The sequence below is a fragment of the Ruegeria sp. YTSA064 genome (genome assembly GCF_059610325.1).
The window spans coordinates 113487-165820 of record NZ_JBXWNK010000010.1 but is presented as its reverse complement, the minus strand read 5'-3'; the positions used below and the strand labels follow the sequence as shown (position 1 = coordinate 165820).

Sequence of the window (52334 nt, the reverse complement as noted above, 5' to 3'; positions counted from 1 at the left end):
AAGACAAGAAGACCTTTAATCAATCAAGGGTCTAATTGTGACGTAGCGTCGTGACCGTATAGCGATAGGTCCGCAAGTTGACGTAAGCGTAAGTAATACAGCTATTTTTTTACCACTCGATCAAAAATGATGCGAAACGCGGAATCCTTCCCCCTTTCTCAAAGTCAAATTTTTAATACATGCGCCGTGTCGCTGCGGGTTACCACTCACGGCATATGATCTTTGAGCTTCTCCCTCGAGGTTCAGATCTGACCCGCAGCGACAAGCATCTGGGCGAATTAAGTTGTTGGGAGGTGAACGATGCCATTGAAATCTGTTCTGGACAGAGTGTTTTCGACTAAAACAATTCGAACGGCTGATGTTGTTAAATCATCGGTGGTGCCTTCCAGCCCAGATGGAACGCGAAAACCAATATCGAGGGTCGAAACTGCCGCTGTTCTCCGAGGAATTCTCACAGAGGAACAGCAAAATCCGGCGAAACCGCGCGCGCACGAAGACCCAATACAATAGCGCGCCAATGTCGTCACATCCGGCCTCTGTCATCGGGTTTCCAGTGCCAAATATCGAAGCAATGCGCACTATTGAAAACGCCCGCAACTCGGCGGGCGTTTAATGGGGGGCAGGTGAACTCGGGCTGCTATTGCGACATGCCACCTTCGCTGCTGACCTGTTCCTGAACGTGTGTCTCATTGCCCACGGTCGCACCACGTGGAGGGAAATCCGCAAAGGTCGCCAGATGTGCCTGAACCAGCCGGGCTGCCGGACCAAAGGCCCACATCTTGTTGCCCATCCAGCGGGTATACATCCCGGATTCCTCGGCCGCTTTCTCATAAGGATCGCGGCGTAGGTTGAACAGCAATGGCGCGTTCAGTTCCTCTTTAGGACCGGCCCAGCCCTTTTCCTGAATGGTGAAATGCGCCTTCCAGTCGTTATAGCGGATCGCCTGCAGATCGGTGCCTTCGTAATAGACAATCTCTTTGCGGTTACTGGGTGTTTCGCCAGTCAGATATGAAAGCTGATTATACCCGTCCAGATGCACCTGATAGCCTTCGAACCCTTCAAGCAGATCGGCAGGAAGGTTCTGCGATCCGCCTGCTGCCGCGACAAGAGTGGGCATCCAATCCATGCCGTCGAAGATACCGTTCAGCACCTGACCTTCGGCAACTTTGCCGGGCCAACGGATGATCGCGGGAACGCGGAATCCTCCCTCCCAGGTGGTGCCTTTTTCGCCGTGGAATGGCGTGGTGCCACCATCGGGCCATGTCATCGTTTCCGGGCCATTGTCCGAGGTGAAGATAACGATGGTGTTGTCGGCGATACCAAGCTCTTCCAGATGCGCGGTCACCTTGCCGACATTATCGTCAAGCTCTTTCATGACCACATCCTGCAGGCCGCGCCCGTCGCCCAGCATCGCCTCGTATTCCGGGCTGAGATGGGTCCAGACATGCGCCCGCGCAGGCGCCATCCAGACAAAGAACGGGGTTTCGCTGTCAACTGCGCGGTTGATGAAATCGATGGTGTGGGCCGTGACCTCATCATCCAGGGTTTTCTGACGTTCAGGCGGGGCTGGACCGTCATCAATGATGCGCTGTTTGCCCACCGGCCCCCAGCGGGGGTCGACGGTCTCGTCAACGGTATCCGTGGCAAACGAGTGGATAATGTTGCGCGGACCGAACTGAGCGGCAAATTCCGGATCATCCGGCCAGTCGGGGTCGGTCGTGTATTCCATAGCGTTGAGGTGGTAGAGCCAGCCCCAATATTCATCAAAACCCTTGGCCGTTGGCAGGAACTTGTTCAGATCGCCCAGATGGTTCTTACCGAACTGCCCCGTAGTATAGCCCATGGATTTGAGGATATTTGCCAACGTCGGGTCTTCGTCGCTAAGACCGACCGGATCGCCCGGAAGGCCCACCGTGTGCATGCCGGTACGTACCGGGAACTGACCGGTGATAAAGGCGGAACGCCCTGCGGTGCAGCTGGGTTGCGCATAATAGTCGGTCAACCGGGCGCCCTCGGCGGCAAGCTGATCCAGATTCGGAGTCTGGATGCTTTTGACACCTTGATGATAGCTGCCAAGGCTGGCCCATCCGACATCGTCAGCCATGATCACCAGAATATTGGGCTTGTCGGACTGTGCAACGGCCGTCGTGGCAACCGCCCACAAAGCCGCAGCGAGGCTGGTAGTTACTGATTTTATTCGAAACATTCGGTTCGACTCCTGCGTTCAATCGGATTGGCCGAGTGGGCCGATATGCGGTATGTCCTAGCGGGTGGACCATTCGCTCCGCAAACGCGGCTTTACTTTTTTGCAGGATCTGAAACTTAATGTTCAGTAACTGAAACTTGAGGACCATCGTGTTAACTGAAAAGACTCTTTCCGCCTTTCTGCACCTTGCCGAGACGGGCAACTTTCAGGAAGCGGCCAAACGTCTGGGCGTCTCGAACGCGTCGCTGTCGCGCTATGTTTCGATGGCCGAGGAACAAGTCGGCTTTCCGCTGTTTCACCGCAAACGCGGCAACAGCGGACTGACGCGTGAGGGGCAAACGTTCCTGCCGGTGGCAAAAACTCTGCAGGCGGATTTGAATCGCTGCGCTGATCAAGTGGAGCGTATCCGTCTGGATACCGGTCAAACCGTGCGGATCGGCTGTGGCCCTTTGACGCCGCGTACGCTGGTGCGGCCCGCGATTCAGGCCGCCTTGCAGCAATCCCCCGCATTCCGTTTCAGGGTGGATGTCAGCGCGCGGCAGGCACCGATCGAGATGCTCGAGAATGGTGAAATCGACATCTATCTGGGCGATCTGACCCATACGTCAGAGACCGAGAATATCGAGTTGATGATGTTCGAAAAGCGTGCGGTGGTGTTTGCTGCCCATGTTTCACATCCATTGCATGACACCGCCCCTGCAACCTTGAATGCGCTATTCTCGTATCCTTTAGCCTCGCCGCATCTGCATAAGCATTGGCGTGCGGCGATCACGCGGGCATTGGGCGGCACCGACGAAGCGGCCGAAAAAGTCAGAGCGTTGCCTCAGGTGGAAAGTGATGATTATGCCTTTCTAACGTCGCTGCTGACGGGCCCCGAGTTTGTTGTCGGCGGGATGCCTGAAACCTTCGCCGAACTTGTCGCGGACGGATCGGTCAAGCTGATCGAAACCACGCCGCCGATTACCTGGAACATATGCGCTGCACGAAAGGCAGGACCGGGTCAGCCTGCCACCGAAGCCCTGTGGAAACAGCTTGAGGAACTGGCTGGTCAAAACCCTGGGTGATGCATTATTCACCCAAATGGTTGACTGAAGCATGAAAGGGGTATAATTCATCCAAATGGTTGAACGAGAGAGTCGCTATGACCTGGGCGCAATATTGAAGGCCGCGTCCGACCCGACACGCCGAGCGATCCTGACAATGCTTGCGCAGCAGGGTCCCTTGCGGGTGACGGATATCGCGCGACGCTTCGAGATGAGCCTCAATTCGGTATCCAAGCACATCAAGGTGCTGGAAAATGCCGGGTTGGTGCAGCGTCGGACAGAATGGCGCGAACATCTGATCGAGGTTCAGATGGATCCCTTGTCAGCCGTGGATGAATGGTTTGCCGGGCTGCGTTCAATTTGGGCGCTTCGGCTGGACGCCTTGGAAACTGCTTTGGAGGACCCAGAAGATGACGGAACTGTCCCTTGAAATAACGCGCGCCATCCCGCACCCGCCTGAAAAGGTGTTTGACGCGTGGCTGAACCCGGAAATGCTGGCTAAATTCATGCTGCCCGGCCCCAACATGACCGTGCCCGAGGCACAATCCGACGCCCAGGTCGGTGGCCGGTTCAAGATCATCATGCGCGCACCCGAGGCCGGAGACCTCCCGCATGAGGGCGAATATAAGGTCATCGACCGGCCCAACCGGCTGCAATTCACTTGGAACTCTCCCTACAGCAAGGACGATTCCACCGTGACGCTGGATTTCACACCCACTGAAAAGGGCACCAAACTGCGCCTGCACCACATCCGCTTTCCGTCACAGGAAAGCCGCGACAATCATGAAGGCGGCTGGGCCCGAATCCTTGAATCGCTGGAGGGTGCGCTGTGATCAACTGGCTCGCCCTTGGCGCGGGAGTAATCGCCGCCTTTCTGTTGGGGTGGCTGGTCTACGGCCCCATCGGGTTTCAGAAACGCTGGGCTGAAGGCACGCGGATCGATCCCACCCCACCCGCTTCTCCACCTCTGCCGCAAATGGCAGCCCAGATCGTGTTTTTGATCCTGCTGGCCTCAGTGATTGCCGTAACTGAGACGACCAACAGCCTTGGGGTTGCGGTACTGGCCATCCTTGCAGTCGTAGCACAGACGGCCTCGGTCGGGGCATGGGCGCAGAAAAGCGGCTTCGCCATCGCGGTCGATGCGGGCTATGCGTTAGGATGCGGCGTGGTGATGATCCTGGCGCACGCGATCCTTTGAAATATCGACCCCTGCCTGGCTTGGGCGGGGGTTAGGCAAACCCCTGCCCCTCAAAAACTCCCGACTTTCCAAAGCTTGCAAACTGATGTATGGGCCAGTCATCTGAGACGTTGTGCCCTGACCCCGGCACTCGAACGGAAGATAAATGGGGTCGGCGGCAATGGGGCCGCCACGCAAACCGGAGACCCGCAGGGGCGGGAGTGCTCCGTTCTAGGATACGCATATGTTTGATGTAACGAAGAAATCTATGCAGTGGGGCGAAGAGACGCTCACACTGGAAACCGGCAAAGTTGCCCGTCAGGCGGACGGCAGCGTAATTGCCACGCTGGGCGAAACCAGCGTCATGGCGAACGTGACCTTTGCTCGGGCTCAAAAACCTGGTCAGGACTTTTTCCCGCTGACCGTACACTACCAAGAGAAATACTATGCCGCCGGTAAGGTTCCGGGTGGCTTCTTCAAGCGCGAGGCGCGCCCGACCGAGAAAGAGACGCTGACTGCGCGACTCATCGACCGTCCGATCCGCCCGCTGTTCGTCGACGGCTTCAAAAACGAAGTTCTGGTGATGTGCACCGTGCTGTCCCACGATCTGGTCAACGATCCCGACATCGTTGCGATGATCGCGGCATCCGCTGCCCTGACCATTTCCGGTGCGCCGTTCATGGGCCCGATCGCCGGTGCCCGCGTTGGCTTCGAGGATGGCGAATACGTTCTGAACCCGACCGTCGATGACATGCAGGACCTGCGCCTGAACCCCGAGCAGCGTCTGGATCTGGTTGTTGCCGGCACCAAAGACGCCGTGATGATGGTTGAATCGGAAGCGTACGAGCTGTCCGAGGCAGAAATGCTGGGCGCGGTGACCTTTGCGCATGAGCAGATTCAGCCCGTGATCGACCTGATCATCTCGCTGGCTGAAGAAGCCGCGAAAGAGCCGTTTGAATTCGAAGCGCCCGATTACTCGGAGCTGTCCGCCGCTGTTGCCGCAGCTGGTGAAGAGCAGATGCGCGCCGCTTTCGCGATCACCGACAAGCAAGAGCGCACCGCCGCTGTTGCCGCTGCCCGTGAAGCGATCAAAGAGGCGCTGACCGAGGAACAGCTGGAAGACGGCAACCTCGGTTCTGCAATGAAAAAGCTGGAAGCTGGCATTCTGCGCGGCGACGTCGTCAAAGGCGGCAAGCGGATCGACGGTCGTTCGACCACTGATATCCGTTCGATCGTTGCAGAAACCTCGATGCTGCCGCGGACCCACGGTTCCGCCCTGTTCACCCGTGGTGAAACACAGGCGCTGGCCGTGACCACGCTGGGCACCGGTGACGATGAGCAGTTCATCGACGCGCTGCACGGCAACTTCAAATCGAACTTCCTGCTGCACTATAACTTCCCTCCCTACTCGGTTGGTGAAGTTGGCCGCGTAGGTGGCCCGGGCCGTCGTGAGATTGGCCACGGCAAGCTAGCATGGCGCGCCCTTCAGGCGGTTCTGCCTGCGGCGACCGACTTCCCCTACACGATCCGCATTGTGTCGGAGATCACCGAATCCAACGGCTCCAGCTCGATGGCATCGGTCTGCGGCGGTTCGCTGTCGATGATGGATGCAGGCGTTCCGCTGAAAGCACCGGTTGCTGGTGTGGCCATGGGTCTGATCCTGGAAGATGACGGCGATTACGCCATCCTGTCGGACATTCTGGGTGACGAAGACCACCTGGGCGACATGGACTTCAAGGTGGCGGGTACCGAAAACGGCATCACCTCGCTGCAGATGGACATCAAGGTTGCAGGCATCACGCCCGAGATCATGGAGAAAGCCCTGGCGCAAGCCAAGGACGGCCGGATGCACATCCTTGGCGAGATGGGCAAAGCCCTGTCCGAGACCAACGAGTTCTCGGTCCACGCACCGCGCATCGAGACCATGAACATCCCGACCGACAAGATCCGCGAAGTGATCGGCTCGGGCGGTAAGGTCATCCGCGAAATCGTCGAGGTTTCGGGTGCCAAGGTCGACATCAACGACGACGGCGTCATCAAGATCGCCTCGCCTGACGGTGAATCGATCAAGAAGGCCTATGAAATGATCCACTCGATCGTTGCCGAGCCGGAAGAGGGACAAATCTACACCGGTAAAGTGGTCAAGATCGTCGATTTCGGTGCCTTCGTGAACTTCTTTGGCAAGCGCGACGGTCTGGTACACGTGTCCCAGATCGAAAACCGCCGCCTGAACCATCCTTCGGATGTTCTGAAGGAAGGTCAGGAAGTAAAGGTCAAGCTGCTGGGCTTTGACGATCGCGGCAAGGTCCGCCTGTCGATGAAAGTTGTCGATCAGGAAACCGGCGAAGAGATCGTGCCCGAGAAGAAAGAAAAGAAAGAGGAAAGCGCAGAGTAATCTGCCTTTACTGTTTGGATGCGAGAGACCCCGGTTCAGGCCGGGGTCTTTTTGTCTTTATGATCCCCGCATAAACCGAAGCAAGTGCCGCCCACTTCGGACCTATGTGTTGGAGCGGAGCTCTCATTCCAAATCCGCTCCGATTTGCAGAACAGTGTCGAGGAAAAGCTCCAGATCTTGCCGCTGCGTGCGGTGATTGTTGATCGCCACGCGCAAGCAATGCTTCCCGTCCAGGGTGGTATCAGAGGGAACCGCGATGCCGGATTCCTGAACCCGTAACATGATTTCTGTGTTGATTTCCCTTAGCCGATCTTCATCCACGATCCCATTGGTATAGCGAAAGCACACGATGTTCAGGTCCACGGGCGCGACGAGTTCAAGCCGCTGGTCGGCACTCACCAATTGCTGCAGATATCGCGCCTGTTCGATGTTCTGATCGATCAGACGGCCAAACTTTTCGACCCCGTTCTCTTTCAGTGACATCCAGATTTTGAGTGCTTTAAACCCCCGGCTAAGTTCAAAACTATAGTCGGCCAAAAACTTGCCAGCGATCAGCCCGCGTTCCTGAATTTGCAGATAGTCGCCGTGCATCTCAAACGTATCGAAATGGCGCTTTGCGTCCCGGACCAGAACGCAGCCAGCTTCGAAAGGGGTGTGCAGCCATTTATGCGGGTCCAAGGCGATGGAGTCGGCCAACTCTATTCCATCAACCAAATGTTTGTTGGCGGACGCCAGACGCAGGAAAGCACCAATACAGCCGTCAACATGGAACCACATCCCTTCGCGACGACAGATTTCCCCGACTGCAGTGAGATCATCCATTGCACCGGTATTCGTCGTCCCTGCCGTCGCGATCACGCAGGCCGGTTTGATGCCATTGGCCCGGTCTGCTGCGATGGCGTTTTCCAACGCAGGGATGCGCATTCGATTGTGGTCATCGCTTGCAACCGCTGTCAGCGACTTTGCGCCATGGCCCATCGTCTCGAGTGCTTTCTGATGGCAGCTATGTACTTGGTCTGAAGCGTAAAACCTGAGGGGTTGCGGCATGCCCAATATGCCTTCGGCGCGAACGTCAACGCCGGCAAGTGCGTTTCGCGCCACATTCAGAGCCACCATATTGGCCATCGAGCCACCGCTGGTCAGAGTTCCACTAGCGTCCTCGGGAAAGCCCATCAATTCCTTGAACCAGTCAACCACCTGATTGTCGATCATCGCCGCAGCCGTGTTGCCGCCACCAAGGTTCGAACCGTCAACCGCGGCAATAAAATCGCCCAGTGCACCGGTGAAATTGGACGAACCCATATACCATCCCCAGAACCGTGGATGGATGTTGCCCATGGAATACGGGAACAGGTTTTCGCGCAGGTCGGCATAGACGGCATCAAGCGGCTGCGACGTCATGGGTGCAGGGGATTTGAAGAAGTTTCGAACTGTATCCGGCATTTCCTGCCAGACATGCCGATCACGGACCTGGGACAAATGCCCGATCGCATCGTCAACCATCTGATGTGCAAGATTACGCGATAGAGTCCAGTCTTCCGGATCCAGAGATTCTTCAAAATTGCCCATGTCAAAACCCCCAAGTGTTCAAAAGCCTCAAGTGTGGGGTGCACATGATACTTAGTCAATCTGCCTTGGATTCTGATCCTGATTTGGCCGGTCAATAAAGCTGTCAGACCCTATGCGCGCTTCATTAGAAAGGAGACACCCACGGGGCCTCGGGTACCGCTCACACCGTCCTTAGCCGCACTCAGGTGCTGGTTCGGTAAACCAATTCTTAACACTTATAAGTTGAGTTAGCTCAAAGTTAAGGAATATAATGATATCTGGGAAATCGCTCCGCTTTGGCCTCGATCACCATCTATGAAATCAGCGGCGACCCGTTTGGCAATCCAAGCGTGACCATCACCGAAGGGTATCAGGTCGAAATCACCGATGATGACGGCCTTCTTGAGGATCCGGATGGAAACGGCGGCAAGCAGTTTAACACCAGTACGCTTCCTAACCTGGACAACTCGGGCAACCTCCAGATTTTCGAAGGTTACACGGCCACTGTAAGCGGGGTGCCAGTTACCTATACGCTGATTAATTTTTCAGGGACGCAATACATCGTCGTGACCTCTGGCGATGTTGAAGTCGGCGATGTTCTGACAGGCAACACGCTGGCGCAAAACCCAGCGCCGCTGGTGGCCTATGACAGCCTGCCTAGCTTTGTCTGCTTCACATCGGGGTCCTACATCCTAACCCCGTCCGGTCGCCGCTTGATTGAAGAGATCAAAGTCGGGGATCAGGTGATCGTCGCGGATGGCACCAGCCGGGCCGTGCGCTGGGTGGGTAGACGACTGCTGAGTGAGACGAATTTGAAGCAAACCCCAAAGCATTGCCCGATCCGAATCAATGCAGGCAGTCTTGGACCGCAAACGCCGTCGCGAGATCTGCTGCTGTCGCCGCAGCATCGGGTGGTCGTTTCGTCACCGGCAATGGAACTTCATCATAATCACTCGATGATGCTGGCGACTGCTAAATCTCTGGTCAACGGCAAGACCATCAACCAGCTGCCGCCGGGAGGAGGTGTCGAGTATATTCACATCCTGTTCGACCAGCATGAGTTGATGAATGTTGAAGGGTTGTGGTCGGAATCATTTTATCCCGGCGACCATACACTCGACGTGATGAGTGTGGCGGTGAAGGAAGAGCTGTTCGGTCTGTTTCCCGAACTGCAGTCGGGTGCACGCGGCTATGGTGATACCGTGTTGCCGGTGCTGAGATCATTCGAAGTGCAGATTTTGCGCTCGGGTTTGTGCGCCCCTTCCGGGACCACACCAGCTTTTGTGCATTGAAAAAAGCAGGGGGCTTTTGCCCCCTGCCCGTCTATCCGTTTAGGACGGCGCTTTGGTCTTGCGCAGATAAGGGAAGATCGTCTCGAACTCGCCGAACTTTTCTTTCGCCTCATCATTCGATACCGTAGGCGGGATGATCACATCCTCACCCGGCACCCAGTTGGCGGGAGTTGCCACGCCCTTGGCGCTCATTTGCAGCCCGTCCAGTGCGCGCAGGATCTCGGCAAAGTTCCGACCCACGGTCATTGGGTAGGTCATCGACAGTTTCAGTTGCTTGTCCGGGCCAATGATAAAGACCGAACGTACGGTGGCACTGTCGGCAGGCGTGCGGCCGTCGGGCAGATAAGCTTCGGCAGGCAACATGTCGAAGGCCTTAGACACCGCCAACCCATCATCAGCAATGATCGGGAAGCCGGGGTTGGCGTTGCCATATGCTTCGATGTCTTTCTTCCACTTCTTGTGGTCTTCGACACCATCGACCGACACACCCATCACCTTGGTGTTCCGCGCCGCCCATTCATCATTCAGCTGCGCAACGGCCGAGAACTCGGTCGTGCAGACAGGGGTGAAATCCTTGGGATGCGAGAACAGGATTGCCCAGCTGTCGCCGATCCAGTCATGGAATTGGACGGTGCCTTGATCGGTTTCTGCTGTAAAATTCGGGACGGTGTCATTGATACGCAAACCCATTGGAAAACTCCTCTACTGTGAAAATCGTGAGTCGGTTGCAGCCAATCTAATCACTTAGCGCAAAGGTTAAACCATTCATGTTGCCCTGTCAGGAAATTCGGTAGATACATAATTTGATCAAATTATGATTCTCACTTGCCTTGCATCAGGTCAGGTGACAGAGTGCACATGAAAACCGACCGGACGGTCGATTTATTTTTGCTCCGGAGGATGAGCCATGATCGAAAAGCGCGATTTCTATATCAACGGCAAATGGGTCGCCCCATCAGAACCGAATGATTTCAATGTCATCGACCCCTCGACCGAAGAGCCCTGCGCGGTGATCTCGCTGGGATCTGAGGCCGACACGAATGCGGCGGTCGCTGCGGCCAAAGCCGCCCTGCCCGGCTGGATGGCCACACCCGTCGAAGAGCGCATCGCTTTGGTGGAAAAGCTGGTCGACATCTATGCTACGCGTTCGGAGGATCTGGCGCAGGCGATGTCCATGGAAATGGGTGCGCCGATTGACATGGCGCGTACCCAGCAATCCGGTGCGGGCATCTATCACCTGAAAAACTTTATCCGCGCCGCCAAGGCGTTTCAGTTCGAACGTCCGCTGGGTGATCACGCGCCGAATGACCGGATCATCTATGAGGCGGTAGGTGTCGCCGCCCTGATCACGCCCTGGAATTGGCCGATGAATCAGGTCACGCTCAAGGTGGGCGCCGCTGCGATTGCGGGCTGCACGATGGTGATAAAACCCTCGGAACAGAGCCCGCTGAACGCGATGATTTTTGCCGAGATGATGGATGAGGCTGGTTTCCCAGCAGGCGTCTTCAATCTGGTGAACGGCGATGGTGTCGGCGTCGGCTCGCAGCTATCGGGGCATCCGGATGTGGATATGGTCAGCTTCACCGGCTCGACCCGCGCAGGTACTGCGATTTCCAAAAACGCTGCCGATACCTTGAAGAAGGTACATCTGGAACTGGGTGGCAAAGGCGCAAATGTGGTCTTTGCAGATGCGGATGAAAAGGCCGTCAAACGCGGCGTGCTGCACATGATGAACAACACCGGCCAAAGCTGCAACGCGCCCAGCCGGATGCTGGTGCAGCGTCCCATATATGACCAGGCGGTTGAGACCGCCGCCGAGGTCGCCAACAAGGTTACCGTGGGCAGCGCCGCTGAAGAAGGTCGCCATATCGGACCGGTGGTGAATGAGGTTCAGTGGACCAAGATTCAGGACCTGATCCAGCAGGGTATCGACGAAGGAGCGCGCCTGGTCGCTGGTGGCACCGGTCGGCCCGAGGGATTGAACAAGGGCTATTATGTACGCCCCACAGTATTTGCTGATGCAAACAATCAGATGACAATCGCCCGCGAAGAAATCTTTGGCCCCGTCCTGACCATGATCCCGTTTGATACCGAGGATGAGGCCATCGAGATCGCCAATGACACGCCTTATGGGCTAACCAACTATGTGCAGACCCAAGATGGCGACCGTGCCAATCGAATGGCCCGCGTGTTGCGATCCGGCATGGTTGAGATGAATGGCCAGTCTCGCAGTGCAGGGTCACCGTTTGGGGGTATGAAGCAATCCGGGAACGGTCGTGAAGGCGGCGTGTGGGGGTTGGAAGACTTTCTGGAAGTGAAGGCCGTAGGCGGCTGGGCTGCGGAGTAAGTATCCATAACATTTGACTTTGGTGGAGTGCGCTTCGCAGGCGCGCTCCGCTTTCATTTGGAAACGCTTCCCAGCGTCTCGGAACTGGCCAAACTTGAAAAAAGCCTTCTGGGTGACCATACCTGCCAGTTATGCAAATAGAAGAAATCTGGCCAAACTACCGCGCACGTATCAAGGCGTTCCTGCATTCCAAGGTGGCAAACCCGGCGGATGTAGACGATCTTTTGCAGGAAATATCGATCAAGGTTTTCACAGGGCTGCCGACACTCAGCGACCCTTCGAAATTGCAATCCTGGCTGTTCCAGACTGCTGACCGCACAATCATCGATTTCTACAGAAAAAACGCGCGGGCAAAGATCGTTGATCCTGAAGATCTTTGGTATTCTAGTGACGATCCGGGCATCCGTCAGGAACTGGAAAATTGCGTCGAGCCATTTATCCGCGGCTTGCCCGCCGAGACGGCAAAGCTACTTATGGACATCGACATCAATGGCATGTCCCAAAAAGAATATGCCAAGGCTCACGGACTATCTTATTCGACATTGAAATCCAGAGTTCAAAAGGGTCGCGACGACCTGCGTAAAGCATTTGACGATTGCTGTAACTGGACCATGGATACACGCGGAAATATTGCGGAATATCATTTGAAGCCAGATAACTGCAAAAAATGTTGAGCCAATCTTCGTCTTTTTGATGCGGGCGCCGTCTTACAGGTGAACGTATCAAAAGGATAAAACGATGATCAAAATTATCAGCTTCAAAATCTGCCCGTTCGTGCAGCGTGTCACCGCTATGCTGGAAGCAAAAAACGTAGCCTATGACGTTGAATACATCAGCCTAAGCGACAAACCGGACTGGTTTTTGGAAATTTCACCGACGGGCCAAGTGCCTGTCCTGGTAACCGAGAACGGTACCGTGCTGTTCGAATCCGACGCGATCGTAGAATATATCGACGATGTCACAGCGCCATTGCAGACAGACATTTCGCCCGAGCAACGCGCAGTTAATCGCGCTTGGAGCTATCAGGCGACGAAACACTATCTGGTCCAATGCAGTACGATGCAGAGCGCCGACAAGGCGACGCTGGATGATCGCATCCGCAAACTGGATGCGTCGTTTGCCAGGGTAGAGAAACAACTGGGCGAGGGCTCATTTTTTGCCGGCGAAGAACTCGGCAATGTTGATATCGCATGGCTGCCGCTGCTGCACCGCGCGGCTATTGTCGAAAAACAAAGCGGTTATGACATGCTTGCGGGTTATCCCAAAGTGAAGGCATGGCAGCAGGCTGTGCTGCAAACGGGAATTCCGGCGAAATCCGTACCCGCGGATTTCGATCAGAAGTTCTCGGATTTTTATTTGGCCGAACGCACATGGCTTGGGCGAGGTGCAAACCTGAATGAAGCACCCAGCGCGCCTGCAAAATCCACCGGGAGCGGGTGCTGCGGATAGAATAGGAATGCTCCTGCCCTGCAATCGCCGGGCAGGAGCTCGCTATCAAACCGGTCGAATGGTCAGTTGAGGCTCTCCATTCGACGTGTGCCGGGTGGATCGACCATCCCAGCCAATCTCGCCGGTGACACGCTGCCGATAAGCCGAAAAACTATCGAACTGTACCACATCTACAGGCGCGTCGAACTGCAGGGTCACCCGCCGATGTGATCCATCACCCAAGATTGTCAGGCCACGGATTTCCGCAGTAAAGGGCTGACCCAAATATCGGCCCTCAACCCGGTCACCAATGCGTAGTTGCATTCGGTTACCGGCCAAGGCGTGCAGGGTGTTCCAATCGCGCACACCATGCTGATGTGCCAGCAATTCCAACGCCTCGCTATGCAATAGCGTAACACCTGTATCTTGCAGGCGTTTGCGCAGGCGTTTTGCCTGCTCTTTCAGCTCCGCAACCGGAGCGATGTTTTGAGTTTGTGTCATGATGTGCCTCGTTTCCTTGAACGGGCGCGAAATCTGGACGGGGCTCGCATTGCCATCCGCGCGCCTGGAAAGGGCAACAGATGTGATTCAACCGGGTTTCACCAAAGCCAAAGGCTGCGAACGGCAGGGGACCCGAACCTGCCGCGCCTTTTGGCAGCCTCGGGTCGACCTGTCAATCAGGCGTCCGCCTGCGCAGCCTCAAAGGCCAGCATGGCGCGTTTGACCGGCAGCCCCCAGTGGTAACCACCCAAACCGCCCGATTTGCGTAAGGCACGGTGGCACGGGATCAGCCAGCTGACCGGGTTGCGCCCGACCGCGGTGCCCACGGCGCGTACCGCTTGTGGCGAACCAACCCGCTGCGCGATTTCTGAATAGGTAGTGACCTGTCCAGATGGGATGTGCATCAACGCCTCCCACACTTTGATCTGCAACGGAGAGCCAATCAGATAGAGCGGGGTCGGTTGCAAGCGGTCACTTTCGGCGCCAAAGGCACTAAGAACCCATGGGCGCAAACGCATCGGGTCTTCGACGAACTCGGCCTGAGGCCAGCGCGACAGCATGTCTTCCATCGCCTCTACTTCACCTGTTTCAGCGCCAAAGGCGATGCCGCAGATCCCCTTGTCGGTCCCCATGACCAGAGCTGGGCCAAACGGGCTTTCAAACCAACCCCAATAGATCGTCAGACCCGCGCCTTTACGCGCGTATTCGCCGGGGCTCATGGATTCCCATTTCAGGAACAGATCGTGTAACCGCCCGCTACCGGATAATCCGACGTTATGCGCGGTCTCCAGCGTGGTAAAACGTTCGCGTAGCAGTGCCTTGGCATGGCCCAAAGTCAGGTATTGCTGATATCGCTTAGGTGACACCCCAGTCCAGCGCGAGAACAGGCGCTGGAAATGGGCTGGGCTCATATCCATTTGGCGGGCCAGCTCATCAAGGCTGAGATTCTCTCCACCCTGATCGATCAATTCGATCGCGCGCCGCATGACGTTGTAATGATATCCGCTTTCTGCTGTCTGGATGTTCATCGGTCACCTCATCAGTTACAGGAACAGTAACTTGCCCCCGGCGATCTTGCGACCCGGAACCTGCGCTTTATCTTGTCAACTGAGTTGACGAATCAATCTGTGTGCCCCTACTATTCAGGTATGGAACACAGGTTGGATCAGCTTTATCAGGCAGTGCAGGCCGCCCGGCCATTGCTTCGGAACATCACGGCAGCCGTTGAGCAGGGCAGCCAGCGCAAAGGCGTGACCGTCGGACAACGTGCCCTACTGGAAGGTCTATCGCTATTTCCAGGCGCGACCGCCCCGGTGCTGTGCGCCAAGCTGCAGCTGAAACGGCAATATGTCTCGCGCATCTTAAAAGAGCTGATGAGCGAACAGCTGATCGAAAGCCAACCCAATTCCAGACGTGCAGGCACCCATTGCTACCGACTGAGCCCTTCGGGCGATGCGACGATCACGGCAATCAGAGCGGATGAGATGACAAAGCTGTCATGCTTTGCACAGGATTTTTCTGCGTCAGAGCTTGCCGCTTACCACAAGGTTCAACTTGCCCTGACCCGGTACTTTGCAGACCTCGCCAAGGATACCTGACATGTCCGTCCTTTGGATCATAGCGACCGGGATAGTAATCGCCGTTTTATATATACTCCTGGAAATCCGAAAGATTGGAACTCCGACCACCGGGCCCAAAATAAACCTTGCATCGCGGCCTGAAACGGCGCTGCTGGTGATCGATATGCAAACAGATTTTACCTCGATGTCCGCATGGGATGACGCGCAGATCGAGGGCGCCTTATCGGCGATCCGGTCGATGACGGATAGCGCCCATCAGTCTCGTAGGCCCGTGATCGTCATTCGGCATGAATTCGAAGGGAGGCTGGCGAACATGCTGAATGGTTGGTTCAATCAGGGGCGTGGCAATGCAGAATCAGACGGGATCGGATTGGATCCGCGTCTCGCGCTGAATCCGGATGCCGAGTTTGTAAAGTCTGTGGGTGACGCCTTTTCTTCGTCGGTTTTTGAGCAGTTCCTGGAAGAAAAACAGATCGGAACGCTGGTTCTGACAGGGTTGGACGGGTGTCATTGCGTGAACAAGACCGCGCAGGGCGCGCTCAATCGAGGATACCGGGTTCAGATCGATCCGGCAGCCGTTCTGGTGGCTGACCCGAGCCGATGGCACGGGATCAGGAATCAACTTGCAACGGCGGGCGTAGATTTCCGACCGCAGACGTAAGGCACAGGGACAAATCGACCAAGACCCGCACTTGAGCAAAACCAAAACGCACCTTTTCAATTGCGACCGCTTGTCTGGCAGGGCATTAAGGCTCGGATGGCCAAGCAACTTGGATACCACAAGATCCGCGAGATCTTTACGCGTTTTCACGACGCCGACCCTGAACCCAAGGGCGAGTTGGAGCATGTGAACGTCTATACGCTGGTCGTGGCCGTCGCGCTGTCGGCGCAGGCGACCGATGCGGGCGTCAACAAGGCCACCCGTGACTTGTTCAAGATCGCCGATACCCCGCAAAAGATGCTGGATCTGGGCGAGGAGGGTCTGATCGAACATATCAAGACCATCGGTCTGTTCCGTCAGAAAGCCAAGAATGTGATCAAGCTGAGCCGAATTCTGGTCGAGGACTATGGAGGCGAGGTGCCGAACTCCCGCGCCGCGCTGCAATCGCTGCCGGGTGTGGGGCGCAAGACCGCTAATGTCGTACTGAACATGTGGTGGCGGTATCCGGCGCAGGCAGTAGACACGCACATCTTCCGCGTTGGCAACCGCACCGGTATTTGCCCGGGCAAGAATGTGGACGCGGTTGAGCGCGCTATCGAAGATAACATCCCGACCGATTTCCAGTTGCATGCGCATCATTGGTTGATTCTGCATGGCCGCTATCACTGCAAGGCACGCAAACCGCAGTGCCCGACCTGTATCATCCGCGATCTTTGCGAATTTGAGGACAAGACTCTATGAAGACCTACCAACTGACCGGCATCGGAAACGCCGTTGTGGACGTCATTTCCCAGGCCGATGACAGTTTCCTTGAGCTGATGGGCATCGAAAAGGGCATCATGCAGCTGATCGAGCAGGAACGCGGCGAAGTGCTGTATGCCTCGATGGAAGGTCGGGTGCAGACACCGGGCGGTTCGGTTGCAAATACCATTGCGGGTGCGGGTGCACTGGGTCTGGATTCGGCGTTTATCGGGCGGGTGCATGATGATGCGCTGGGGCGGTTCTATGCGGATGCGATGAACGAGGATGGGGTGGATTTCGTGAACCCGCCGGTGCCGGGGGGCGAGCTGCCAACCTCGCGCTCGATGATCTTTGTCTCGCCGGATGGTGAGCGGTCGATGAATACTTATCTGGGTATCTCCTCTGAACTGTCTTCTGAGGATGTCTCGGAAGATGTCGCAGGCAACAGCCAAATCATGTTCCTCGAAGGTTATTTGTTCGACAAGGAAAAGGGCAAGGCGGCGTTTTTGGAAGCTGCGCGCAACTGCCACAAGGGCGGTGGTAAGGCAGGCATCGCCATTTCCGATCCGTTCTGTGTTGAACGGCACCGGGTCGACTTCCTGCTGCTGATCGAGAATGAGCTGGATTTCGTGATCGGCAATGAGGCCGAGATCAAATCGCTATTCGAAACCGACGATCTGGAAGAGGCGTTGGCCAAGACAGCCGAGATTTGCCCTCTGGTCGTCTGCACCCGGTCTGGCGACGGGGTGACCGTATTGAACGGCGACGCGCGAATCGACGTACCGGTCGAAAAGGTTATCCCGGTGGACGCGACCGGCGCAGGCGATCAGTTTGCTGCCGGGTTCCTGTACGGTATGGCCACAGGCCGCGATTACGAGACCTGCGCGCGGATCGGCAATGTCTGCGCCCGGGAGGTGATCAGCCATATCGGGCCAAGGCCGGAGGCAAACATGCTTGAGTTGTTGCGGGGGAAAGGGCTGCTTTGAGCCCAAAGTTACACTAGTCGGTGCGCAGTTTTGAGAGCATCGGGCAAGAGACATTCCCGCTGTCGCAGTTGGCTGTGAGTTCGTTCAGCGCCGCTTCCAATCGCTTCAGTTCGTTTATCTTTTCCCGCACATTGAAGATATGAAGCTCAGCCAGCTCTTTTACGGATCGGCAATCCTCTCCGTCGCCTTCGGACAGGCTGAGAAGCGTCTTTGTATCGGCTAGTGGAAAGCCCAAATCACGGCATTTCTTCAGGAAACGAAGCCTTCCAACATCGTGCGCGGAGTACATCCGCCGGTTATTAGGTGCCCGTTCTGGTTTGGGCACGATCCCTTCGCGTTCGTAGTAGCGGATCGTTTCAATGCCGACACCGCTTTGCCGGGATGCTTCCCCAATCGCAAACATGTGAGTTTTCCCGTCTTGATCCTGTAGCGACTACAGAAGTTATACAAGCGGCTGAAACTTCGACAACTCCAACTAGTCAAGGGAAAGAAATGCAGAAGTACCTTAGCGTTAGTTATCTGGGATCACTGTCAGCACTCGGCGTCGCGACTTGCTGTGTATTGCCCATGACAATGATGTTGATGGGACTAGGAGGCAGTTGGCTTGCCATTTTCGGAAAGATCGCGGCGGCAAGCAACTACGTATTGGCGATTTCGACGGTGCTTGTCGCTATATCGTGGCTTGTATCTTATCAGCGCGGTTCCCTAACAAAGTTGAAATGGTGGCTTTCGGGGACGACCGCAATCACCGCGTTAGCTTGGGTCGTCGTCTTTAACGAGGCCCGGATCAACGACTACCTGATAATGCAGATGTGAGACAATGACAGAGCAAACTGTAGTGCTTGAAAGCACCCTAACGTGCCCGAAATGCGGTCACAGCGAAACCGAAATAATGCCGACGGATGCTTGCCAGTGGTTCTATGAATGCAAGTCTTGCGCAGCGGTCTTGAAGCCGTTGGAAGGGGACTGTTGTGTCTACTGCTCCTATGCCACCGTGCCTTGCCCGCCGATCCAGAATGGCGATAGTTGTTGCGGATGACAAAGTCTGCTTTGTTCCGCATATCGGCCATTCTTCAGACCCTTCGGTACCGCTCCGCTTTGAGAGATTGACTGTCTGCAAACCGACACGCACTCAATGAAGTGAACTGTGGTCAAATCTCAGGCAAATGTCCTCGAAAGACCTCGACCACACGCGCATACACGCCGCGTTTGAAGGGTACGATTTCATCAACGAGCCGTGACGGTGTCTGCCATTTCCAATGAGTGAATTCGGGGTGTTCAGTTGCGATATTGATCTGATCATCCTGCCCCAGAAACCGCATCAGGTACCATTTCTGCTCCTGCCCGCGATACCGGCCCTTCCAGATTTTGGGCACAATGTCATGCGGCAAGTCATATGGAAGCCAGCCGTCGGTCTCGGCGATGATTTCGACCAGATCTGCGGTCACGCCGGTTTCTTCCCAAAGCTCGCGTAGGGCGGCATCGCGCGGGTCTTCGCCCTTGTCCACACCGCCCTGAGGCATCTGCCAGGCGTCTTTGTGACGGTCGTTACGCTGACCGACAAAAATCAATCCTTCGGCATTCATCAGCATCAGCCCGACACAGGGGCGATAGGGAAGTGTTGCTATCTGGTCCGGGGTCATATGCGGCCTCATGAACATGCTTTTAAGCGTCTGTAGCAAGCACTGCGCAAAACGCAAAGGGAATGACGTTAGGTTTCGCGTGACAACGGTGACGCGAAGGTCAATCTGACGGACAAAGTCGGGAGGGAGAGTTTGCCATGACTGCGTACCCAAACATGCTGGCCCCGCTGGATCTGGGCTTCACCACGCTGAAGAACCGCGTGCTGATGGGCTCGATGCATACCGGGCTGGAAGAGACTGGCGACTGGAACCGTGTCGCCGAGTTTTACGCGGATCGCGCGCGTGGCGGTGTGGCCTTGATGGTGACGGGTGGGATTGGCCCGAACCTAGAGGGCTCGGTCCTGCCCGGGGCCTCGATGATGACCAATGAAACAGAAGTGGCAAACCATTCCATCGTGGCCAAACGCGTGCATGAGGCGGGTGGCAAGATCGCAATGCAGATTCTGCATGCGGGGCGGTACGCCTATGGGCCGAAATGCGTGGCCCCCAGCCCGGTGAAATCTCCGATTTCTCCGTTTCCGCCGCATGAACTGGACGAAGAGGGCATCGAAAAGCAGATCAGCGATATCGTCAACGCCGCTGTTCTGGCCCAGAAGGCGGGCTATGACGGGGTCGAGATCATGGGGTCCGAGGGGTATTTCCTGAACCAGTTCCTCGTGACCCACACCAACAAGCGCACCGACCGCTGGGGTGGATCCTACGAAAATCGGATGCGCCTGCCCATCGAAGTGGTACGCCGCACGCGCGAAGCCGTGGGGACCGATTTCATCATCATCTATCGCCTGTCGATGATTGATCTGGTGCCCAATGGGTCGACCCATGACGAAGTCGTTGAACTTGCACAACGGATTGAGCAGGCCGGGGCCACAATCATCAACACAGGGATCGGCTGGCATGAGGCGCGGATTCCAACGATTGCCACGAGCGTACCCCGTGCGGCCTTCGCGTGGGTCACAAAGAAACTGATGGGCAAAGTTGGCATCCCGGTGATCACCTCGAACCGGATCAATTCGCCTGAAGTGGCCGAAGAGGTTTTAGCAACCGGCTGCGCTAACATGGTGTCTATGGCCCGTCCGATGTTGGCCGATGCGGATTTCGTTAACAAAGCAATTGCCGGTGAGGCAGCGAAAATCGCCCCGTGCATCGCCTGCAATCAAGCTTGCCTGGATCATACCTTCAGCGGCAAGCTGACCTCGTGTCTGGTCAACCCGCGTGCCTGTCATGAGACCGAATTGGTGATCGGCAAGTCCGCGGTACGCAAGACCGTGGCCATTGTCGGCGCGGGACCTGCCGGTTTGTCGACCGCGATGACTGCTGCCAAGCGCGGCCATGACGTAACCTTGTTTGATCGCGCCGCTGAGATCGGTGGGCAGTTGAACATGGCCAAACAGGTGCCGGGGAAGGAGGAGTTCTGGGGGCTGGTCGACTGGTACCGCACCATGATGGACGATCTGGGTGTGACGGTCGAACTGAACCGCGAAGTCAGCGCGGATGATCTCACCAGTTACGATGAAGTGGTCATCGCCACCGGTGTCACCCCGCGCGATCCGCAGATCCCCGGACAAGAGCAAGACAATGTGCTCAGCTACATCGACGTGCTGCGCGACAAGGCCGAGATCGGCAAATCGGTTGCTGTGATCGGGGCCGGAGGCATCGGGTTCGACGTCTCCGAATTCTTGCTGGAAGATGGCCACAGCCCGACCACGGACCTGCCTCTTTGGATGAAGGAATGGGGCGTCACTGACCCGGCCGAACATCGCTCGGGACTGGCACCCGAAGGTCCGCAGCCTGAGGCGCCCGCGCGGCAGGTCACGTTACTGCAACGCAAAGCACAGCGTCACGGCAAGGGGCTCGGCAAGACAACGGGTTGGATTCACCGTGCGACCCTAAAGATGAAAGACGTTAATTTCGTAGGCGGCGTGAATTACGAGCGCATCGATGATGACGGCCTGCATGTGAGCTTTGGCGAAGCCCACGAAGACCCGACTGTGATCCCGGCTGATACGATCGTACTGTGCGCGGGTCAGGTCTCGGACCGTTCACTGGCAGATGAGCTAATTGAACGCGGGATAACACCTCATGTGATCGGCGGCGCAGATGTGGCCGCCGAGTTGGACGCAAAGCGCGCGATCAATCAGGGGACGCGGCTGGCGGCAGAGCTCTGACCAGCGGTTGCGCGAGCATTTTCAACCTGCAGGGTTGTCAAATCAGACCCCAACAGGCCGCTTCGTTGGAGGTGGTCTTTTTCTTTGGCCATATTGACTCATATGGTACCTTGGTACATATGTACGCCATGATTGAAAAACCCGAACGCATCCAGACCGGAATACGAATCGAAAAACGCCTGCTGAAAGTCCTTAAAGGGTTGGCGGAATCTCTGGACATGTCCGTTGGTGACTTGATCGAGGGCATCGCCTTGCACAGTTTTGAGAACAAGCCGCCTTTCACGCCTCAGACACTGAAAAAGATCCGTCAGTTGAAAGAGGTCTACGATCTGGACTGGACCGCGGAGCACAGCCATAAATTCGCGGAGGCCAAGGAATGACCAAAACAATCCAAGTATCTGACATCACCGTGGCGTTCGAAGCTCATACGATCGACAATACGAAATTCGGGCATGCCCAGCATGTGCAAGTGGCCTTTGACCTGCTGAGGAAATACGATTTCATCGACGCGGCTGCGATCTATGCCAAAGGTATTCGCACGTTGGCGACAAATGCCGGTGCACCAGGGAAATTCAACCTGACAATCACGTACGCGTTCATGAGTCTGATTGCCGAACGTATGGCCCAAGGTCCGAACCATAGTTTTGAGGCTTTTATCGCTGACTATCCTGAGCTGATGTCAAAGAACGCTCTTGAGCGCTTGTATGCAGATGACAGGCTGAACTCTGATCTGGCGCGTGGTATTTTCCTTCTACCCACTGCCGCTTGAACGCGGTGCTTGTTCGCGATCATTCAAACTGTAATCTCGGATCACGGACGCCACACGCAGACGATAATCCTTGAACAACCCGGTGCGACCTTGACCTTGTGCAGCCCGGTGCCGGACAGTTTGGCGCCAGATGGCAACGGCCTGTTCATCCCGCCAGAACGACAGCGACAAGTATTTGCCCGGTGTTGACAGGCTTTCAAACCGCTCGACCGAGATAAAGCCTTCGATCTGGTCCAGCAGCGGGCGCAGGTCGGCAGCGATGTCCAGATAGGTCTGGGTTTCGGCATCGGCGGGTTCGACATCGAAAATTACGGCAATCATGCGCCATCCCCATGCGGGGTTGAGACGCATCTGAGCCAGGTCCGATCCTCGCGCGTGATGAAGCGTTCTTTTTGCGCAAAGGCATAATTCTCTTGCCCCAGTGGATCGGCTGACAAACGCGCGCGGTAGGCTTCGTATTCAGCAAGGTTAGGAATGTTGTAAATCCCATAAGCCAGTGTCGATGACCCCTCGTACGGTGCGAAATATCCGATCAGATCAGCCCCGCATCGCGGAATCGCCTGTCCCCAATTGCGCGCATAGGTCTGAAACTGCTCTTTTTTCGTCGGATCGATCTGGTATTGGATTATACAAGTGAGCATAGATGCCTCCAGTTGATAATTGGCAAAGAATAACCTCTTGGATGCGGCTTATGTTTCGACTATGGTCGAAGCATGCGAGACGGACCGGATATTGCACAGATCGCGGCGCTGATTGGCGATCCTGCGCGTGCCAATATGTTAACAGCACTGATGTCGGGCAAAGCGCTGACGGCTGGCGAACTGGCGCGTGAGGCCGGGATCAGCCCCCAAACCGCAAGCTCACACCTGAAAAAACTGCTTGCAGGCAGCCTGGTCCGGGTGCGTGGACAGGGACGGCACAAATATTATGGACTGTCCGGAGAAGATGTGGCGCATGTGCTGGAAAACCTTATGGGGCTGGCTGCAGGGCGTGGCCATCTGCGAACGCAGACCGGACCAAAAGATGCGGAATTGCGGTCAGCACGGGTTTGCTACAACCATCTTGCGGGCAGCCGTGGGGTGCAGATGTTCACCGCCATGCAGAAACAAGGATATCTTGAGACAACGGAAGACGCGGTTCACCTGACCGAAGAGGGCACTCAATTCTGCACCGGCTTTGGCATCGATCTGGAAGGACTCGGCCGCAGCCGCGCACCGCTTTGCCGCCCCTGTCTAGACTGGAGCGAACGGGAAACGCATTTGGCCGGCAAACTCGGCCGCGCCATGCTGACCCGCATGGAAGAGATCGGCTGGCTAGTGCGTATACCTGACAGCCGCATCATCCGCTTTACCCGAACAGGAGAAACTGAGTTCGACGCACAATTCAGCGCTTAACTATTACTCTACAGTGATTGTAATCACCTCTGAAACGATTGGCGTCGCGTGGGGTACATGACCCGCATCACCCAACACAAGCTGCAAAGTGTGTTCCCCCGGGCCCAATTCCAGCGTGACCTCGGTCTGGCCGCCGCCAAAGTGGATGTGGTTGTCATCTGCGGGCAGCCCATAGGCCAGTTCATCCGCGCCGTCTTCACCCTGCCCCAACGGAGGACGATCAACCAGAAGGTGATGGTGGCCCGTGTTCTCCTTTTCGGTTCCGGCAGGAGCAACACCCATCCCACTTAGGCCAAACACGATCGTGACGGGTGATTGTACGGTGTCTCCGTCAGTCAGATTTGCGAAATAAACCCTGGCATCAGGGTTTGACGGCGTTTCTCCCCCGGCCGACGCGAGAGTTGCGGACAGGCACAGGGCGGCAGCAGCAAATAGGGCTTTCATGATCTCCTCCATGGTCACAAAAATGCCATTCTCATCATAGCACGATAGAGAAAAAGTCCAGATATCGGTTATTTGTGTTGGGTGTTAGGAATTACAGCACGGCAACTTCGGCGTTTCCCAGTCGCAAACGATCCCTATCAAAACCCTGATATTATCTCATGTCTGCCCAGTTCTCGCCCAGATTGATCGCAATAAAGAGACAACGAACAGAAGACCTGGGGAACGAGAATGGATCGACTGACCGAAATGGAGGCCTTTTCCAACGTGGTGGACCAGGGTGGTTTCACCGACGCGGCCAAAAAAATGGGTATCTCCAAATCAGCCGTGTCCAAACACGTGTCGAGCCTTGAGGCGCGGCTGGGTGCGCGACTGCTAAACCGCACCACACGCCGGGTTTCACCGACCGAGATTGGACTGGCCTATTATGATCGCGCCCGGCGCGTGCTCAACGACGCGGGCGAGGCAGATGCGCTTGTAACCTCGATGCAATCCGACCCTTCTGGTCTGCTGCGGATCAGTGTGGCGACGGATTTCGGCGTCAATCACCTATCACCTGTGCTTTCGGAATTCCTGTCTGCCTATCCCGATATCACCGTGAACATGGTGCTGAACAACCGTTACGTCGAACTGATCTCGGAAGGCTTTGACGTGGCCGTGCGCATTGGGGAACTGGAAGACAGCACCTTGCGCGCCCGCAAACTGACCGAAACCGTAAAACGCATGGTCGTAGCGCCCAGCTATATCGAGCAGTTTGGGCGCCCGCAAAAGATCGACGACCTGAATGAACACAAGCTACTGCACTATTCGAGTCAGTCCTCGGGCAGCGTTTGGAAATTGACCGCGCCGTCGGGCGAGAAACGTCAGGTGCGCACCGCTGGTTGGTTAAGCGTAAATGACGGACAGTCGCTGTTAAACGCCGCAATCTCGGGCCTTGGGATCGCACATCTGCCCAGCTATCTCTATGCCGACGCGCTGAAATCGGGCGAGGTGGTGGATGCGATGCCTTCGCTTCCGGACGAGGTGCAAGGCGTTTACGCAGTTTATCCGCCGGGCCGGTTCACCCAGCCCAAGGTGCGTGCTTTCATCGATTTTCTGGTCGCATCCTTCGCTGAAAAAGGTCCGATGGATTGGTAGAATTCTCCCTGTGGAACCTAAATGACCCGCGCTGATCAGTGCGGGTCTTTTTTTGTCGCTCGTTCGATCTGAATCTGCCGGTCAAACCTCAGCAGGTGATACAGCCCGCTGATACAGGTGCCATGTGGTGTGACCCAGGATCGGCAGTGTAAAGACAAGTCCCAAAAACGCGGGTGCCAGTGATATCAGCATGGTGACCGAAATGATCGCAGCCCAGCCGAGCATCACCACCGGATTCTCGGAGACGGCGCGAACCGAGGTTAGCATGGCAGAGACGAAATTGGTTTCACGATCCAGCAGCATCGGCATGGCGATAACGGTTACCGAGAACAGCACAGCCGACAGAAACGCCCCGACGCAGGTGCCAATCGCAAGGAAGGTCCAGCCCTGCGGCGTGAAAAGCACGATGTTCAAGAACCCCTCAAAATCGGAAAATGACGCTTTTTGCAGAGTGATCGCCAGCCAAAGGCGGATTTGATAGGTCCAGACCCAGAATATGAACAGGGTGACGAAGGCCATCCAGCCCAGCTCGCGTTTGCGTTGATTGGCCATGACGGTGAGGATTTCGGACCACCCGAAGTTTTCCCCTTTTTGCAAGCGACGGGACATCTCATAGAGCCCCGCGGCTGCGAAGGGCGCGACCAGCGGAAAGCCTACCGCCGCAGGAATGATCATCCAGATCTTGCCAAGCCAAACCAGGCACCAGACGAACAGGATGCCGAAAACCGCATAGAACAGGCCGAAAAAACCGCTCATGACCGGGCGTGCGAGGAAGTCGGAAAACCCGGCCTTGAGCGATGCGGTGATATCTGCCGCTGTCAGCCTGTTGACCTCGGGCATGGCTGGTTGTGGGGCCATGTTGTCCGGCGGTGTGGAATCGTCGGTACTGGAAGCCATGACGCACTCCTCCCTAAGCTTGGTGGCGGGTGGGACTGCCTTCCAACAAGTCCGACAGCAAGGCAGATGCCCCGTTCATCTGCAAGTGTGCATCAGGGTGCGGCATCAGGGCAAGAGGGGCGCAGAGCGACTGCGATGCCTGCGCCCGTCAGTTGACCAGCAATACCGCCTCGACCCGGCGATTGATATCTCGACCCTCGGGTGTGGCGTTCGAGGTGATGGGCGCAAGATAGCCCACACCCTGCGCCTCGATCCGGTCGGCGGCAACGCCATGCGCTTCAATCAGGCGCGCGCGCACGGCTTCGGCCCGTTTGGTACTGACCGCAATATTGGCTGGCAATGCACCCGTATCATCCGTGTGTCCGACCAGCGCCAATCGGGTCGAAGGATTGTCGGCCAGATAACCCGCAAGCAGCGCCAGCGAGGCGAAAGGCCCCTCGCCCAGCGCGACTTCGCCGGTGCGAAAGTGCAGGTCATCAAGGATGACATGTCCGGTGCTGCTGAGATCGCTGAGCAACCCGGCAGGGCCTTCAACGGTTTCCTCGATCACCAATGTCGGCGCGGGCTGCGTGCCCAGTGGGGTCACCCGGATCATCTGCACATAGCCATCCGGCGGATTACGGCTGACCAGCAGGCTCAGCACCTCGTCGCCGCGGGTGGCGGACAGAAAGCGGTAATCGTGGATCGCCACATACATGTCGGGCGTCGGCACCACCTCGGTGCCAAAGCGGAAATCGAACCCGCCACAATTGCGCGCCTCGCATTCAAACGCGATCTCGAAACCCTGCGCCTGAAGCTGACCCCGCAGAGGCGCAAGGATTTGCAGCGTTGTGCTGGACCCCGCCTGAAGCCGCCATGTCAGCCGCTCAACACGCCCCTCGACATTGCGGGACGGAATTGCGCCGTCGGCAAACACGCCGGTTGGCAGGTCGTAACTGTCAAGCGCGCTGGTGCGGTCAGATATCTGCCGGGCGCCCGTAGGAAAGTTCAACTCCTGCGCCAAGGCAGGCGCGGCCAGCAAAGCAATACAGATGAACAGGGTTCGGATCATCGGAACTGGGCGTGATACTCGGGGTTCGGGACCATCGCAGTGGCACTGGCCACGCGGTTGGTCATATTGAAGAAACCGGTGACATTGGCAATGTCCCAGATATCGCGATCCGAAAACCCGACATCACGTAAAAGCTGGCGATCGGGCTCTTCGATTGTGGTGCTGGCGGTGGTCATCTTGGCTGCGAAATCCAGCATTGCACGTTGGCGCGCGTCCAATTTGGCGACGCGGTAGTTCATGACCAGCATCTCACCCAGCTGCGGATCGCCCGAAAGCTGCCGCACCGCTGCGCCATGAGCCACGAGGCAGTAGAAGCATTTGTTGATCGAGGACACCACGACCGCGATCATCTCGCGCTCCAGTTTGGACAGCCCGCTGTCGGCCAGCATCAGATCATTATACATCGAAGTGAAGGCGTTCAGCTTGTCGATATCGAAGGCATAGGCGCGCAGGACATTCGGCACCATTCCCAGTTTCTCAACACAGATATCAAAGTATTTCTGCGTCTCTGACGGTAGTGGGTCCACCATTGGCAGATCCAGGGCAGTGGGCATGTCCTGTTTGGTCAATTCGTCCTCCTCAGGCGCGCTGGCGATAGTGGTATTCTCCGACGATCTTCATCCCCAGCGAGTGGTAGAGGCCATTGGCCCCCTCATTCGCCTTGGTACAGATCACGCTAAGCGTCTGCGCGCCATTGTCCAGCGCCCAAAAGGCCGCGGCGCGCATGGCCCACTGGCCCAACCCCTTGCGGCGGTGATCCGGCAGGATTTCCAGCGCATGAACCATCGCGATACCTTCATGGATCGCCACGAAGCCGGTTCCTGCGGGCTGATCGCTGTGGCGCAACAAAAGGCCGGTCTTTGGGCCCGGTGCCCGGTACATGATGGCAATCCGTTCGGGGCCGATACCGCCCTGCGCCCAGATCTCACGCATGATGGCCAGCGGTTCCCAGATGTTGAAGACAGTCACGCGCGGGATCGGGATATCGGTCAACTGCTGCGCCAGGCAGGAATAAATATTGACCGGATCAAGGATGTCGTAGCCGCGTTGCGCAAGCATTGCATCTAGCGCCTCATCCCCCGGACGCAGGCAGAAGATGCGTTTTTGACCCATCGCCTGCATGGCGCTTTCGGCTGCATCGATATCGGCGCTGGTGACGTCCCCGGTGCGATTGGCGGCAGAGACGCGTGAACCTCCGCCCTGTCCTTGCCGCAGTCGAAATGGGCCTTGCGTTTGATAGCCGGCGGCAGGCCATGTGCCATCGACAACGGCGGCCCAATCGGGATTCAAAGCTCGATCTCTTTCGCAAGGCGGGTCATGGCGGCATCGATCCGTCCACCCTCGGTGCCGCGCACGACGACGTTGGCTCCGAAGACGCCATTCGTCTGAAACGGATAACATCCGATCGAGAGGTCGCCGAAATCTTTCGCGAGCGCGGCCAAGGTCGACGCTATATCGCCCTCACCTCTGTCCACACGCAGAGTCTGCGACAACAGCGGGTTGCCTCCGGTAAGCAAAGGTAAAACACTCGCCACCATCGCCTGAAAAACCAACGGTACTCCGGCCATGACATGGACGTTTGCAATCGTAAAGCCGGGCGCGGTCGAGACCGGGTTGTCGATCAATTCCGCCCCGTCCGGGATACGCGCCATACGCAGGCGAGCGTCGTTCAGCTCCAGCCCGGATTTCTCATAATGCGCTTCAAGCAGCGCCCGCGCGTCGTGGCGAACATCGATATGCGCGCCAAAAGCTCGAGCGATGCAATCGGCGGTGATATCGTCATGGGTCGGGCCGATGCCGCCACTAGTAAACACGTGGTCATGGGCCTGGGACAGCGCCCTGACTGCCGCCTCAATCGCGGGCGCATCATCACTGACAATGCGCACCTCTTTCAGATCGATGCCGTGTTTGGTCAGCTCTCCAGCCAGATAATGCATATTGGCATCGCGGGTGCGGCCCGAGAGGATCTCATCCCCGATCACCAACATTGCAGCGGTTGGATTGGCCATGGCGCGCCCTCCCTCTTGATCGACCGTTAGGGCAGGTATAGGCCCTAGGCCATGCGATTTGAAACCCCCCTTATCCCCGCCCGACTGATCCGCCGCTACAAACGCTTTTTAGCCGATTGCAGGCTGGAAGACAGGCGCGAGGTAACAGCCCATTGTGCCAATCCGGGTTCGATGATGGGGCTGGCGGAGCCGGGTGAGAAAATCTGGCTGGAGCCGAATGATGATCCGAAGAAAAAGCTGAAGTACGGCTGGCGGCTGGTTGATCATGAGAACGGGCATTTCACAGGAGTCGACACATCCGTCCCAAACAAGGCGCTTCGGGCGGCGCTTGAGGCACGCGAAATCCCGGAATTGGCGTCCTATGAAACCGTGCGCCCCGAGGTCAAATACAGTGAAAACAGCCGCATCGATTTCTTGCTGACCCAGCCGGGTTTGCCGGATGCCTATGTCGAGGTCAAAAGCGTCACCCTATCGCGCCAACCCGGTCTGGCCGAGTTTCCCGACAGCGTGACCGCACGCGGCACTAAACATCTGGGCGAACTGGCGGCTATGGCGGCACAAGGGCATCGGGCGGTGATGCTGTATCTGGTGCAGCGGACCGATTGCGACCGGTTTGCGCTGGCGGCGGATATTGATCCGACCTATGCGGCGGCGTTTGAAGTAGCGCGGGCACAGGGGGTGGAGAAGTTGGTTTACGGGACGCAGATTTCGCCAATGGGTATTTTGGTAACTCGTCAATCAATTGTTGAGAGAAAACTCAGATGAATCCGACTATTTCTATCGAATTTGCCTAGGTTTCTCAAAGGACAACTGAATGACTGCCCCATCGAAGACCGAGAACACCCGCTTAGAAAAGCGTATTCGAACAATCTCACTGACTCTAATGATTTTGGGTGGCATACCTGTATTGGCAAGATTTTTTGGTGTAGGGTTTATTCCCTCTCCAGTTTGGCTTTCCTTGGCATTTTGGCCTGCATGCATAGTGGGAGCAATTTCAGGAGCAACAGCACTTTGGGCGGTTCATCTTAGCTTATCGGAAGGCATCCTATTCTCAGAGCCAATAAAAACAACATTGTCTATATTGTTCATGCCTTTGGCAGGTGCGTTTGCGGGGTTTCTTGTAGTGGCGGCGACGATCCCTATGGTTATTTCTCTTCCCTCTTTTCGCACGGTAGAAATAACATTTGTTGTTAGTGATCCCAATATGGGAGATTATCGGAGGTGCCCTAGGCCAATCGCTCTGAAAGACACGGCGCGTGCCGTTAACGTCGTTTGTGATGTCCCGAACAGTATTCGCAGACGTTTGCGAACCGGAAGGAAGATTATTCTTGTTGGCCCCGGAAGCAGTGTCGGCGTATTTCCAACTCACTTTCGTCTACCTTGATCACTAAGAGCCCTTATCAGTCTCTGTATTAAATCAAATTAACTGAAAAACATCCACGACCGCACACCCTCTGGTACTTTCTGCGCAAGCAGCGTAAAAGAAGTGCTGCGTGAAATATTTGGAGTCTCGCACCGATGAAAGAACATCGTGGCCGTCTGACCAAGGATGGCATCCGTATCTACGAACAGAGTGACTTTGCCGGAATGCATGCGGCAGGGGCGCTGGCTGCGCGGATATTGGACGATATTGCTGATCATGTTTTTGTCGGTCAGACCACCGGTGCGATTGACGGTCTGATCACTCAAATGGTCGAGGACGCAGGCGCTGAATCGGCGACCATTGGCTATAAAGGTTATCAGCACGCAAGTTGTATCAGCGTGAACCATGTAGTCTGTCACGGCATCCCCGGCGAGAAGAAGCTGAAGGATGGCGATATCCTGAATATCGACGTCACTGTGATCGTCGATGGCTGGTTTGGTGACACCTCGCGTATGTACGTGGCTGGTAAGCTTCCGCGTAAAGCCGAGCGGCTGATTCAGGTGACCCATGATGCGCTGTTCAAGGGCATCGATATGGTCAAGCCGGGTAATACCTTCGGGGATATAGGCCATGCCATTCAGGCCTATGTCGAGGCGCACCGGATGAGCGTTGTCCGCGATTTCTGCGGCCATGGGCTGGGCCGTGTTTTCCACGCGCCGCCCAATGTCCTGCACTATGGCCGTCCGGGTACAGGCGCGGTTTTGGAAGAAGGCATGTTCTTCACCATCGAACCGATGGTCAATCTGGGCCGCCCCGAAACCAAAACACTTGCCGATGACTGGACTGCCGTGACTCGCGACAAATCTCTGTCGGCGCAGTTTGAGCATTCGGTGGGTGTGACGACCGATGGGGTTGAGATTTTCACCCTGTCACCGGGTGGCAAATATCACCCGACTTATTCGTCCTGATCAGTCGCCTGATCGCGTAAAAGTTTCAGCAACAACGTCTCATCGCGCCAGGGGATCACCGCGTCGTTGATAAACACCGGCGCGCGCATCGGTTTGGTCGGCGGCCCGGTGGTGGCGTCGCTGTCTGTCAAAAAGCCCCAAAACGGAGGTGTGATGGCGCGGTCCATGGGCCGACCTTAGCATATTTCTCGGTCAGAGTCCCAAAAGCCCCGGCACGTGTGACATATCCGTGAAGACCTCGGCCCCCAGCGTTGCCAGCCGCGCGCCGTCGTCGTGGGCTGCATAGGCGAGGCAGCGCATATTGGCACGGATGGCGGCGGTGACGCCGTTCTCACTGTCTTCGATCACGACCGGCGATTTGGCGCCAAATTGCTGCGCCGCTGTCAGGAACAGGGTGGGGTCAGGTTTACCTGAGCCCAGCACATGGGCCGAAAACATGACCGTGCTGAACCGCTCCCACAGACCGTTCTGACCCAGAGTAATCTGCATTTTCTCTGGCCTGCCATTTGAGGCGACACAATAAGGAATGCTGGCTGCATCCAATTGCGTCAGCAATTCTGGGATGCCTTCAACCAAAGGAGTGCCCGCTCGCAGCCTCTCATAGATTTCCGAGTAGATTTGATCGGTCCAGTCGTCAGGCAGATCCGCACCGAGATCGCGCGCCTTGTCTCGGACACCAGTCATCGTACCACCGACGAAAAGAGACATGCACTCTGCAAGGGTCAGGTGCAGACCATATTGGGCCAGATTGTCGATCATGACCTGATTGGACAGAACCTCGCTATCAACCAGAACCCCGTCGCAATCGAAAATGACCAGATCATGCATATCAGTCCTCAGTTCGCCACATCAGCGAAATGCACGTGTCGCGATATTTTCGCGCGTCATGCAGAGTGAACCCATTTGGAGCAATCATGGGGGCGTTTTCCTCCCACACGATCAGGGCGTCCTGGGCCAGCCAGCCACCTTTGGTGGCCGCCGCTAGCGCCTTTTGACCCAGGTCTTTGCCATAAGGCGGATCAAGAAAGACCAGATCGCATGCGTCGCCTGGGTTTTCCCCCAACCGCGTTGCGTCACGTCTGATCAGAGTGGTCTGGTCCCGACTTCCGGTCAGATCGATATTCTTGCGGATCAGACCCTGCGCAATTCGCCCATCATCGACAAACGTAACATGGGCCGCTCCGCGCGACAGCGCTTCAAGCCCCAACGCACCAGTACCTGCAAACAGGTCCAACACGTGCAGACCATCAATGTCGATCTGATGGTTCAGGACGTTGAAAAGGCTTTCCCGCACCCGATCGGTAGTGGGGCGCAGATGGGCGCCCGCATCGCCTTTACCGACCGAGGCCAATGCCCGGCCCCGGAAGTTACCGGCGATAATCCTCACGCTTTGAGCAGCGGTTTCAAGTCCGCTTCTGGGTCAGCCACCACCGTCGGATCAGCTGTTTTACCCGCATCGATCAGGCGTTTGCCGACCATATAAGCGCGTGGGTCGTTCATCGCGTCGACCGCAATCAGCTGATCGCCTTTATAGTACCAGAAGGACACCGTCGCGCCTTCACCCTTGCGGGTCACGACGCGATCATAGCCTGTATTTAGGCCCGCAATCTGCAGCTTGACGTCGTACTGATCCGACCAGAACCACGGCGTCGCGGTATAATTCTTGGCAGCACCCAGCATGTTCTGGGCCACGATCTCGGCCTGGTCGATGGCGTTGGGCACGCTCTCCAGACGAATGCGGCCCTCACCATGCGGAAAGGATGCACAATCACCCGCAGCCCAGATTGACGGGTCCGAGGTGCGGCCATGGGCATCGGTTTTGATACCATTGTCCAGCTCCAACCCCGCCATTTCAGCCAGTTGCGTTGAGGGCGCGATGCCGACCCCCACCACAACGAAATCTACCTTTAATTCGGTGCCATCGGACAGAATAGCACCCGTCACCTTGCCATCTTCACCAACCAAACGATCCAGCCCAACGCCTTCGCGAATGTCGGCTCCGTATTCTGTATGAAGCGTACGGAAATAGTCGCTGGTCTCTTTCGCCGCGACACGCTGCAGGATGCGGTCGGCCATCTCGACCAAGGTCACTTTGACCCCACGCTTGGCACAAACCGCGGCGGCCTCGAGCCCGATATAGCCGCCACCGACGATCAAAGCGCGCGCGCCGTCGGTTACCCGAGGCTCCATCTCGTCGATATGCGCAAGATCGCGCACCACATGGACGCCTTCAAGATCGCCACCTATGGCTGCAGGCAGTCGACGCGGATCAGAGCCTGTGGTCAGAGCCAACTCATCATAGGCGATCACGTCATCACCTATCGTTACCGTTTTGGCCTTGGGGTCAATTCCGGTCACACGCTGCCCCAGTCGCAGGGTGATGTTGTTCTCGGCATAGAAGCTCTCGGGTCGCAGGAACAGGCGTTCCAACTCCATCTCGCCCAACAGGTAGCCTTTGGATAATGGCGGGCGCTGGTAGGGCAGGTGCGGCTCGGCACCAATCAGGGTGATGTCGCCTTCAAAGCCGTCCTTGCGCAACCGCGCCACGAGTGAAGCACCAGCCTGCCCTGCCCCGATCACGACGATATGGCTCATGTTGTGCTCCCCTGCAGAATTCCGATGGTCTCTTTCTTTCGACAACCTATATTGCGACAAAGCCCGACTCTGCAAATCCAAATGACAGGAGCTTAATAAATGATTTCAACAGGTGACATGCTGCCCGACGCGACGCTGATTCAGATGGGAGCCGATGGCCCTGGAGAGGTGCGGATTTCAGAAAAAACCAAAGGGCGCAAGGTGGTGATTTTTGCTGTGCCGGGCGCATTTACCGGGACCTGCACGACCGCGCATGTCCCAAGCTTCATGCGGACAAAAGGCCAATTCGACGCAAAAGGAGTTGATGAGATCATCTGTATTTCGGTCAACGATCCCTTCGTGATGGGCGCCTGGGGTGAAAGCACCGGAGCAACTGCCGCAGGACTGACCATGCTGGCCGACGCCGCATCGGAATTCACCAAGGCGGTAGGCATGGATTTCGACGCGCCACCGGTTGGTCTGCTGGCACGGTCCAAGCGCTATGCCATGTTGGTCGATGACGGCAAGGTAATCGCCTTGAACATCGAAGAGAATCCGGGCGTTTGCGAGATTTCGGCTGGCGAAGGTCTGCTTGAAACCTTCTGATCCCGGTTGGCCCCGGCATCACCGGGGCCACATGAAACGCATTTAACTTGATGCAACGAACCGATGTGCCAATACTTGGACATACAACCCGGGAGTTCATTGATGCGACTGAAATTAATCACTTTGATTCTTGGTGGTGCCGGCGCCTTAGCCGCGTGCGGCCCTGCCCCTACACCCCAGCAACAAGCTGCTCGGCAACACGAGATCGCTTGTCTGAGCGGCACCATAGGCGGCGCATTGATCGGCGGAGTGATCGGCAATCAATTTGGCGGTGGATCGGGCAAAACCATTCTGACGGCGGCGGGCGCTGCTGCAGGTGGGTTGTCTGGCGAACGTTACGCATGCTGAGGAGATTGGATTTGAAACAAGCATTGATGATCATCGCTGTCATTCTGATGTCTGGCACCGCAAGCGCCGAAAGTGTCGCAGAACTGCACGAGGCCGAGCTGAACAATATCGACAAGAACAATGATGGGTTTCTGTCCCGGGACGAATTCAAAGCTTTCTCGGATTATGCGTTTCAAGCGATGGACGAAGACAAGAACGGCACACTTGGCCTGGATGAAGCTAAACCGTTCCTAGACATCAAGCAGTTTCAGAATGTTGACCGCGATGGAGATAACACTATCTCACGGCCAGAGTACGACGCCCAGATGGACAGCGATTTCACCTCGGCTGATCTGGATGGCAATGGGCAATTAAACTAGTGCTCAATCAATCAGGAGGCGTAAGATGACGAGATGGATCAGCCTCGGCGCGCTTCTGGCGCTCGCGGCTTGTGATGTACCGCAATCACCGGTTGTTACCGGCCCAGACGGACAGACCCGTATTCAGATCAATACCGCCGGATTGACCTGTTATGAGACGCGATGCCTCGACATCAACCCGTCGACCCGCAGCGTCCGCTCGGTCGGCAGCCGCACGATCAGAATTCCGGCCAATATCGATATCAGCGGAGGAACCATTTCTCCAGATGATTTCAAACAACTAGGAACCGCTGCGTTGCTGGCAGGTGGTGCAGGGTCAGCTGGCGACCGATAGAAGGCTATCCATCTTGCGCGCCAGCTTGGCGTCTTGTGCGGACAGGCCGCCAACATCATGGGTGGACAGCACCACCTCGACTGTGCGGTAGACATTCGACCATTCGGGGTGGTGGTTCCATTTCTCAGCCCAGATCGCCACCTGCGTCATCCAGCCGAAAGCGGCGACAAAACTATCGAAGATGAAGGTCTTTGTGATCGCATCGCGGTCCTCAACCATGGTCCAGCCATTTCTGAACAGCGGGTCCAGCAGCGGGCCGCGGGTCTCGGTTGACAGAAGTTCGGTCATTGCTGTTCCTCCGGGTTCGATTTCCTGAACGGGCCATAATCCGTCAGAATCTCGATCTCTTCTCCCACTGCGTGGGCTTCGGCGTCCAGATATTTCTGAACTGCATCAGCAAAACCCGGATCACCGACCCAGTGCAAGCTATGCGTGCGGGTCGGCATATAACCGCGCGCTAGCTTGTGCTCGCCCTGGGCACCTGCCTCAACCCGGGCCAGCCCTTCGGCAATGGCAAAGTCGATCGCCCTATAATAGCACAGTTCGAAATGCAGGCAGGGATGGTGTTCCACGCAGCCCCAATAGCGGCCATAGAGCGTTTCCCGGCCGATGAAATTCAAGGCCCCGGCTACCGGATATCCGTTGCGTTCGGCCAGCACCAGAGCGATGTCATCTGTCATGGTTTCCTGAGCGATATCAAAGAATTGCCGCGTCAGGTAGGGCGATCCCCATTTGCGCGCGCCGGTGTCCTGGTAGAACCGCCAGAACGCATCCCAGTGCTCGGGCCGCAGATCATCGCCTGTGATCGTACGAATCTGCCCGCCGAAGTCACAGGCCTGCTCGCGTTCTTTCCGGATATTTTTGCGTTTGCGCGAAGATAGCGCTGCCAGAAACCCATCGAAATCAGTGTATCCATCATTGAGCCAGTGAAACTGCTGCGAATGCCGGATCATCAGGCCCATCTGTTCACCAGCCAGCGCCTCGGCCTCGGTGCAAAAGGTGGCGTGCAGTGAGGAGATTCGATTTTCGGCGGCTAGCTGCACCGCGCCTTGCACCAGCGCTGACATGCCCACCGCATCATAGCCGGGCCGTACCAGAAAACGTCGGCCTGTTGCGGGTGTAAATGGCGCAGCGATCTGCAGTTTCGGATAGTATCGCCCGCCTGCACTTTCATAAGCATGGGCCCAGCTGTGATCGAAGATGTACTCACCCTGCGAATGCGATTTGGCATACATCGGCGCCGCACCGATCAGCATTCCATCAAGATAAGCCGCCAGATATTGCGGCTGCCAGCCTGTGCCGCGTCCGACTGAACCGCTTTCTTCCAAAGCCAGCAAAAATCGGTGTGTGGTGAACGGATCATGCGGTCGCCCGCCATCAGCAACCTCAGGACAGGCGCAACTGTCCCAATCGCCCGCTGTTATCTGCGAGAGCGATGTCAGAACCCGAACCTCAATCTGTGCCTGATCCATGTCCCCTCCGCGCTGCACCTTTATCTGTGATCGCGCGCGGCGGGATCAAGCGGGATGTTCGGCCAGATAGCCTTCGAAAGTCACATTATCGGCAACCCTGCGCGCCTCGGCCTCTTGTTCAGGCGAGCGCACCGTCCAGCACAGGATCGGCACACCTTGCGCCTTCAGCTCGGCGACCAGGGGTCGATCAAGATCAGAAGCTTCATGGCTGATGAAACTGGCACCAACACGGTCAAAATCCGGGATATTGCGCAGATGGTCGCAAATGGATTGCGGCAATAGCTCGACCTTTGGGTCGTAAGAGCCGGTAACGAGACCGCGCGGTAGATGTGGCGCAAGGCGCGCGAGTTCGGCAACCGCGTGTGGGTTGAATGACATTAGCGCGACCAGTCCGACATAGCCTTTCAGCGCACTTACTACATCAGCTTCCAACGCACCGACATCAGGTCCCATTGCCCCATCCTGATCCTTCAGCTCAATCAGAAGAGGCACCCGACCGGCGACCATGTTCAACACCTCTTCGAATGACGGGATATTCTCACCGTCGGAATGCAGCAGAGGCTGCGCCTGAGCCTGCGCCGCAGTGATTTGCTGAATAGGTCCCGCGCGTCCGGTCAGGCGAGTCATGTCATAGTCATGAAACACCATCGCACGGTTATCGCGCGTGCGCTGCAAATCAATTTCAATGCCATATCCCGCGTCTATCGCAGCACGAATAGCGGACCGGCTGTTCTCGGGCCGCTGGTCTGCAACGTCATGCAGCGCCCGATGTGCAATCGGGCGCTTCAGAAACTCAAGGGGCAGCGAAGGTGTCATTGAACCTCGAAGATGCCTTCGATTTCGACTGCAACGCCCAGCGGCAGCGACACTGCGCTGACGGCCGAACGCGAGTGACGACCAGCCTCACCCAGCGCCTCAACCAGAAAATCAGACGCGCCATTGATCACCTGGGGTTGTGCGGTGAAATCAGCGGTCGAGTTCACGAAACCAGTCAGTTTGATCACCCGCACCAGTTTGTCGATATCGCCGCCGCACGACGCTTTTACCTGAGCCAGCAGATTGATGGCGCAGACCTTGGCCGCAGCCGCACCTGCCTCAATATCCATGTCATCGCCCAGCTTGCCTGTGATCAGATCGTCCGCCTTGGAGATTTGGCCCGACACATAGACGATGTTGCCGATGCGCACGAACGGAACGTAGTTTGCTGCGGGCGCAGGCGCGTCCGGTAAATTGACACCCAAGCTGTCCAGTTTTGCCGCAATACTCATGTTGTTGATCCTCATCTCACAGTGATTCCGCGCGGACGCTAACCGGGAACGCAGGTTTCGGAAAGCGGGAAAGCGGTAATTTTCTCTAGGCCTGCGAACTGCGCGGGTGTCCTCCTGTTCAGGAAGTGTTGAATTCGTGTCACTTTACGACCTCCCACCTACTGAGGTAAACGCGAGTCGTTGTTTCATATTCCGCGCGAAACCTCTATGTGAGACGAATTGCGCACCTTGAGCGCAATGGCTGTATTGATTGAAAGCCCGGCACACCACCGGTATTTTTGGAGTAAAGAAGACAGTGCCAAGCTATATTCGCCTGAAGCACCTATTCATATTCGCCATCATGACGGTTCTGTCGGCATGCGCAACGCAGCCACAGGACGCTGCCGCGCGAGGTGAGATTTTCGACCCTTACGAAGGTGCCAACCGTGGCATTCACAAGTTCAATCTGGGCGTAGACCGGTTCCTGTTCCGTCCAGCCTCAAAAGGCTATGTGAAGATCGTGCCCGATCCGATGGTCACCAGCTTCAATCACTTTGCTGAAAACCTGACCATGCCAGGGCAGGCTCTGGATTATCTGTTGCAAGGCAATCTGAAACAATCGGGCAACGCGTTGCTGCGCTTTCTGATCAACTCGACCGTGGGTGGATTTGGCCTGTCCGCTCCCGCGGATGAATTGAACCTGCCGCCCGTCGACACTGATTTCGGAGAAACCTTGCATGTTTGGGGTGTCAGCGAGGGCGCCTACGTGGAACTTCCTTTCTATGGCCCGTCGACCGCGCGTGATGCTGTCGGCGTCGTATTCAATCTTTTCTCGAACCCAATTAACTTCTCTCCGGTGCGTCCGGTCGACAACATTGGTGTCTATGCCGAGGTTGTGCGGCGCATGGGGGATCGTGGACGGTTCTCGGATACGGTCGATTCAATTCTTTATGACAGTGCCGATAGTTACGCACAGGCACGTACGATCTATTTGCAAAATCGCCGCTTTGAACTGGCAAGGGATGATGAAGACGCCTATCTGGGTCTGTATGACGATCCCTACGCCAACACCGGGACCGACCCTGTCAGAGACCCCTATCTTGACCCGTATGAGGACCCCTATGCCGAATAACCTGTTGAACAGACGCCGATTTGTAGCCGCTGCCCTGACCGGGATGACAGTTGCCGCATTGCCTCTGCCCGCGTTTGCGCTGACCGAAGCGCAGGCCAAGCAACTGGTCAACAGCGTGGTGGCCGATATCACGCGTATCATCGACTCCGGCAAATCCGAAAACGCCATGCTACGCGATTTTCAGAAGATTTTCGTTCAATACGGTGATGTGCCGATCATGGCCCGCTATGCGTTGGGGGCGGATGCACGCACAGCGTCCTCCGCACAACTGCGCCAGTTCACCAAGGCGTTCGAGGGCTATATCTCGCGCAAATATGGCCGCCGGTTCCGCGAGTTCATCGGCGGTGAGGTCACCGTGCGCAACGCGCGCAAGATCAAAACCGGATACGAGGTCAGAACCTCAGTCAAACTACGCGGCTCGTCCCCGTTCGAAGTGACATTCTTAGTGTCCGACAAGTCTGGCCGTGGCAAGTTCTACAACATGTTCATCGAAGGCGTGAACCTGCTGCTGACCGAGCGCACTGAGATCGGTGCCATGCTGGATGCACGTGGCGGTGACCTAAATCGCCTGATCAAGGACCTGAAAAACACCGGCTGATCCTGATATCCGAAAACGAGCGTGCCGCCGATTAACACCGGCGGCACAGTCGCGATCCGTTGCCTGAATCCACGGAATCAATTCAGCCGTTCACCGGTTTCCTTGGCGAAATACGACACCTTGCTCATGTCGAAAGCCAGGTTCAACATCTGGCCCGCCTGCGCGCTGGTTTCGGCATGCAGGCGCGCTGTGACCTGCTTGCCCCCCAGTTCCGACACCACATAGGTGTCGGCCCCCGCAGGTTCGACCATATCGACCATGCAGGCCGCCTCTTGCACACCTGCCCCGGCGCGGAAACCGGCCTCGGCGATGTCTTCCGGGCGTAGACCGAGGATGACATCCTGCGGCAGTTCCGGTGCTCGCGCATCGGTTAAGACCAGCGTATCGCCGGTTTCTCGCGTGATCGAAATCTGCGTTCCCGAACCATTGTTCGATGCCTGTGCTGGGATCAGGTTCATCGCCGGAGAGCCCATAAAATCCGCAACGAAAAGGTTGGCCGGGTTATTGTAGATCTCGGCCGGCGTTCCGATCTGCTGCACGATCCCGCCTTTAAGTACGACGATCTTGGTCGCCAGCGTCATCGCTTCGATTTGGTCGTGGGTCACGTAAACGATCGAAGCGTCCAGCGTCTGGTGTAGCTTCTTGATCTCAGTCCGCATCTCGACCCGCAGCTTGGCATCAAGGTTCGACAGGGGTTCGTCAAACAGGAACAGCTTAGGATCACGCACCAGCGCCCGACCCATTGCGACCCGTTGACGCTGACCGCCCGACAATTGGCTTGGGCGGCGGTTGAGCAGCGGTTCGATCTGCAGCAGCGACGCGACCTCTTTCAGCTTGGCATCCTGAGTGGCCTGATCGACCCCACGCACTTTCATGCCGAAGGTGATGTTCTTGGCGACCGACATGGTCGGGTACAAAGCGTAGGACTGGAACACCATCGCGATGTCGCGGTCCTTTGGGCTGACATGAGTCATGTCGTTGCCGCCGATGGACAATGTGCCGCCGGTGATCTCCTCCAGCCCCGCGATGCAGTTCAGCAGGGTGGATTTACCGCAGCCTGAGGGGCCGACAAGCACCAGGAAATCGCCCGGTTCAATCGAGATGTTGATGTCTTTCAGAATTTCGACAGGGCCGTAATTCTTGTAGAGTTTGTTGATATCAAGGATGGGAGCCATGGGTCTTATCCCTTCACTGAGCCAGCGGTCAGGCCGCGGATGAAATACTTACCGGCAACGACATAGACGAGCAGCGTCGGCAGACCCGCGATGATCGCGGCGGCCATGTCGACGTTGTACTCTTTGACGCCGGTGGTGGAGTTTACGATGTTGTTGAGCGCCACAGTCACGGGCTGCGTGCCCGCCTGGCTGAATGACACGCCGAACAGGAAGTCGTTCCAGATCTGCGTGAACTGCCAGATGACGGTCACCACGATGATCGGCAGCGACAGCGGCAGGAAAATCGACCAGAAGATCCGCATGAACCCGGCCCCATCGACGCGCGCAGCCTTGGTCAACTCAGCCGGAATAGTGACATAGTAGTTGCGGAAGAACAGCGTGGTGAAGCCCAACCCATATATCACGTGGACAAAGATCAGACCCGGAATGGTTCCTGCGATTCCCATGATGCCCAGAAGGCGCGCCATGGGCAGCAGAACCACCTGGAACGGGATAAAGCAACCAAACAGCATCAGCGAGAAGATGATATTCGCGCCTTTGAACCGCCACTGCGCCACGACGTAGCCATTCAGCGCACCCAACAGGGTGGAGATCGCGACCGCAGGCACCGCGATCAGGACCGAGTTCCAGAAATAAGGCCGCAGACCTTCACACTGGATACCGGTACAGGCGCCAGACCATGCAGTTTTCCAAGCGTCAAAGCTGACTTCGCGTGGCAGTGAGATCAGCGAGCCTGTGCGTATTTCCTCAAGGCTCTTCAGCGATGTGGTCAACATCACGAACAGCGGCATCAGGTAATACAGCGCGAACAGGCCCAGCAGGACATAAAGCAACCAACGCAGGGCAATTTTGCCAGTGGCGCTTTGGGTACGGGTTTGGGTTTGGGGCATCGACAGATCAGTCATTTTTCGCCCTCAGCTCTGAGTAAAGATAGGGAACCACGATGGCAAAGACGACCAGCATCATGATCATTGCGGATGAAGCCGCCTGACCGATATCGCCGCGCGAAAACGCCATGGCGTACATATAAGTGGCAGGCAAATCAGTCGCGTAGCCCGGACCGCCACCCGTCAGGGCGATGACAAGGTCAAAGCTTTTGATCGCGAGATGCGCCAGTACGATGAAGGCCGAAAGGAAGATCGGGGCCATCGAGGGGATGATGATCGCAGTATAGATGCGCCATGTCGGGATGCCATCGACCTGCGCGGCCTTGATGATCTCTCCGTCCACTGACCGCAGACCGGCCAGGAACAGCGCCATGACGAAACCCGAGCTTTGCCAGATCGCGGCCATCACGATGGTGTAGATGGCGTAATCAGGGTTCACCAACCAATCGAACTCGAAGTTTGCGAAGCCCCAGCCCTGCACCATGGATTCTATGCCCAGACCCGGGTTCAGAATCCACTTCCACGCGGTACCGGTCACAATCATCGACAATGCCATCGGGTAGAGGTAGATCGTGCGGATGGCTCCTTCGACGCGGATTTTCTGATCCAGCAGGATGGCCAGCAACAGGCCCAGTACCATCGCGATGACGATGAACAGCGCGCCAAAGATATACAGGTTGTTGATCGCCGTATCCCAACGGGGCGAGTCAAACAGGCGTTCGTACTGAATGAAGCCCTTGATCTCGTATTTCGGCAGTAGTTTCGATCGGGTTAGCGACACCCATGCGGTCCATCCGATAAATCCGTAGACAAAGATCAATACGGCGATGAACGACGGTGCCAGCACCACCTTGGGCAGGTGGTTTTCCAGCCATTCGGACATTTTAGCCTCCGGGGAAAGATGCTCTGCCCCTCAGTATAGGGGGCAGAGCGTATTGGATCAGTAGCTGTTTGCTACCGCGTCCGCCAATTGCTGAACCGCGTCAGCCGAGGACATATCCGAGTTGAAATGTGCGGTCACAACATCGGTGATCGCACCGGACTGCGACCCGCGCAGCGCCATGCCATGGGCGTAAGACGGCAGCAGCGAACCTGCGGCAGATGTCGAACCCATGTCTTCGGCCGACAGGTTGGCACAGATGTCAAAATCTTCCAGACCAACATCGGTCCGCGCAGGGATCGAGCCTTTGTTCAGGTTGAACACTTTCTGGAAGTTCGGTGCAACGATCAGCTTGGCGAGCAGGTCCTGACCGGCTTTCTTGTCATCGCCTTCCACGTCAAACATGGCAAAGCTGTCGACGTTGTACAGATACCCGTCGCCGGGGGTCGAGGCGCACAGGAAATCTTCGCCGGGCTTTTTGCCCGCCGCCAGGAATTCACCCTTGGCCCAGTCACCCATGATCTGGAACGCGGCTTCGCCGTTCATCACCATCGCGGTTGCGAGGTTCCAGTCGCGGCCCGAGAAGTTCTCGTCCACGTATCCGCGCAGGGTACGCATCTGATCAAACGCCTGCACCATGGTGTCCGAGGTCAACGCTTCGGGGTCCAAGTCGACCAGTGCTTTCTGGTAGAATTCAGGTCCACCGACGCCCAGCACAACTGCTTCGAATACGGTGGCGTCCTGCCATGCCTGACCGCCATGAGCCAGCGGGATCACACCGGCGGCTTGCAGTTTTTCGGCAGCGGCATTGAATTCATCCCAAGTGCTGGGCATTTCGATACCGTTTGCAGCCAGAACGTCCGCGTTGGCCCAGATCCAGTCAACACGGTGAACGTTCACCGGAGCCGCGCACCAGGTCCCTTCACACTTCATGTGGCCCGCGATCGACGCAGGCAGGACATCAGCCCAGCCTTCTGCCTCCGCCACGGCCGAGATGTCTGCCAGAACACCTTCTTCATACCATTCCTGAATGGCGGGGCCTTTCAGCTGAACAGCTGTCGGCGCGTTACCGGCCAGAACACGTGCGCGAAGCGCAGTCATGGCCGCATCACCGCCGCCACCTGCGACCGGCATATCGGTCCATGTGCCACCGTTCGAGGCAAACTCCTCCTGCAGAACCGCGACCGATTTCGCTTCACCGCCGGATGTCCACCAGTGCAGAACTTCTGCCTGCGGTTCGGCCACTACCGACGACCCGGCCGCAATGGCAAAGGTCGACACAGTGACAAATGCAAAACGCTTCATATTTGTTCTCCTCCCTGAGAATTCGGTGCCACCCAATGGGCGGCGATGCCCGATATAGCGCTAACAGAATGCCGCATGGCAACGCAGAATGCAGAGCAATATCCTGACAAGGCGGAAATTTTCACCGCTTTTGTTACCGCGTGTTACTTTGGGCTTGAATCCGTTTCCATTCGTTACAATTGGCGGCGGCGGAGGAAGTTTGAGAGGAGGATTAGAGTGGGTATTCCCCGGCTCTTGGTGGTGGACGACGATTCTGAGATGCGTTCGATGATGACCCAGTTCTTTCAGCAGAACGGGTATATAGCGCTGCCCGCCAGTTCGGAAAGTGAAATACGCACGCATCTGACCTCGGGTCGGATCGACCTGATCTTGTTGGACGTGATGCTGGGCGATGAAAACGGCGTTGAGATCTGTGCCCGCTTGAGGGCCGAACAGGATGTGCCGATCATTCTGGTCTCGGCCCTGTCGGCAGATCACCAACGAATGGCGGGATATGAAGTTGGCGCGGATGACTACATTGCCAAGCCGTTCAACCCGCAGCTTCTGCTGGCCCGCGTCCGTGCTGTGATGCAGCGCGCGCAACGCACCCCTTCGCTGGCTTATCGCCGCCGTACCCGTACATTTCACTTTGCCGGCTGGGTCTTTGACGGCAAACGGGACGAGGTACATTCGCCCGACGGCTATTTAGTCTCGCTTTCACAGCGCGAGACCGCCCTGCTGAAAGTCTTGCTAGCAAATCCGCACATCCCGCTAACCCGGGATGAGATCGCCACCGCGCTTGATGTCACCGGCGAGGCTGACAAGCCCGAGGCGCAAGGCCGCGCCATCGATATGTTGGTTGGGCGACTACGCTCTAAAATCGAGGCTAATCCGAAAGAGCCTCAGATGCTGCGCACTGAGCGTGGGGTTGGGTACATATTTACCGCCGACATTTCGGTAGATGAGGACGCATGACATTGCGCCTGCGCAGTTTTGGTTGGGTCTGGACGCTGTCAGCCTTCGCTGCAGGGATGTTGGCAACCGTATTGTGGTTCACCTCTGCACAGGCCTGGAACCGTTTCCAAACTCAGGCATTTGTTGCGGGATTCACCGTATACGAGGATTTGCGGACGGGGATGGCACCGCCACCCGGCTTGCTGATCAATCCCTTGCCGGCCAAGGCCGCCGCACTTGCCGATAGGGGAGAATTCCAACAAATGCCGGGCTTTTCGGATCGCCGCTTTGTCACCAATCTGTCGATCCTGACCGACAGTTCAGCCCCTCTGAGTGGACGCGAACTGACGCTAGCGGTATTGTCTGATCGTCTGGTCTATCCGGTCTCGGATATCGTGTCGGGCAACGATCAGACCGGGCCCGAGAAGATGGGCAATCTGACGCGCCTGCTTGCGACCTATTGCAGCGAACCCATCCTGATCGCGCAATTCGGGCGCGGGGTTTGGCAGCAGGTCGATGGCACCGAAATCTGGGGCTGCAAAGCTGCGCCGATTGATCTGCGCCTGCCCGCGATATTGCTGGGAATAGTCGCGCTGGCCGCGTTGCTGACCTCGGTCGGGAATGTCTCAGACAGCTTCACGCGCTTTGCACAGGCACTTGGTGACCGCAAACGTCGCGGTGGGCCACAAAGTTATGATGCGGACGGGCCGGAAGAGCTGCGCGATATCGTGGCTGCGGTGAATGATCACCTTGAGGCTGAACGCGCGCAGCTAGAGAAACGCGCCATTGTGCTGTCGGGTGTTAGCCACGATCTGGGTACGCCGGCAACGCGTGTCCGGCTGCGTGCCGCCCTGATCGACGATGCCGAATTGCGCGAGAAGCTCGAAGCAGACGTGGATCAGATGACCGGCATGATCGAAAGTGTACTAACCTATACAAGGTCCGAGCTCAGCGTTGAAGAACCGCGGCAGATCTCGTTGACCTCACTGGTCGAGTCACTGGTCGCCGACTATCAGGATATGAACTTGCCCGTATCTTTGAAAGCAATTGAACCTGTGGCTGTCGAAGGTGCGCCGTCATTGTTCATGTCGCGCCGGGGGCACGGATCGCTGCCTGAGACACGGCGCATTCTGGTGATGGGTCGACCAATCTCGTTGAGGCGGGCGCTGTCAAATCTGATCGACAACGCCTTGAAATATGGGCGCCGGGCCGAGGTTGAGCTGGAAACCGATGCTCAATCCGCCACGATTATTGTCGAAGATAAAGGCACCGATTTGTCGGTTGATGATATCGAGGCATTGCTGGCCCCGTTCCAGCGTGGGTCAAACATCGGTTCGTCAGATGGCTTTGGGCTTGGCCTGACCATCGCACGCACCGTTGCCGAGCAACATGGCGGATCGCTGAGCTTTGAGGCCGGAGACCAAGGCTTGCGCGCTTGCCTGCAGATCACCCGGCAATAGATCAGGGCGAATAGCTGCGTACCAGCGCGCTTGCGATCAAAGCCCAACCATCTGCAATCACGAAAAATGCCAGTTTGAACGGCAGGGAAACCGTAGCCGGAGGCACCATCATCATACCCATCGACATCAGGACCGCCGCAACAACCAGATCGATGATCAGGAACGGTAAAAATATCAGAAACCCGATCTGAAATGCCCGTGCAATCTCCGACAGCATGAATGAAGGCATCAGAACGGACAGCGGTGCCTCGGATGACGGCTGCAAATCCGCGCCATCTGGTCGCAATGCTGCCATCGCCTGGAACGTATCGACATCCAAACGCGCCGCCATGAAGCTACGAAACGGCACCAACGCGCGTTCCAGCGCGGGCTCCACGTCTATTGTTTCCTCGACCAATGGCTGGATGCCGACTTCCCACGATTCGGTAAAAACCGGCTCCATGATGAAATAGGTCAGAAACAGCGCCAGACTGACAATCAGCATGTTGGGCGGCGATTGCTGCAACCCAATCCCTTGCCGCAGTATCGCCAATACAGTGATCAAAAACGGAAAACAGGTGATCATGATCGCCAGTCCCGGTGCCAGACTGAGCACCGTGATCAGTAGGATCAGCTGGATGGTCCGGGCCGAGATCGACCCGCCCTCACCCAGCGATAGCGACAATTCCTGCGCCGCGCCGCTGGTGGGAATCACCAGCAATAGCGACAGCCAGAACAGGTGGCGCATCATCCGATCCCGTTCTGCAGGTCAGAGATTTCGGTCAGCCGTACAGCCAGTTGCCCGGCCTGATCTCCTTCCATTTCCTCCAGCAGCCCACGCGCGACCAATTGGTCCCCGACATACAGGTCGACGGGGTCTTCAATGCGTTTGTCCAGCGTCAGAACAGCGTTTTCGCCCATGTTCAGCAGATCACGGATCAAAGGTCGCGCCCGACCAACCGAAACTGTGACTTCGATCGGAACCGCTTCGAACGGATTTGGCTTTTCGGATTTCGGAGCTTGGGGATCACTCATTTGACAGAGCCTCTTTTGCTTCAAATAGATAGGCGTCGAAAGATGCGGCAATGGACGCGAGCAACGCGGTACAATCCACCTCTCGATAGGCGGTGCCCACTTGCAAACGCGCCTGTCCCGGCTGCAGAGTTGGATCCTCGACGACTTGTGGCAACGGCGTGAGATCTTGTGGGAGAACCGCCTGAACCTGATCGGCGGCACCGTCCGGAACGGTAAGTAGCATCGGCTGTCCGATCTGTTCCCGGGCCATCTCACAAAGCTGTTCAGTCAATCTGGCGGGTAAACCCCGTTCGACGGTTTCGGGCAAAACCACCTGTATCAGGCTCTGAAACATCGGCTCCAGCGACAATGTCATCCGGGTTAACGCCTCCTGATAGGTAAACGACAGGTCTGCTAGCGCTGCAGACAAGTCAGAGCTGAGCTGCGCCCCACCCTGTTCCTGCGCCTCGACCGCATCTTCCCAACCGGCACCATAGCCTTGCTCAAAGGCCGCAAGGCGTTGTTCTTCCAATGCCTCTTCATCCAAGAGATGAACGGCGACACCTGCTGCTGGGGCGGTGAAATCCTCAAGGAGATGAGCGATAGACATTACACCTTCTCCTCACCTTCTTCAAGCCAGCTTCGCAGGATCTCAACCGTCTCTTCCTGTTTGTCACCGATCATGGCGCGCAATCGGTCGACGGGGTCTTCACCATGGGCGCTGGCTATTACCGGAACATTTGTCTGAGCGGCCTCAGGAAGTGATGTGAACTCTTGCGCATCACCATTTGCGATCTCTCCCGTCAGGTAAGTTGCAGGGTCCGCTTCCGGCGGTATGCCTGCCGGAAGCAACGCAGGTGCAGCAGATTTTGTCAAAATGGGTCGTATGACAAACAGACCCAAAACAAGGGATACCAGTGCCAAAACGAACATCTGAACCAGCGACATGGCATCAAGATGAATCTTCTGCCAGACCGACGACGACACCAATGTACCCTGCGGCTCAACAACAGGCAGATCAAGCGATTTCAGGGTAATGACGTCACCGCGTTCGGCATCATAACCTACGGCCGAGGAAACGAGTTCCTCCAACGCGCCAAGCTCTGGCTGCGGAATGGGTTCAAATCGTTCGACACCTTCCGCATCAACCGTTCGGGCACCGTTGACCAGCACTGCAACGGTCAGACGTTTGATGGCACCCGGCGCGCGGTGAACCTCAAGTTCGGTCTCAGAAACCTCATAATTCACCCGCTCGCGGGTCTGGGTGGCATTTGAATTGGATTCGTCCCCGCCAGCGCCATCCCCATCCGGCAGATTTGATGCCACGGTCACGTCTGCAGACTGATTTCGCGCACTGTCAGACCGTTCTTCAACATCCGTACTGATCGCTACGCGACCTTTAGGATCGAAGCGGCGTTCACGGATCGACTCGGTTTCGGTCACCGTATCCACGCTGACCTCGACCACGGCATTACCTGCCCCGACGCGTGCTTCGACAAGTCGAAGAACTTTTTCCCGCAACTGGCGTGCTTTATCGTCTGCAGTATCAGCGGCCACGGTTGATTCCTGCGCTCCGATCACAGCGCCGTTCGAATCGATTACGGTGACGTTTTCTGGTGCAAGCCCGCTGACTGCTGACGCCACCAGAAACCGGATCGCCTTGGCCTGATCTCCTGTGATCTGCGCACCCGATGGCACCAAATATACCGAAGCGGTCGGCGCAACACTACGTTGAAACGGGTTGGCCGAACCGTTGGCGATGTGTACGCGTGCCTGGCTGACATATGAGCTGCCGACAATCGTGCGGGCCAACTCGCCCTCTTTTGCCCGCCAATAAGCAGCGTCAAACATCTGCGACGTCGTGCCAAATCCACTGAGTGAGTCCAGCAACTCGTATCCGCGGTTGCCGTTTGCTGGCAGTCCTTCACTGGCCAGCGTCATGCGCAACTCATCCCGTTGCGAGCCCGGTACATAGATCGAACCACCCCGAATTTCATACGCAACACCGCGCTGATCCAGCGATCGCACGATATCACCCGCCGCACCGCTTTCGAGACCTGAATATAACAGCGTCATCGACGGTGCCGTCGCAATCCGTGACATCGCAAGCACGCCCAGAAACACCAGCACTACCGCACCGGCCACGAAAATTTGTTTGCGCTTGTCCAAACTTGCCCAGACAGTTCCGATCTGCTGCACACTCACCTCCGACTCACCGACATTCTGCTCGGCTCAACCCCTGTTTGGACGATTGCCCTTAACAATCGGTTAGTCCCTGCGGGGTTATGACAGATGCCGAACAGATTCATGAGGACGGCATGACCGACGCAACAGCTGACGAAGTGGAAACCCCTAAAAAATCAGGAAAAAAGGGCCTGATTCTTGGGATGATTCTGGCCTTGGCAGGCGGTGTTGGTGGCTATTTCATAACCGCCTCTGGCTTGCTGCCAATTGGTAGCGGTGCCGAAGCAAAAGAAGAAGATAGCAAAAGCAATGAAAAGCCAGCGACGGCGTTGCCAGACGTAAGCTTTGTTGATCTGCCGCCGGTGATCGTTTCGGTCAATGCAGGCGGCTCGCGGCATCTCAAGTTCCATGCACAACTCGAGGTGAACGCGGGCTACGCCGCCGAAGTTGAAAAGATGCAGCCGCGAATCATGGATGTGCTGAACAGTTATCTGCGCGCGGTCGAGCTGAACGACCTTGAAGATTCACTCGCCTTGGTGCGCATCCGTGGGCACCTGCTGCGACGTATAGGAATTGTCGTGGGTGACGGCCGTGTGCGCGACGTTCTGGTGACAGAATTTGTATTGAATTAGGAGGCGAAGGTGGAACTGATTGCCGATATTCTGCTGGTAGCAGGCGCGCTTGGGGCAGGACTGTACTGTTTCATTTTGGCGCGTCGTTTGCGTCGATTTACTGATCTTGAAAAGGGCGTGGGTGGTGCGGTTTCCGTTCTTTCGGCCCAAGCGGAAGAGCTGCGAAAATCGCTTGATTGCGCCCGTCAGTCTTCCGACGAGTCCGGGGTTGCCCTGCAGACTTTGACTGAACGGGCGGAGTCGGTAGCGCAGCACCTGGAACTGATGATGGCCTCAATGCACGATGTCGTACAGGAAGACCAACCAAGCCCTGAGCAGCCCGAAGAGCACGCGCAGGAAAAATCTGACCCCATATCCCTAAAACCCGTAACAAAGCCCGAGGGCTTGATGTTCTTTCGGCATGCTGCAACGTCAGGCGGGTCAGGCGGGTCAGGCCAATGATCCGTCAAAGAAAAAAGAATTCTGACCAGCGCCCGCGCGGGGGAGTTCTGACCGTCATCTCCTTGCTGATGATCGGGTCTGCCATCATTCGGATCGGGCTTGAGGCTGGGCCTGCGGTGGCGCGTGGGACTGATCCAGCATTGGCAGCGCAAATCAAGTCGGAGCGCATTGAGACCAGCGCTGCGGATCTGCAAGTTTTGCTAACAGAACTGCTAAGCCGCGAAGTCGAACTGAATCAGCGGGAGAGCATGATTGTCGACCGAGAACACGCGCTGGACATCGCAGATCAGGCTATTGAGACCCGGTTGGCCATGCTGCAGGAAGCCGAAGAGTCGCTGCGTGAGACCGTCGCTATTGCCGAAACAGCCGCCGAAAGCGACCTGACGCAACTGACTGACGTTTACCAAAGCATGAAACCAAAGGATGCCGCGGCCTTGTTCGAAACGATGGATGCAGTATTCGCCGCCGGATTTTTGTCACGCATGCCACCGGAGGCTGCCGCCAATGTGATGGCCGGTCTCAGCCCCGAGGCCGCCTATGGTATCAGCGTCATCATGGCTGGGCGCAACGCCCGCGCCCCACAGGAATAATGCTGATGGGCAACCATTTCTCCCACCTTAACGCCGGAGATCACTTATGATCGGACTCATCGGAATTGCTGTTATCTTCGTCATGGTTTTTGGCGGATATCTCGCCGCTGGCGGCAAGATGGCAATTATCATGAAGTCATTGCCGTATGAAATGATGATGATCGGAGGCGCCGCGATTGGTGCTTTTATGATCAGTAACGACATGGGTGGGGTCAAACACACCGCGAAAGATATTGGCAAAGTGTTCAAAGGCGCGAAGTGGAAGCCCGAAGATTATCGTGATCTGCTTTGCCTGTTGTTCTCGTTGATCCGGATCGCGCGCGCAAACCCGGTTGAGGCCGAGCAACACATCGAAGAGCCTGAAAACTCGTCGCTTTTCTCAGCTTATCCCAAGATCAAAGCCGACAAAGAAGCCGTGGATTTGATCTGCGACACCATGCGC

The 52334-nt window shown here is 56.7% G+C and carries 66 protein-coding genes (1 of these 66 only partly in view); 35 read left to right on the top strand and 31 right to left on the bottom strand.

Annotation, left to right across the window (positions count from 1 at the left end; translation table 11 throughout):
• Positions 1–637: 637 nt before the first annotated feature.
• Positions 638–2206 (bottom strand): arylsulfatase, encoded by a 1569-nt coding sequence (locus AC2FI7_RS16240; RefSeq protein WP_010438617.1) that lies wholly within the window; start codon positions 2204–2206, stop codon positions 638–640.
• A 149-nt stretch (positions 2207–2355) separates the two neighbouring features.
• Here AC2FI7_RS16240 and AC2FI7_RS16235 point away from each other — a divergent pair, with 149 nt between their 5' ends.
• The 5 genes from AC2FI7_RS16235 (at position 2356) to pnp (ending at position 6821) form a co-directional block, all read left to right on the top strand.
• Entirely contained in the window at positions 2356–3270 is a 915-nt protein-coding gene (locus AC2FI7_RS16235; RefSeq protein WP_010438615.1) for a LysR family transcriptional regulator, read from the top strand.
• A gap of 55 nt (positions 3271–3325) precedes the next feature.
• Positions 3326–3679 (top strand): ArsR/SmtB family transcription factor, encoded by a 354-nt coding sequence (locus tag AC2FI7_RS16230; RefSeq protein ID WP_010438614.1) that lies wholly within the window; start codon positions 3326–3328, stop codon positions 3677–3679.
• Positions 3660–4082, top strand: a complete 423-nt coding sequence (locus tag AC2FI7_RS16225) for an SRPBCC family protein (protein ID WP_496815762.1) — start codon at positions 3660–3662, stop codon at positions 4080–4082. The genes AC2FI7_RS16230 and AC2FI7_RS16225 overlap by 20 nt, the downstream gene beginning before the upstream one ends.
• On the top strand, positions 4079–4447 hold the full coding sequence (locus tag AC2FI7_RS16220) for a DUF1761 family protein (RefSeq protein WP_010438612.1): 369 nt from the start codon (positions 4079–4081) through the stop codon (positions 4445–4447). The genes AC2FI7_RS16225 and AC2FI7_RS16220 overlap by 4 nt, the downstream gene beginning before the upstream one ends.
• A gap of 223 nt (positions 4448–4670) precedes the next feature.
• On the top strand, positions 4671–6821 hold the full coding sequence (gene pnp / locus AC2FI7_RS16215) for a polyribonucleotide nucleotidyltransferase (RefSeq protein ID WP_029621705.1): 2151 nt from the start codon (positions 4671–4673) through the stop codon (positions 6819–6821).
• 123 nt (positions 6822–6944) lie between these two features.
• On the opposite strand, the gene AC2FI7_RS16210 is transcribed toward pnp, so the two are convergent.
• A complete protein-coding gene (locus AC2FI7_RS16210; protein WP_496815761.1) occupies positions 6945–8390 on the bottom strand; it encodes a pyridoxal phosphate-dependent decarboxylase family protein in 1446 nt (481 codons plus the stop codon).
• Positions 8391–8665: 275 nt separating this feature from the next.
• Between AC2FI7_RS16210 and AC2FI7_RS16205 the strand changes: the two genes are divergently transcribed.
• A complete protein-coding gene (locus tag AC2FI7_RS16205) occupies positions 8666–9661 on the top strand; it encodes a Hint domain-containing protein (RefSeq protein ID WP_496815760.1) in 996 nt (331 codons plus the stop codon).
• A gap of 39 nt (positions 9662–9700) precedes the next feature.
• Here the strand turns inward: AC2FI7_RS16205 and AC2FI7_RS16200 are convergent, their stop codons facing one another.
• Complete coding sequence (locus AC2FI7_RS16200) at positions 9701–10351, bottom strand: peroxiredoxin (RefSeq protein WP_010438607.1); 651 nt, start codon at positions 10349–10351, stop codon at positions 9701–9703.
• A 217-nt stretch (positions 10352–10568) separates the two neighbouring features.
• Between AC2FI7_RS16200 and AC2FI7_RS16195 the strand changes: the two genes are divergently transcribed.
• From AC2FI7_RS16195 to AC2FI7_RS16185, 3 genes are all read left to right on the top strand, one after another.
• On the top strand, positions 10569–12008 hold the full coding sequence (locus AC2FI7_RS16195; RefSeq protein WP_010438605.1) for an aldehyde dehydrogenase family protein: 1440 nt from the start codon (positions 10569–10571) through the stop codon (positions 12006–12008).
• Between the two features lie 131 nt (positions 12009–12139).
• Entirely contained in the window at positions 12140–12682 is a 543-nt protein-coding gene (gene sigZ, locus AC2FI7_RS16190; protein ID WP_010438603.1) for an RNA polymerase sigma factor SigZ, read from the top strand.
• A gap of 64 nt (positions 12683–12746) precedes the next feature.
• On the top strand, positions 12747–13457 hold the full coding sequence (locus tag AC2FI7_RS16185; protein ID WP_010438599.1) for a glutathione S-transferase family protein: 711 nt from the start codon (positions 12747–12749) through the stop codon (positions 13455–13457).
• 45 nt (positions 13458–13502) lie between these two features.
• Here AC2FI7_RS16185 and AC2FI7_RS16180 read toward each other — a convergent pair whose 3' ends face one another.
• Both AC2FI7_RS16180 and AC2FI7_RS16175 read right to left on the bottom strand, forming a co-directional pair.
• Positions 13503–13937 carry a glyoxalase superfamily protein gene (locus tag AC2FI7_RS16180; RefSeq protein ID WP_010438596.1) on the bottom strand — a complete coding sequence of 145 codons (435 nt, stop codon included), beginning with the start codon at positions 13935–13937 and terminating at the stop codon, positions 13503–13505.
• Positions 13938–14113: 176 nt separating this feature from the next.
• Positions 14114–14965 carry a methylated-DNA--[protein]-cysteine S-methyltransferase gene (locus AC2FI7_RS16175; protein WP_496815759.1) on the bottom strand — a complete coding sequence of 284 codons (852 nt, stop codon included), beginning with the start codon at positions 14963–14965 and terminating at the stop codon, positions 14114–14116.
• Between the two features lie 120 nt (positions 14966–15085).
• On the opposite strand from AC2FI7_RS16175, the gene AC2FI7_RS16170 reads away from it, so the two are divergent.
• From AC2FI7_RS16170 to AC2FI7_RS16155, 4 genes are all read left to right on the top strand, one after another.
• A complete protein-coding gene (locus tag AC2FI7_RS16170; protein WP_037320704.1) occupies positions 15086–15535 on the top strand; it encodes a MarR family transcriptional regulator in 450 nt (149 codons plus the stop codon).
• Between the two features lies 1 nt (position 15536).
• Positions 15537–16178 carry a cysteine hydrolase family protein gene (locus tag AC2FI7_RS16165; protein ID WP_010438592.1) on the top strand — a complete coding sequence of 214 codons (642 nt, stop codon included), beginning with the start codon at positions 15537–15539 and terminating at the stop codon, positions 16176–16178.
• A 96-nt stretch (positions 16179–16274) separates the two neighbouring features.
• Entirely contained in the window at positions 16275–16919 is a 645-nt protein-coding gene (gene nth / locus AC2FI7_RS16160) for an endonuclease III (RefSeq protein ID WP_010438589.1), read from the top strand.
• Entirely contained in the window at positions 16916–17905 is a 990-nt protein-coding gene (locus AC2FI7_RS16155) for an adenosine kinase (protein WP_010438587.1), read from the top strand. The genes nth and AC2FI7_RS16155 overlap by 4 nt, the downstream gene beginning before the upstream one ends.
• 13 nt (positions 17906–17918) lie before the next feature.
• On the opposite strand, the gene AC2FI7_RS16150 is transcribed toward AC2FI7_RS16155, so the two are convergent.
• Positions 17919–18308, bottom strand: a complete 390-nt coding sequence (locus AC2FI7_RS16150) for a MerR family transcriptional regulator (RefSeq protein WP_010438583.1) — start codon at positions 18306–18308, stop codon at positions 17919–17921.
• An 89-nt stretch (positions 18309–18397) separates the two neighbouring features.
• Between AC2FI7_RS16150 and AC2FI7_RS16145 the strand changes: the two genes are divergently transcribed.
• Positions 18398–18721: a hypothetical protein gene (locus AC2FI7_RS16145; RefSeq protein WP_010438581.1), complete on the top strand. Its 324-nt coding sequence runs from the start codon at positions 18398–18400 to the stop codon at positions 18719–18721.
• Between the two features lie 4 nt (positions 18722–18725).
• Positions 18726–18944 carry a GDCCVxC domain-containing (seleno)protein gene (locus tag AC2FI7_RS16140; RefSeq protein ID WP_083828990.1) on the top strand — a complete coding sequence of 73 codons (219 nt, stop codon included), beginning with the start codon at positions 18726–18728 and terminating at the stop codon, positions 18942–18944.
• Positions 18945–19056: 112 nt separating this feature from the next.
• Here AC2FI7_RS16140 and AC2FI7_RS16135 read toward each other — a convergent pair whose 3' ends face one another.
• A complete protein-coding gene (locus tag AC2FI7_RS16135; RefSeq protein ID WP_010438580.1) occupies positions 19057–19548 on the bottom strand; it encodes an RNA pyrophosphohydrolase in 492 nt (163 codons plus the stop codon).
• A 137-nt stretch (positions 19549–19685) separates the two neighbouring features.
• Between AC2FI7_RS16135 and AC2FI7_RS16130 the strand changes: the two genes are divergently transcribed.
• The 3 genes from AC2FI7_RS16130 (at position 19686) to AC2FI7_RS16120 (ending at position 22482) form a co-directional block, all read left to right on the top strand.
• The gene (locus tag AC2FI7_RS16130) at positions 19686–21713 is read left to right on the top strand and encodes an NADPH-dependent 2,4-dienoyl-CoA reductase (protein WP_010438579.1); all 2028 of its coding nucleotides are present in this window, start codon (positions 19686–19688) and stop codon (positions 21711–21713) included.
• 128 nt (positions 21714–21841) lie between these two features.
• Complete coding sequence (locus AC2FI7_RS16125; RefSeq protein ID WP_029621703.1) at positions 21842–22093, top strand: hypothetical protein; 252 nt, start codon at positions 21842–21844, stop codon at positions 22091–22093.
• Positions 22090–22482: a hypothetical protein gene (locus tag AC2FI7_RS16120; RefSeq protein WP_010438577.1), complete on the top strand. Its 393-nt coding sequence runs from the start codon at positions 22090–22092 to the stop codon at positions 22480–22482. Before AC2FI7_RS16125 ends, AC2FI7_RS16120 begins: the two co-directional genes overlap by 4 nt.
• On the opposite strand, the gene AC2FI7_RS16115 is transcribed toward AC2FI7_RS16120, so the two are convergent.
• Both AC2FI7_RS16115 and AC2FI7_RS16110 read right to left on the bottom strand, forming a co-directional pair.
• The gene (locus AC2FI7_RS16115) at positions 22465–22803 is read right to left on the bottom strand and encodes an antibiotic biosynthesis monooxygenase family protein (protein ID WP_010438576.1); all 339 of its coding nucleotides are present in this window, start codon (positions 22801–22803) and stop codon (positions 22465–22467) included. The genes AC2FI7_RS16120 and AC2FI7_RS16115 overlap by 18 nt on opposite strands.
• Positions 22800–23123, bottom strand: a complete 324-nt coding sequence (locus AC2FI7_RS16110) for an NIPSNAP family protein (RefSeq protein WP_010438573.1) — start codon at positions 23121–23123, stop codon at positions 22800–22802. Before AC2FI7_RS16110 ends, AC2FI7_RS16115 begins: the two co-directional genes overlap by 4 nt.
• A 72-nt stretch (positions 23124–23195) precedes the next feature.
• Here AC2FI7_RS16110 and AC2FI7_RS16105 point away from each other — a divergent pair, with 72 nt between their 5' ends.
• Positions 23196–23876, top strand: coding sequence for an ArsR/SmtB family transcription factor (locus AC2FI7_RS16105; protein WP_010438572.1), 681 nt, complete (start codon positions 23196–23198; stop codon positions 23874–23876).
• A gap of 3 nt (positions 23877–23879) precedes the next feature.
• Here the strand turns inward: AC2FI7_RS16105 and AC2FI7_RS16100 are convergent, their stop codons facing one another.
• Complete coding sequence (locus AC2FI7_RS16100) at positions 23880–24320, bottom strand: DUF4399 domain-containing protein (RefSeq protein ID WP_120981280.1); 441 nt, start codon at positions 24318–24320, stop codon at positions 23880–23882.
• Between the two features lie 228 nt (positions 24321–24548).
• Here AC2FI7_RS16100 and AC2FI7_RS16095 point away from each other — a divergent pair, with 228 nt between their 5' ends.
• A complete protein-coding gene (locus AC2FI7_RS16095; RefSeq protein ID WP_010438570.1) occupies positions 24549–25454 on the top strand; it encodes a LysR family transcriptional regulator in 906 nt (301 codons plus the stop codon).
• 81 nt (positions 25455–25535) lie between these two features.
• Here the strand turns inward: AC2FI7_RS16095 and AC2FI7_RS16090 are convergent, their stop codons facing one another.
• The 5 genes from AC2FI7_RS16090 to AC2FI7_RS16070 all read right to left on the bottom strand — a co-directional run bounded on the left by AC2FI7_RS16090 (position 25536) and on the right by AC2FI7_RS16070 (position 29411).
• On the bottom strand, positions 25536–26351 hold the full coding sequence (locus AC2FI7_RS16090) for a DUF2189 domain-containing protein (RefSeq protein ID WP_010438569.1): 816 nt from the start codon (positions 26349–26351) through the stop codon (positions 25536–25538).
• Between the two features lie 148 nt (positions 26352–26499).
• Positions 26500–27402 (bottom strand): OmpA family protein, encoded by a 903-nt coding sequence (locus AC2FI7_RS16085; protein WP_010438568.1) that lies wholly within the window; start codon positions 27400–27402, stop codon positions 26500–26502.
• Positions 27399–27956 (bottom strand): peroxidase-related enzyme, encoded by a 558-nt coding sequence (locus AC2FI7_RS16080; RefSeq protein ID WP_037320730.1) that lies wholly within the window; start codon positions 27954–27956, stop codon positions 27399–27401. The genes AC2FI7_RS16085 and AC2FI7_RS16080 overlap by 4 nt, the downstream gene beginning before the upstream one ends.
• 25 nt (positions 27957–27981) lie before the next feature.
• A complete protein-coding gene (locus AC2FI7_RS16075) occupies positions 27982–28692 on the bottom strand; it encodes a GNAT family N-acetyltransferase (protein ID WP_010438565.1) in 711 nt (236 codons plus the stop codon).
• On the bottom strand, positions 28689–29411 hold the full coding sequence (locus tag AC2FI7_RS16070; RefSeq protein ID WP_496815757.1) for a competence/damage-inducible protein A: 723 nt from the start codon (positions 29409–29411) through the stop codon (positions 28689–28691). The genes AC2FI7_RS16075 and AC2FI7_RS16070 overlap by 4 nt, the downstream gene beginning before the upstream one ends.
• Positions 29412–29462: 51 nt before the next feature.
• Between AC2FI7_RS16070 and sfsA the strand changes: the two genes are divergently transcribed.
• The 3 genes from sfsA to map all read left to right on the top strand — a co-directional run bounded on the left by sfsA (position 29463) and on the right by map (position 31742).
• The gene (gene sfsA / locus AC2FI7_RS16065; RefSeq protein WP_496815756.1) at positions 29463–30176 is read left to right on the top strand and encodes a DNA/RNA nuclease SfsA; all 714 of its coding nucleotides are present in this window, start codon (positions 29463–29465) and stop codon (positions 30174–30176) included.
• A 49-nt stretch (positions 30177–30225) separates the two neighbouring features.
• Positions 30226–30795 (top strand): hypothetical protein, encoded by a 570-nt coding sequence (locus AC2FI7_RS16060; RefSeq protein ID WP_139056592.1) that lies wholly within the window; start codon positions 30226–30228, stop codon positions 30793–30795.
• 134 nt (positions 30796–30929) lie between these two features.
• On the top strand, positions 30930–31742 hold the full coding sequence (map, locus tag AC2FI7_RS16055; protein ID WP_496815755.1) for a type I methionyl aminopeptidase: 813 nt from the start codon (positions 30930–30932) through the stop codon (positions 31740–31742).
• Here map and AC2FI7_RS16050 read toward each other — a convergent pair.
• From AC2FI7_RS16050 to AC2FI7_RS16035, 4 genes are read right to left on the bottom strand one after another with little or no spacing between them, the layout of a single operon-like run.
• Positions 31730–31909, bottom strand: a complete 180-nt coding sequence (locus AC2FI7_RS16050) for a hypothetical protein (RefSeq protein WP_010438555.1) — start codon at positions 31907–31909, stop codon at positions 31730–31732. The two genes, map and AC2FI7_RS16050, sit on opposite strands and share 13 nt — an antisense overlap.
• Positions 31910–31934: 25 nt before the next feature.
• The gene (locus tag AC2FI7_RS16045) at positions 31935–32570 is read right to left on the bottom strand and encodes an HAD family hydrolase (RefSeq protein ID WP_010438552.1); all 636 of its coding nucleotides are present in this window, start codon (positions 32568–32570) and stop codon (positions 31935–31937) included.
• A gap of 1 nt (position 32571) precedes the next feature.
• A complete protein-coding gene (gene rsmD, locus AC2FI7_RS16040) occupies positions 32572–33129 on the bottom strand; it encodes a 16S rRNA (guanine(966)-N(2))-methyltransferase RsmD (protein ID WP_496815754.1) in 558 nt (185 codons plus the stop codon).
• Positions 33126–34337 (bottom strand): NAD(P)/FAD-dependent oxidoreductase, encoded by a 1212-nt coding sequence (locus AC2FI7_RS16035; protein ID WP_496815753.1) that lies wholly within the window; start codon positions 34335–34337, stop codon positions 33126–33128. The genes rsmD and AC2FI7_RS16035 overlap by 4 nt, the downstream gene beginning before the upstream one ends.
• 99 nt (positions 34338–34436) lie before the next feature.
• Here AC2FI7_RS16035 and AC2FI7_RS16030 point away from each other — a divergent pair, with 99 nt between their 5' ends.
• From AC2FI7_RS16030 to AC2FI7_RS16015, 4 genes are all read left to right on the top strand, one after another.
• Complete coding sequence (locus AC2FI7_RS16030) at positions 34437–34922, top strand: peroxiredoxin (RefSeq protein ID WP_010438545.1); 486 nt, start codon at positions 34437–34439, stop codon at positions 34920–34922.
• A 102-nt stretch (positions 34923–35024) separates the two neighbouring features.
• Positions 35025–35270, top strand: a complete 246-nt coding sequence (locus AC2FI7_RS16025) for a glycine zipper 2TM domain-containing protein (protein WP_010438542.1) — start codon at positions 35025–35027, stop codon at positions 35268–35270.
• An 11-nt stretch (positions 35271–35281) separates the two neighbouring features.
• The gene (locus AC2FI7_RS16020) at positions 35282–35629 is read left to right on the top strand and encodes an EF-hand domain-containing protein (protein ID WP_120981282.1); all 348 of its coding nucleotides are present in this window, start codon (positions 35282–35284) and stop codon (positions 35627–35629) included.
• Between the two features lie 25 nt (positions 35630–35654).
• Entirely contained in the window at positions 35655–35963 is a 309-nt protein-coding gene (locus AC2FI7_RS16015; protein ID WP_010438538.1) for a hypothetical protein, read from the top strand.
• Here the strand turns inward: AC2FI7_RS16015 and AC2FI7_RS16010 are convergent.
• From AC2FI7_RS16010 to AC2FI7_RS15995, 4 genes are read right to left on the bottom strand one after another with little or no spacing between them, the layout of a single operon-like run.
• Positions 35946–36251 carry a 4a-hydroxytetrahydrobiopterin dehydratase gene (locus AC2FI7_RS16010; RefSeq protein ID WP_010438537.1) on the bottom strand — a complete coding sequence of 102 codons (306 nt, stop codon included), beginning with the start codon at positions 36249–36251 and terminating at the stop codon, positions 35946–35948. The two genes, AC2FI7_RS16015 and AC2FI7_RS16010, sit on opposite strands and share 18 nt — an antisense overlap.
• Positions 36248–37435 (bottom strand): GNAT family N-acetyltransferase, encoded by a 1188-nt coding sequence (locus tag AC2FI7_RS16005; RefSeq protein ID WP_496815751.1) that lies wholly within the window; start codon positions 37433–37435, stop codon positions 36248–36250. Before AC2FI7_RS16005 ends, AC2FI7_RS16010 begins: the two co-directional genes overlap by 4 nt.
• A 45-nt stretch (positions 37436–37480) precedes the next feature.
• A complete protein-coding gene (locus AC2FI7_RS16000) occupies positions 37481–38251 on the bottom strand; it encodes a glycerophosphodiester phosphodiesterase family protein (protein ID WP_496815750.1) in 771 nt (256 codons plus the stop codon).
• Positions 38248–38703 (bottom strand): RidA family protein, encoded by a 456-nt coding sequence (locus AC2FI7_RS15995; RefSeq protein WP_496815749.1) that lies wholly within the window; start codon positions 38701–38703, stop codon positions 38248–38250. Before AC2FI7_RS15995 ends, AC2FI7_RS16000 begins: the two co-directional genes overlap by 4 nt.
• Before the next feature lie 295 nt (positions 38704–38998).
• On the opposite strand from AC2FI7_RS15995, the gene AC2FI7_RS15990 reads away from it, so the two are divergent.
• Together AC2FI7_RS15990 and AC2FI7_RS15985 are read left to right on the top strand one after the other, a co-directional pair.
• On the top strand, positions 38999–39814 hold the full coding sequence (locus AC2FI7_RS15990; protein WP_010438526.1) for an MlaA family lipoprotein: 816 nt from the start codon (positions 38999–39001) through the stop codon (positions 39812–39814).
• Positions 39804–40412 carry an MlaC/ttg2D family ABC transporter substrate-binding protein gene (locus AC2FI7_RS15985; protein WP_170541913.1) on the top strand — a complete coding sequence of 203 codons (609 nt, stop codon included), beginning with the start codon at positions 39804–39806 and terminating at the stop codon, positions 40410–40412. The genes AC2FI7_RS15990 and AC2FI7_RS15985 overlap by 11 nt, the downstream gene beginning before the upstream one ends.
• A 77-nt stretch (positions 40413–40489) precedes the next feature.
• Here AC2FI7_RS15985 and AC2FI7_RS15980 read toward each other — a convergent pair whose 3' ends face one another.
• From AC2FI7_RS15980 to AC2FI7_RS15965, 4 genes are read right to left on the bottom strand one after another with little or no spacing between them, the layout of a single operon-like run.
• Positions 40490–41587 carry an ABC transporter ATP-binding protein gene (locus tag AC2FI7_RS15980; protein ID WP_010438520.1) on the bottom strand — a complete coding sequence of 366 codons (1098 nt, stop codon included), beginning with the start codon at positions 41585–41587 and terminating at the stop codon, positions 40490–40492.
• Between the two features lie 5 nt (positions 41588–41592).
• The gene (locus tag AC2FI7_RS15975) at positions 41593–42492 is read right to left on the bottom strand and encodes a carbohydrate ABC transporter permease (protein WP_010438517.1); all 900 of its coding nucleotides are present in this window, start codon (positions 42490–42492) and stop codon (positions 41593–41595) included.
• A complete protein-coding gene (locus AC2FI7_RS15970) occupies positions 42485–43357 on the bottom strand; it encodes a carbohydrate ABC transporter permease (protein ID WP_010438514.1) in 873 nt (290 codons plus the stop codon). Before AC2FI7_RS15970 ends, AC2FI7_RS15975 begins: the two co-directional genes overlap by 8 nt.
• 57 nt (positions 43358–43414) lie before the next feature.
• The gene (locus tag AC2FI7_RS15965) at positions 43415–44659 is read right to left on the bottom strand and encodes an ABC transporter substrate-binding protein (RefSeq protein ID WP_010438511.1); all 1245 of its coding nucleotides are present in this window, start codon (positions 44657–44659) and stop codon (positions 43415–43417) included.
• A gap of 216 nt (positions 44660–44875) precedes the next feature.
• On the opposite strand from AC2FI7_RS15965, the gene AC2FI7_RS15960 reads away from it, so the two are divergent.
• Both AC2FI7_RS15960 and AC2FI7_RS15955 read left to right on the top strand, forming a co-directional pair.
• A complete protein-coding gene (locus AC2FI7_RS15960; RefSeq protein ID WP_496815748.1) occupies positions 44876–45613 on the top strand; it encodes a response regulator transcription factor in 738 nt (245 codons plus the stop codon).
• Complete coding sequence (locus AC2FI7_RS15955; RefSeq protein WP_010438509.1) at positions 45610–47052, top strand: sensor histidine kinase; 1443 nt, start codon at positions 45610–45612, stop codon at positions 47050–47052. The genes AC2FI7_RS15960 and AC2FI7_RS15955 overlap by 4 nt, the downstream gene beginning before the upstream one ends.
• A gap of 1 nt (position 47053) precedes the next feature.
• Here the strand turns inward: AC2FI7_RS15955 and fliP are convergent, their stop codons facing one another.
• The 4 genes from fliP to fliF are packed head-to-tail and all read right to left on the bottom strand — an operon-like array spanning position 47054 to position 50244.
• Positions 47054–47782: a flagellar type III secretion system pore protein FliP gene (gene fliP / locus AC2FI7_RS15950; RefSeq protein WP_010438508.1), complete on the bottom strand. Its 729-nt coding sequence runs from the start codon at positions 47780–47782 to the stop codon at positions 47054–47056.
• Positions 47779–48066 (bottom strand): FliM/FliN family flagellar motor switch protein, encoded by a 288-nt coding sequence (locus AC2FI7_RS15945; RefSeq protein WP_010438505.1) that lies wholly within the window; start codon positions 48064–48066, stop codon positions 47779–47781. Before AC2FI7_RS15945 ends, fliP begins: the two co-directional genes overlap by 4 nt.
• Positions 48059–48655, bottom strand: coding sequence for a FliH/SctL family protein (locus AC2FI7_RS15940; protein ID WP_010438502.1), 597 nt, complete (start codon positions 48653–48655; stop codon positions 48059–48061). The genes AC2FI7_RS15945 and AC2FI7_RS15940 overlap by 8 nt, the downstream gene beginning before the upstream one ends.
• The gene (fliF, locus tag AC2FI7_RS15935; protein WP_010438499.1) at positions 48655–50244 is read right to left on the bottom strand and encodes a flagellar basal-body MS-ring/collar protein FliF; all 1590 of its coding nucleotides are present in this window, start codon (positions 50242–50244) and stop codon (positions 48655–48657) included. Before fliF ends, AC2FI7_RS15940 begins: the two co-directional genes overlap by 1 nt.
• Positions 50245–50363: 119 nt before the next feature.
• Between fliF and AC2FI7_RS15930 the strand changes: the two genes are divergently transcribed.
• The 4 genes in view from AC2FI7_RS15930 to motA are tightly spaced (at most 46 nt apart) and all read left to right on the top strand, a layout consistent with a single transcriptional unit that may run on beyond the window.
• Positions 50364–50861, top strand: a complete 498-nt coding sequence (locus AC2FI7_RS15930; protein WP_029621700.1) for a flagellar basal body-associated FliL family protein — start codon at positions 50364–50366, stop codon at positions 50859–50861.
• 9 nt (positions 50862–50870) lie between these two features.
• A complete protein-coding gene (locus AC2FI7_RS15925) occupies positions 50871–51302 on the top strand; it encodes a hypothetical protein (RefSeq protein WP_496815747.1) in 432 nt (143 codons plus the stop codon).
• Positions 51299–51892: a MotE family protein gene (locus tag AC2FI7_RS15920; protein WP_010438488.1), complete on the top strand. Its 594-nt coding sequence runs from the start codon at positions 51299–51301 to the stop codon at positions 51890–51892. Before AC2FI7_RS15925 ends, AC2FI7_RS15920 begins: the two co-directional genes overlap by 4 nt.
• A gap of 46 nt (positions 51893–51938) precedes the next feature.
• Positions 51939–52334 carry the beginning of a flagellar motor stator protein MotA gene (gene motA / locus AC2FI7_RS15915; protein ID WP_010438486.1) on the top strand. The gene runs 474 nt beyond the window's last position, so the window shows 396 of its 870 coding nt (coding positions 1–396); its start codon is at positions 51939–51941; the stop codon falls past the right edge of the window.

What these genes read in the sequence shown, in the direction of transcription:
- AC2FI7_RS16155 (WP_010438587.1), top strand. Translation starts at nt 16,916, where the DNA reads ATGAAGACCTACCAACTGACCGGCATCGGAAACGCCGTTGTGGACGTC.
- AC2FI7_RS16200 (WP_010438607.1), bottom strand. Translation starts at nt 10,351, where the DNA reads ATGGGTTTGCGTATCAATGACACCGTCCCGAATTTTACAGCAGAAACC.
- pnp (WP_029621705.1), top strand. Translation starts at nt 4,671, where the DNA reads ATGTTTGATGTAACGAAGAAATCTATGCAGTGGGGCGAAGAGACGCTC.
- AC2FI7_RS16130 (WP_010438579.1), top strand. Translation starts at nt 19,686, where the DNA reads ATGACTGCGTACCCAAACATGCTGGCCCCGCTGGATCTGGGCTTCACC.
- AC2FI7_RS16070 (WP_496815757.1), bottom strand. Translation starts at nt 29,411, where the DNA reads ATGGCCAATCCAACCGCTGCAATGTTGGTGATCGGGGATGAGATCCTC.
- AC2FI7_RS16230 (WP_010438614.1), top strand. Translation starts at nt 3,326, where the DNA reads ATGGTTGAACGAGAGAGTCGCTATGACCTGGGCGCAATATTGAAGGCC.
- AC2FI7_RS16145 (WP_010438581.1), top strand. Translation starts at nt 18,398, where the DNA reads ATGCAGAAGTACCTTAGCGTTAGTTATCTGGGATCACTGTCAGCACTC.
- AC2FI7_RS16125 (WP_029621703.1), top strand. Translation starts at nt 21,842, where the DNA reads ATGATTGAAAAACCCGAACGCATCCAGACCGGAATACGAATCGAAAAA.
- AC2FI7_RS16210 (WP_496815761.1), bottom strand. Translation starts at nt 8,390, where the DNA reads ATGGGCAATTTTGAAGAATCTCTGGATCCGGAAGACTGGACTCTATCG.
- AC2FI7_RS16105 (WP_010438572.1), top strand. Translation starts at nt 23,196, where the DNA reads ATGCGAGACGGACCGGATATTGCACAGATCGCGGCGCTGATTGGCGAT.
- AC2FI7_RS16080 (WP_037320730.1), bottom strand. Translation starts at nt 27,956, where the DNA reads ATGCCCACTGCCCTGGATCTGCCAATGGTGGACCCACTACCGTCAGAG.
- AC2FI7_RS15930 (WP_029621700.1), top strand. Translation starts at nt 50,364, where the DNA reads ATGACCGACGCAACAGCTGACGAAGTGGAAACCCCTAAAAAATCAGGA.
- AC2FI7_RS16120 (WP_010438577.1), top strand. Translation starts at nt 22,090, where the DNA reads ATGACCAAAACAATCCAAGTATCTGACATCACCGTGGCGTTCGAAGCT.
- AC2FI7_RS16045 (WP_010438552.1), bottom strand. Translation starts at nt 32,570, where the DNA reads ATGCATGATCTGGTCATTTTCGATTGCGACGGGGTTCTGGTTGATAGC.
- AC2FI7_RS15980 (WP_010438520.1), bottom strand. Translation starts at nt 41,587, where the DNA reads ATGGCTCCCATCCTTGATATCAACAAACTCTACAAGAATTACGGCCCT.
- AC2FI7_RS16180 (WP_010438596.1), bottom strand. Translation starts at nt 13,937, where the DNA reads ATGACACAAACTCAAAACATCGCTCCGGTTGCGGAGCTGAAAGAGCAG.
- sigZ (WP_010438603.1), top strand. Translation starts at nt 12,140, where the DNA reads ATGCAAATAGAAGAAATCTGGCCAAACTACCGCGCACGTATCAAGGCG.
- AC2FI7_RS16110 (WP_010438573.1), bottom strand. Translation starts at nt 23,123, where the DNA reads ATGCTCACTTGTATAATCCAATACCAGATCGATCCGACGAAAAAAGAG.
- AC2FI7_RS16060 (WP_139056592.1), top strand. Translation starts at nt 30,226, where the DNA reads ATGACTGCCCCATCGAAGACCGAGAACACCCGCTTAGAAAAGCGTATT.
- AC2FI7_RS16165 (WP_010438592.1), top strand. Translation starts at nt 15,537, where the DNA reads ATGTCCGTCCTTTGGATCATAGCGACCGGGATAGTAATCGCCGTTTTA.
- AC2FI7_RS16175 (WP_496815759.1), bottom strand. Translation starts at nt 14,965, where the DNA reads ATGAACATCCAGACAGCAGAAAGCGGATATCATTACAACGTCATGCGG.
- AC2FI7_RS15945 (WP_010438505.1), bottom strand. Translation starts at nt 48,066, where the DNA reads ATGAGTGATCCCCAAGCTCCGAAATCCGAAAAGCCAAATCCGTTCGAA.
- AC2FI7_RS16025 (WP_010438542.1), top strand. Translation starts at nt 35,025, where the DNA reads ATGCGACTGAAATTAATCACTTTGATTCTTGGTGGTGCCGGCGCCTTA.
- AC2FI7_RS16095 (WP_010438570.1), top strand. Translation starts at nt 24,549, where the DNA reads ATGGATCGACTGACCGAAATGGAGGCCTTTTCCAACGTGGTGGACCAG.
- AC2FI7_RS16115 (WP_010438576.1), bottom strand. Translation starts at nt 22,803, where the DNA reads ATGATTGCCGTAATTTTCGATGTCGAACCCGCCGATGCCGAAACCCAG.
- AC2FI7_RS16170 (WP_037320704.1), top strand. Translation starts at nt 15,086, where the DNA reads ATGGAACACAGGTTGGATCAGCTTTATCAGGCAGTGCAGGCCGCCCGG.
- AC2FI7_RS16240 (WP_010438617.1), bottom strand. Translation starts at nt 2,206, where the DNA reads ATGTTTCGAATAAAATCAGTAACTACCAGCCTCGCTGCGGCTTTGTGG.
- AC2FI7_RS16005 (WP_496815751.1), bottom strand. Translation starts at nt 37,435, where the DNA reads ATGGATCAGGCACAGATTGAGGTTCGGGTTCTGACATCGCTCTCGCAG.
- AC2FI7_RS15995 (WP_496815749.1), bottom strand. Translation starts at nt 38,703, where the DNA reads ATGAGTATTGCGGCAAAACTGGACAGCTTGGGTGTCAATTTACCGGAC.
- AC2FI7_RS16000 (WP_496815750.1), bottom strand. Translation starts at nt 38,251, where the DNA reads ATGACACCTTCGCTGCCCCTTGAGTTTCTGAAGCGCCCGATTGCACAT.
- AC2FI7_RS15955 (WP_010438509.1), top strand. Translation starts at nt 45,610, where the DNA reads ATGACATTGCGCCTGCGCAGTTTTGGTTGGGTCTGGACGCTGTCAGCC.
- AC2FI7_RS16010 (WP_010438537.1), bottom strand. Translation starts at nt 36,251, where the DNA reads ATGACCGAACTTCTGTCAACCGAGACCCGCGGCCCGCTGCTGGACCCG.
- AC2FI7_RS15975 (WP_010438517.1), bottom strand. Translation starts at nt 42,492, where the DNA reads ATGACTGATCTGTCGATGCCCCAAACCCAAACCCGTACCCAAAGCGCC.
- AC2FI7_RS16015 (WP_010438538.1), top strand. Translation starts at nt 35,655, where the DNA reads ATGACGAGATGGATCAGCCTCGGCGCGCTTCTGGCGCTCGCGGCTTGT.
- AC2FI7_RS16140 (WP_083828990.1), top strand. Translation starts at nt 18,726, where the DNA reads ATGACAGAGCAAACTGTAGTGCTTGAAAGCACCCTAACGTGCCCGAAA.
- sfsA (WP_496815756.1), top strand. Translation starts at nt 29,463, where the DNA reads ATGCGATTTGAAACCCCCCTTATCCCCGCCCGACTGATCCGCCGCTAC.
- AC2FI7_RS16085 (WP_010438568.1), bottom strand. Translation starts at nt 27,402, where the DNA reads ATGATCCGAACCCTGTTCATCTGTATTGCTTTGCTGGCCGCGCCTGCC.
- AC2FI7_RS16100 (WP_120981280.1), bottom strand. Translation starts at nt 24,320, where the DNA reads ATGAAAGCCCTATTTGCTGCTGCCGCCCTGTGCCTGTCCGCAACTCTC.
- AC2FI7_RS16225 (WP_496815762.1), top strand. Translation starts at nt 3,660, where the DNA reads ATGACGGAACTGTCCCTTGAAATAACGCGCGCCATCCCGCACCCGCCT.
- AC2FI7_RS16035 (WP_496815753.1), bottom strand. Translation starts at nt 34,337, where the DNA reads ATGAGCCATATCGTCGTGATCGGGGCAGGGCAGGCTGGTGCTTCACTC.
- AC2FI7_RS16135 (WP_010438580.1), bottom strand. Translation starts at nt 19,548, where the DNA reads ATGACCCCGGACCAGATAGCAACACTTCCCTATCGCCCCTGTGTCGGG.
- AC2FI7_RS16030 (WP_010438545.1), top strand. Translation starts at nt 34,437, where the DNA reads ATGATTTCAACAGGTGACATGCTGCCCGACGCGACGCTGATTCAGATG.
- AC2FI7_RS16185 (WP_010438599.1), top strand. Translation starts at nt 12,747, where the DNA reads ATGATCAAAATTATCAGCTTCAAAATCTGCCCGTTCGTGCAGCGTGTC.
- AC2FI7_RS16050 (WP_010438555.1), bottom strand. Translation starts at nt 31,909, where the DNA reads ATGGACCGCGCCATCACACCTCCGTTTTGGGGCTTTTTGACAGACAGC.
- AC2FI7_RS15965 (WP_010438511.1), bottom strand. Translation starts at nt 44,659, where the DNA reads ATGAAGCGTTTTGCATTTGTCACTGTGTCGACCTTTGCCATTGCGGCC.
- AC2FI7_RS16150 (WP_010438583.1), bottom strand. Translation starts at nt 18,308, where the DNA reads ATGTTTGCGATTGGGGAAGCATCCCGGCAAAGCGGTGTCGGCATTGAA.
- AC2FI7_RS15920 (WP_010438488.1), top strand. Translation starts at nt 51,299, where the DNA reads ATGATCCGTCAAAGAAAAAAGAATTCTGACCAGCGCCCGCGCGGGGGA.
- AC2FI7_RS15985 (WP_170541913.1), top strand. Translation starts at nt 39,804, where the DNA reads ATGCCGAATAACCTGTTGAACAGACGCCGATTTGTAGCCGCTGCCCTG.
- AC2FI7_RS16195 (WP_010438605.1), top strand. Translation starts at nt 10,569, where the DNA reads ATGATCGAAAAGCGCGATTTCTATATCAACGGCAAATGGGTCGCCCCA.
- map (WP_496815755.1), top strand. Translation starts at nt 30,930, where the DNA reads ATGAAAGAACATCGTGGCCGTCTGACCAAGGATGGCATCCGTATCTAC.
- AC2FI7_RS15970 (WP_010438514.1), bottom strand. Translation starts at nt 43,357, where the DNA reads ATGTCCGAATGGCTGGAAAACCACCTGCCCAAGGTGGTGCTGGCACCG.
- AC2FI7_RS16090 (WP_010438569.1), bottom strand. Translation starts at nt 26,351, where the DNA reads ATGGCTTCCAGTACCGACGATTCCACACCGCCGGACAACATGGCCCCA.
- fliP (WP_010438508.1), bottom strand. Translation starts at nt 47,782, where the DNA reads ATGATGCGCCACCTGTTCTGGCTGTCGCTATTGCTGGTGATTCCCACC.
- nth (WP_010438589.1), top strand. Translation starts at nt 16,275, where the DNA reads ATGGCCAAGCAACTTGGATACCACAAGATCCGCGAGATCTTTACGCGT.
- AC2FI7_RS15940 (WP_010438502.1), bottom strand. Translation starts at nt 48,655, where the DNA reads ATGTCTATCGCTCATCTCCTTGAGGATTTCACCGCCCCAGCAGCAGGT.